The following is a 45,938-nucleotide window of genomic DNA, read 5'->3' on the forward strand; positions in this document are numbered from 1 at the left end:
AGGCGGCGCATAGGGCGCGATCGGCGCAATCACTCCGGAGCCGTGTGCGCAGGTTCGAATCCTGCCGGGGGCACCCTTTCTGAGGTGCCTAAAGACCCCGTCATCAGCGGAAACGCTATGTGCGGGGTCTTCGCGTATGCGCAGCCAGTTGCCGCCGGATGCAGCTCCATGACAGTGATCACGTTGTAATGACGTGTTGATCTTGAGGCGCTTCGCAGCAGGTCAACGGACATTTACTGAGGCGCGCGCTGCGCGTTCTCGCCGCTCAACGCACCGCGTCAGTGCTTGGTCGTGAGGCCGCCGGAATGACTGCAACGTGCTCATGGAGGCACTCAGTCTCTGGCCTGAGTCAGCCAATCGCGTCGTATCGTCCCCAGCCATGGAGATAGGCGACCTGCCTGGGTGGGCAGCTCTGGCGGTATCGATCGTTTCGGTGATCATCAGCTACCGGCTCGGCGTCCGTTCTGCTCGGGCATCGGAGCAGTCAGCTGAGGCATCGCAGGTGTCTGCACGGGAGGCACGACGTTCGTCGGATGCTGCCGAGCGGTCAGCAAGCGCGGCGGAGGGCTCACTCGCTCTTCAGCGGCAGGAAGCTGAAGAGCGGCAAAGAGCGGCAGAGCCACAGGTGGAGTTGCGAGTCGAGCGCACGGGAGGCGGCAGTCGCTTGCGTCTTCGCAACGTTGGTGGAGCCGTGGCAACGGGAGTGACGATTCACGATGCCCCGGGCATCAGCACCCAAGATCGAGCGTTCAACTTCCGAGCCGGGATCAGCAACGTGGAACTCGCTCCTGGAGAGGCACGCGAGTTCTTGATCTATCGGACGGGAAGCCCGCGCATGCCGACGCACCTTTGGGTCACATGGCAAGGGCAGGAAGAGCGGGTCGCACTCGCGGTTCCGGCGTGACGATGAAGTCCAGCAGTCCCGCTCACGAGTCCATTGCCCTTGGGATGACCTGAGATAGGACCTTCGCGTAACCGATCCGAGAATGACGAAGCCCCGGATCGCTCCGGGGCGTTCGCGTGAGGACCGTGTGGGCCCGTTTCACTCTTCGGTGTCGTCCTCCTCCCCCAGACCCTTCAGGATCCGGTCATTCATCTCTTGCTCCTGGCCGTCGATGCACTTCGCGTAGATCTTCAGCAGGACGTCGACCGAGTGACCGGCACGAGCAGCTACCTCCGGCGCGGGCACGCCAGAGTTGAGCCACTGGGAGACGCCCGCGTGCCTGAGGTCGTACGGCCGGAAGGCCAGGACCGAGGAGACCTGTTCTGGCAGGAGCGCCAGCTCCCGTGCCTGCTTCCATGCGCGCGAGTACGACGACGCGGCTATGACGTTGCCCCGTTCGCTGGCAAAGAGCCGACCGTCCTTCGCTGTGCCGAACTCCTTCAGGTGCTCACGGAGCAGCCGCACCAGCGGGGGCGGAATCGGCACGGTGCGCACCTCCCCCTCCGCCCGCTGCTTCAGCCCGCGGCGGTCGTGCGCCTCCCCTGAGTCGGTCCACGCCTTCCCCGCCGTCGGACGCGTCTCGGCCAGCTCGATGCGACCCCAGCCATTCGCCGGAAGCACACAGTCAGAGCGCCGCAGGCCCAGCGCCTCACCGGGTCGCATGGCCGCGTAGTACAAGCACCCGAAGAACGCCCGCAGCCGTCGACCACTGGCCCGCTCGTAGCCGCCCACGTACGTCACGGCCGCCAGCAGCTCCCGGGCCTGCCGAGGGTTGACCACTACTCGGCGGTCGACCTCTTGCACTGCTCGCTTGCCACGCTTACGGCGTACCCGGCTCAGCGGGTTGGACGGCAACAGCTCCAACTCCACTGCGTAGTCAAGCGCGTTAAAGACGACTGCTCGACGCCGCCGGTACGTCTGCGTGGCTGCAGGCTTGCCGTCCAGCTTCCGCCCGAGACCGTCGATCAGCTCATGAACCCGAGTGATCTCCTGCAACTCCGCCACCGGCAGCGACGCCCTTTCGATCCAGCGCAGCGCCGAAGCGATCTCCTCAGACCGCTCCCGCTCCCGGCGAGGCGGAGGCAGCACATACGAGCGCAACGCCCTCCGCACGATCTCCGGCGTTGGTCGTCCCCGTACCGGCTTGATCAGTACGGGGACGACCGTCGCCAACGAGTCGGTCATGCTGTCCCGCTGCTTCGCGGACGCCTCCGCCCACCGGGCATCGATGTACTTGAGCGCCAGCTCCAGGAACGACAGAGCCGCCTTGCCGCCGCGCAGCGAGTCGGGCAGACCGGTGACCGTGTCGAAGGGCTCGCCCTTGTCGACGGCCCGTAGCAGCTTGGCCCGGAAGCGATCGGCCAGCGCTTTGGTCTTGTACGACTCGCTGAACGCCTGGCCATCGACGACCCAACGAACGAGGTAGGTGGGCTTCTTGGTTGTCTTGTTGACCGTGAGCTTCCATACGGAGACCTTGTACGACTTCACGACGCGGCCCCCTCCGCACGCTCCTTCAACCAGTCGTTGAGCACGTCACGGCGGACCCGTAACTCACCATTCGGCAACCGGATGCACGCCGGTGCGATGCGCAGCTCCCGCCAGCGGTAGAAGGTGCGCCGGGAGATTCCGCCCAGCTCTTCGAGCACCTGCCGCACGGTGAGCAGTTCGGCCGACTTCTCACGTGCCATGAAGACCACCGCCTTCCCGCACGGAGGCAGCAAGGAGCGCGGCCTCCGGCGAGTAGCCCCGCCCGGCGTAGCGCCACTGGCCGACCGTCACGGTCGAGCGGTCAGCCAGGCCAAGGGCCTTCCGCTGTTCCTCCGCGCGATGTTCGGCACGGGCCTCACGAAGTGCGGTCAGCGTGGTGGAGTAACGGCGCGACTTGGTAGAGAAGTGACCGCCGTAGCCGAGCATGTGCGCCCAGCGCCGCAGCCCGAGCGGCTCGAACGGAGGCAGGCCGCCGAGCCACCAACAGGTACCGATCATGCGGAGCACATGGGCCCGTACGGGCAGCATCACCAGCTCCCGTGCCTGGTGGATCCGGCCGTCCACCGCACCGGCGGACTCGGCGCCCTTGGTCGCATACTTGGCGACGTAGCCCGCCACGGCCGCCGAGGTCAGCTGCTCCCCCGCACCGAACGCCGCGATGGGCCGGACGTCGACCTGTTCGCCGAAGAACAACACGCGCCGGCCGATCACGTCCGCGCCGGGAGCGACGAGCCGAACCCGGCCGACGGCCCCTCGTACCGCATCAGCGAGGAGGGCAGCTGTCGCCCAGCCGGGCGGGGACGAAGCCGGTCCGTCCGGTCCGTCGAGGCGGAGCACGGCATGGAAGTGGACCAGGCCCCGCCTCTGGTACTCGGCCACCTTCGCGTACGACAGCCGAGCCACGTCCACGAATTCAGCACGGGACAGCCCAGCGCACCGCGCGATCTCCCGGCGCAGCTCCAGACTGAACCGGTGCCAGAGCTGACCGGCGTACGCCTGCCAGAGCACGGATCCGGCGTAGTCGTAGCAGCGCGGGCACAGCGGCTCGCCGAGGCGAGGCTCAACCTCGGTATGCCGCTCATGACAACCGACCGGCACCCCGTGCGGGCAGCACTGCCCCGCCTTCCGGGGACGACAAGCCCGTACACGCCCGTCGCGTTCACGGCGGGTGTGGACCGGGCCGAAGCCAGGAGCCGTGAGGGTGGCGAACACCCGAGGGTGACCGCTCACCCCCTCGGTGGTGCCCTTGCCGCCGACGAGGCCGGCCCGGATGAGCTGATAGGTGTCCGCCCGATACAGGCGGGAGCAGGTCGGGCAGACCGTCTCCCGCCGGTTGCCGCAGGCGGTCAGGAGGCGACCGCCGTAGACGTCCGACCCGTACGAGAACAGTGCCTCGCCCGTGGTCGTGTCGACGACGGTTTCGCCACCTACCAGGTGAATCGGGTTGGTGCAGCCGCCGAGGCGGACGATGTTGCGCCGCCAGGCCGCGAACTCCGGCTCCGATGCCCTGGTGACCAAGGCGGCAACGCTCTTCGGCAGGGGCGCGGTCATCGCCGACCACCGCCCCCGAACGCCTGCCACATCACTGCGGCAATCGCCTCCGGTCGGGTCTTGGCGCTGAACCGGAGTGTCGGGTCTGTGAGCCAGAGTGCTGCGGCGTGTGCCGGACACAAGTGCCGCTCGAAGCCGTCGAGCCCGACGAGGACGATCTGTTCCCGTCCTGTGCAGGCCGACCGTTCGGAGTCGGTGCCCCTCAGTTCGCACTCGGGCGGAAGAGATTTGCGCGAACGATGCGCGGTGGACAAAGTGTGAATGCTCCTTTCACTGCTCATGTGGCGGATGGAGTGGGTTCCTGACGGGGTCGGGTTTGGCGACTTCGCGCCCCGTCGGGAGCCCGTCATACGGGCGATCACTGCCGCTCCTCGGGCGGTATCGCGATCACGCTGTACGCGATCGGTCCGAAGCCGCGGCGTGCGTCGTAGTAGCCCTCGCCGATGTCCTCCACAGGGACGCCGAGCGGTGTGGCGACATGCTCCGCGCCCTCCTTGCGAGCGGCAGGGTCGGAGGCGTCGATGAAGATGCCGAACGACGCGTTGCGCGGTACGGGGACATCGGGGTTGGCGGAGAGGAAATCCACCAGCTCACGGAGACCGGCGATGAACGCGGCACGGTCACCGGAGCGGATGACGTACGCGGGCATGGCTCACCCCTTCCTTTCGTTGATCGGGTCGATTCAGAAGCGGAGTTGACCGAGGAAGCCACTCACGCCGTCGAGGAACGCCTGAACCACCGGCGCAGCCACGGTCGTTGAGAGCAGGAAGCCGAAGGCTCCGCAGAGCAGCACGTCGGGCAAGCGCAGGTAGCGGATGCGCAACAGAAACCAGATCAGGAGGCCGAGCAACAGCACGGCCGACATGGACACCAGCACGGCGGCTCCCTCTCACTTCGCTGCGGCGAGCAGTTCGGGCAGGACCGGGGTCAGGTGCGCGTACTCGGCCGCGATGGCTTCCGCGTCGGCCTCGGTGACCAGGTGGGAGCGAGCGCGTTCCCAGCCGTCACCGGAGGCCAGGACCGCAGTACCGGCCTGTTCCGGTGTGATGGCTTGCGCCGCCTTGAGTGCGTCGGGGTTGAGGTCGCCGAGTGCCATCTCTGCGGTACCGGGATCGGCCACCCGGTGGCACACTCGCCCACCGAGTTGGGCCCGCAGAGCCGTGACTCCCGGCCCCAGATCGGAGCCGACCCGCTGGCCGGCCACGACGAGGAACACCCCGAGCGCCGCGCCGAGTTGGGCCAGTCGGATCAGCGCCGTACCGGCCGCCTGCGCTTCGTCCTTCTCATTCCGGCTCGCGACGAGGAATAGTTCCGCGATCTCGTCGACGATCACGACGACGGGGACCGGACGTTCCTTCTCGGAAAGGCCCCAGATGTTGCGTACGTGAGCCGCCCGACAGACGGTCATACGGTCGAGCGTCAGGTCTACGAGCGCCGCCAGGAGCTTGACCGCCTGTTCACGGTTGGTCGCCAGCGCGGACAACCGGGGCTCGTAGAGCGACAGTTCCATGCCGCCCTTGCAGTCGATCCCGACCAGCGCGACCGGTTGCGGAGCCAGGCCCGCAACGAGCGCGTTGATCAGCGTCGACTTGCCGGAGCGAGTGGCACCGACGATCAGCCAGTGCGGCACGCGGCGCAGGTCGACCACCCATGCGGCACCGGTCTCCAGCGCACCCACCGCGACCCGGAGTAGATGACCGGGCCCGCGTTGCTTCGGTACCTGAGGAGCTGCCAACGGATCCGTCACCGATGCAGCGATCCGCACGGTTCCCGGCTTCCAGGAGGTCACCCGCACCGCGTGGACCTGCCAGTCCTCCGCCATGGCGGGCGCCGCCTTGACGAAGTCCTCCGGCACCTGCCCCGGCAACAGCCGGACCAGTAACCAGAATCCGCCGACGGTTGGCCGTATGAGCCCGCGCCGAGGGACGCGCGGCTGAGGCGGGGGTGCCCCGTTGCCGATGAGCCCGGACACCACAGTCAGCGCCGGTCGACGGCTCACGGCGAGCCCACACCCGGCCATCAACGGCCGCCAGGTGTACGTCACCCGCAAGGCCACAGCCGGGAAGCCGAGTAACAGCCACCAGGCCACGGGGTAGCGGCGGCGCAGGGCCGGGCCCGCGATAAGCAGGCCCGACGCCAGCACTGTGGCCACCAGCAGAACCCAACTCGGCCAGGTCGCCCCGGCCGAAGGGGTGGAGGCCAGGATCATCACTGCCCGGCCCCCTTCCCAGCCGAAGCCGGAGCGTTCAGGGGCCGGATCTCCGCAGCACGGAAGGCGATCCCGTGCCGCCCGTCGTTCTCCCACGGGGTGGCGACCAGGTCCCGCACGGCCACCGGCATACCGAGCTGCACGCCGCTCGGCTCCCCGGCCACACTGACGTTCACCACGTCCGCCGACGCCCCAGCCATCAGGCAGAGGCCGACTTGGTACATGGTCTTTCCCGTCTCACGGTCAACGCGAAGCTGACCGGTCTCACGATTCGCGACCCGCGGAGTCGGGGGCACTGCGCAGATGATCCCCGTGAACTTCGCGGTGTCGATCGGAAGGCTTGCCACTGTCTGTACTCCTCGTCTCTGGCACCCGAAGGCCAATCCTTCGGGTTGCTAGACCACCCGTAGTACGGGTGCCGAATCCAGAGTGCGACCCGTAGTACGGGTTGTCAACCGTCTTGTGATGGGGGACGCTGTCCAAGAAGTTGGTCAACTTGGCCAGCACCTTGGACAGCCGCGAGGCGAACCGGCCTTGGAGGGCCCTGCATGCCGCCGAAGAACACGCAGCCGAAGTACCGGCAAATTGCCGACTACCTGCGCGAGGGCATCCTGAACGGCACCTTCCCCGCCGGCCAACCGCTCCCGTCCGAGGAGGCGTTGGCAAAGCAGTTCGGCGTGACGCGCCCCACAGTCCGTCAGGGCCTCACAGAGCTACGGGCGTCAGGTCTGGTCGAGGCAATCATGGGCAGGGGCACTTTCGCCCGCTCACCCCAGAGCCGCCCGAGCCTCACGCGCCCGCGCGGCGTACGCCTGGCACCCGACGGCCGATACGTGGAGGCCGACGGCATCCGATGGGAGGACGCCGAGCCCTCCGTAGCAACCCGCACGGACGCTCCGCTGGCCCTGGCGGACCTACTCCGCATCCCGCCGGGCGAGCCGATGTTCACGTACGACGCCTTGCAGACGGCTGACCACGGCCGCCTCCGCCAACTCCACCGCACGTACGTGCCGTTCTCGGTCCTGGTCGACACCAAGTACGAGGAGGAGGCACCGCCACCGGCGCCAGAGCTCTACGGGGCGCTCGCGGACCTCGGCCACGAACTCCACTTCACGGAGTACGTCCGCACCCGCATGCCGCTCCCGGACCAGGCCCAAGCTCTCCGACTACCGGACGGGGTTCCGCTCCTGCACGTGCTCCGTGTGACGCTCAATGGAACGGACAAGCCGCTGGCCCTTGAGGAGTTCCACCTCCCTGGCGACGACTTGGAACTCTCGTTCAGGCTGTAGCCGGATACCAGAGCAGACCCCCGGTTGGCTCAGACTTTCTCCACGTCATCAAGACGCCGCGCACGGCGCGGCGTGGCCCGCCTCAGCGGGCGGGCCGCTCTGTCTTCGCCAGCGGCCCGCCCGCAGTCGGGCCACCATGGCCGAGCGGCGCTCTTTCGTGAGGAACCCCTGTCCGGCACGCTGAAGTCATGGGGGCATCAACAGTGCGTGCATCATTCCGCGTCAGCTTCACCGACTACGTGCCGGACCCGAATGACGCCGACTGTCTGCACCGCTCGATGACGATTCCGGCCGACCAGATCACGTTCGAGGACGATCATCTTGTGCTCTGGCTCGCAGGCTCCGAGATCGCTCGGTTCGCGCTGAACATGATCGTAGCTGTCAAGGTCGAGCACATCCCGAGAAATGGTCGGCGAGAGGACCCCGAGGAGCTCCGCGCCCGCTACCCCAACTTCGGTCAGCCTTGGACCGCCGAGGAGGAGGCGAGGCTACTCACCCTGTACCGGGAAGGGGAGCACGATTTCGACGTGCTCAGCGCGGAGTTCGGACGTCAGCCCAGTGCAATCCGCTCCCGGCTCGGCAAGCTAGGGCTAGAGCAGCTGTGATGTGGCTGGGGCGGTCGGCTCCACGACTTTAGCCAGCCACTTTGGCGCGAGCCTCGAAGATCATGGCCCCAACGTCGTGCTTTAACGGGCAGGTCCACAGACTGCCCGACTCGCCGGAAGCTTACGGGGCCATGATCACTCGCGCCAAAGCAGCCCCCGGCCAAAGTCGCTCCGCCGACCGCGCGGCCCCCCTGCAGGCCGTTAAGGGCGTGAGCCGAGGGTTTGATTTCAGACAGAATGAGGCTACTACGGTCCGTAACTGGCACTGCGAAAAATCAAGCAGTCCTTGATTCTTAACAACTCCGCTTGATGGAGTGTGCCCGCCCGAGCACGCTCGCTGCCACTCTCCGTTAAGGCGTCAAGTGGACTTGCATCCGAGAGTGATCGGGGCGAAGTCACAGACGCCCCAGACCTAGGCATTCCGTTGCTACGGTCCCCATCAGTCAGGTGCCCACCCAAGCCGCGCAGGCTTCCCGGCGAGAGCGGCAGGGTGGGCAATAAGCCCCGTAGAGAGGCTCAAGCATGAGTGTCACCCCTCCCCCATGGAGGCTGTCAAACCCCGGCTGGAAACCGTGGGTGATCACGGTTGTGATAGTCGTCGTGATCACATGGAGCGCAGCGGCTGACGTAGTGAGCGTGTACGCCGATGTTCTCGCCCTGACGACCGTTCTCTTCGCGGGGTCGGTACAGCAGCGGAGTACAGCAACCACGCCGACCGTCAGCGAACGCCCTGGATCCTCAAAGGCTGACTGACCAGGCCCGCAGACCTAAGCGACCTTCCCGCCCGTAGTTCGCATCGAGGCGCAGAGCGCCGCAGGGCCTCCAGCGTCCCCCGGAGAGCTAGTCCCGGGGGACGCTGATCCCAGTCGCCGGCGCCTGACGCACCGATTGAGACTCCGCCGACCCGTCGTTCCTCGACCTATTACTCCAGAAAGCTCAGGGAGTGCATGGTCAAATAGACCTCACCATCAACATATTCTGGATCAATATCAGATTCTTCTTCGCTTCCCTCGAAATTCTCCATATCTTCCGGGAGCCAATCCTCCATCAAGGCAGCTGCGTTCGGCCACTTGTGCTCCCAAAGGTCGCCATGTCGCAGAATGTACTGAATTCCGTGATGAATCAGATCTGGGTCCACATCGTCAGGGTCACGAGAGTACCGATCCAGCAGGTCATCAAACATTTCATCAGCCTGTCGGCATAGGTCTGCCAGAATCTTATCTTCTACGAATTCAGCTAGGTCCATGGCATGGCTAGCCGCTACGAAGAGACCGAAGTCACCACGATCCCTATTAAACAACGAAGTGAGACCTTCCAGTCGCACCGATTCATGAAGTTCCTTAATTCTCCGATTGGCAGATCCGTGGGTGGTTCGAATCAGCGCAATCACGTCGCCACTCGTAGCCCGGTAGACGAATCCCGGTGGGTTCAGCTTGCCCACTGCCCAATCCTCAATTTTCGGGACGCGCATTGAACCGGCGAGATCCAGGCAAAGCGCAACTCTCCCAGCCCTAGAGTGCGTGGTGGTCCCATCACGTTCCAGTGTGGCCAATGCGGCTTTTTCGATTTCCGCCTGAAATGGGGCAAGGTTCAATTGAGCCGGCAGCCCCGAATCCACTGGCGCATCATGGTAGGACCAAAGAAGTGCCACCTGATCAAAAGAGTACGGATTCTTCAACACCCTCATGACTAGGTCGCGCTCTTCAGAAAACTTCATCAACATGAAGTCATTTACGGAAGGGTTACTAAATTCCACGTAACCCTTGACGTAATCGCCAAATAGACGGACGAGTGTCCCGTCCAGAATTTTCAAACTGGACATAAATTGCGATAGGCCGCGATTCGAGAACGCTAGGTACGCATCCCCTAGGGCTGAAAAGGTTGCCTTCCCGCCCAAGGTGAAGAGGAGATAGAGGACGTCTCGATCGCTCTCCTTCAGCTGGTGGTCAAAAACGTGCCTCCACAGCCCCATGGGGTCGTTCAGGGCTGCTACAACTTGCGCCCCGGGTTCGCCCAGATCAGGATTGAACGGAACAGAGATGAGGTCAGAGATAGCCCTGGGGTTAAAGCTTTCATGCCTAATAATCGGGCGATACACATCCGGCCGCGAGAAATCCCTCTTTGCAGACGTCGGCCATTCCGACCAGTAGACATGATTGTAGAGAATCTGGGCCTTCTCTTCCCGTCCAAGAATATCTAGATCGACGGTAAACGTGAGAGGATCGAGATCCCCTCGATCCATGCGCTCATACCTTTGCCGCGCCTGCTGAAGGACATATCCGCGAGTCGTACAGACAAACCTTTTCGTGGAATCCTTGCGGATTCGACGAATCAAGGAGAGAAGCCTACTGTCTTCATTCTTATGCAACTTATCATCTAGCGATGTCTGGCCAAGAAAATCATCGTAGATGAATATCTGCGGCTCGCCATCATGCCAGACCCGGTAGACATCTTCGACGTTTTCGGATACCTCAACAACTTCGAATCCGCGATCCGCATAATGCGCACAGATTACCTGAGCCAATGTCGTCTTACCGACGCCTGGCGGTCCCGATACTAAAACCACGTGATTCTTCTCCACGAGGTTCATCGCTTTCCGCAAATTGACACTTGGCGCATACGTGCGGAGCGTATCCTTAATGTCGTCAGCGAGATGAAGTGATCGCTGAATCACATTCTTTGAGATCATAGCCTCAAGGATCGTGGCGTCGTTGAGCCACAACCTCATATTCTTGCGAACTACTTCGGGGTTATTTTGCAAGAACGACGTGATCTCGGAGATTCCATAGATATCCCCGGTGCTTTGAATGTATGGACGAAACCCGTCGAGAATCTTCTCCTTGGCGGCCGGCGTCATCTCGACCGAGGTAGCCAAGATGTAGCGCATCGGCGTTGGGCGAATTCGATCCAACTTAGGAAGTTCGCTGGCCAACAAGTGCCCAATAAGTTTGGTGCGCCCGCTTTTCATCCAGTGCTTACATTGGATGACAATTTTCTGGTTGGGCCCAATGTAACGGAGATCGATGCCGCCGTCCGGCCCGCTTGAAAAGATCTCAAGCCTCACACCAAGTAGGCGTTCAAACATGTCTTTGCATAGACTCTCGAAGTCCAGGTCAGACAGCTTTCGCAGATCGAGCAAGTCCACGCCTCACCACCCCCAAGGTGTCCCGCGCCGTGCAGGAAGATCGTAGTCCTCGGCTACTGTTCCGAGCCGAGGAACAGACACACCCGACCCACCAGGGTCCAGGGTCAAGAGGGTTGTCTGCGCCACCGAGGGCTGCCAGTCACGTTGCCCCCATGGCCGACGCCTGAACCACATCGTCGCGCACCGCTGGGCTCCGACGGACACACTCAACTTGCAGCAGGTACTGCTCCGGCAGGTCGTCGTGGACCATCTGTGGACAGGTCCCGCTCAACCGGTCGCAGACGTGGCCCTGACCAGCAATGTTTCGTAGGACCGAAGCGCCCTCCGGAGCCGCGTGTGCATGCTCGAATTTTGCCGGTGCACCCGTGGGATTCCGTTGTCGAAACAACGATCAAGTGGGCCATGCTTCGTTGGTGACCTGCTGAACCTCTTTACAGAACATCTCGTACGCGCCGAGGTAGCTGCGCTGTTGGTCGAGCCAATGGAGGTACGACGGTGAATCCCGCGTAGCTTCAGCAGGGTTCCGGCGGAGGGCATCGAGAGCGCGGGCGGCGCTTTGGAGCCGAACCAACGCTTCAGCCGAGACGTTCACTATGCTGCCCGTCGCATACGTCATCACATGGTCAAAGTGGCCAGTGTGCACCGACAGTATGGCTTTCCGAAGCCGGTTATGCGCCTCGCCCGAGGTAGTGTCACGCATCGCTTCCGCTGACTCCTCCAGAGCGAACAGCGCCTCGCGGAGTGTCGCTTGGAAGGCTGTGCAGTTCTGCTTGAGCTCCTCTCTCCGCTGCCTACTTGAGTCGAGCTTGCTCTGCTGGAGCACCTGACTTCGAGCGCCACGCACCGTCACACCTGCCCCTATGGCAGCACCTGCCGCACTTGCGAAACCGGCCACACCCGCAGCCCACACAGCAGCAACCCCCTGGTCCATGGACAGAAGTTTGACGAGTTCATCGCCAGCTGGGTAGATCACGGGAGCTGTTGTCTCGCTGCTGATTGATCGACTTCGTGGACTCGTGGGTTCGCTCAAGCAGCCAACTGCGCACCACAAGCTTCAGACTGCTGCTTCGTGCACGCCGAGCTCGGCTGCCAGTACTCGCAGGTCTTCGGTGGGTGGCCGGCTCATGGTCAGCAGGTCGGACACGAGTTGCTTCACTACGGGCATGGCGCCGACGATCTCGGGCGAGAGGTTCTGTGCCCGCCCGTACGGCCGTCACGGCATCGGAGATCTGCCACCGTTGGGCGTGCGCGCGGCAAGCTTACGGGCCCCGATCTCTCGCCCCATGGCAGCTCCCGCCCAAAGCCGCTACACCGACCTCGTGCACGCTAGGCTCGGCAGTCGGCCACACCGAATCTGGGGGTATGCATGGGCCAAGAAATGCGGTTACTTGAGTGTCCGCAGTGCGAGGAAAAGTCCCTTTTTGGCGAATGGGTCATACTCCGCGACAGGTCACCAGACCAAGCTGGCCGCCCAGCTGACTTCAAGCTCTGGGGTTGCCTGGCGTGCGGACAACCCCAGCTCTGGAACGAGCCCGTAGATTCTGACGACTCGAACGAGCCTCAACGATTGTGGCCCCAGGTCACCGCACTTGCTCCGGGCATCCCAGCATCGATAGCGCGCGAGATGGTGGAAGCGCGTGCATGCTTCGATGCCAACCTGTACACGGCAGCTGCCGTCATGGTCCGCCGTACGCTGGAAGGCATGTGCATCGAGCAGGGCACGCAGAAGAAGGCCCTCTTCCAGGCACTCCAGGAACTCCGCGATAACGGGAAGATCGAGGGCCGCCTCTTCGACTGGGCACAGGCGTTGAGAGTGCTAGGCAACCAAGGCGCGCACTTCAGCGAGGAATCGGTGAGCCGGGAAGACGCAGCGGATGCGTTGTCTCTTGCCGAGGCTCTGTTGAACTACATCTACGTCTTCACAGCCAAGTACGAGGAATTTCAGAACCGTAGGCAGGCGTCAGCAAACTGAGTTCTGACATCCACAGCTGACATCAACGACGCCAGACAGAGGTGTACGTCAGCGTCTCTGTCCGGCTGCCGCGCCAGTCGACGGCAGTAGCCGGAGCAGACTCGGATCGAACTCCTAAAGCGGTGTTCATTCAGCAAGTGGCTCCTAGTAAGGCGCTGGAGCCTTCTAGTCACCCCTTGGGACGACATTGTCAGTCAGCCGGAGACTCCCGAAAGCAGGTTCTGGAATGTCACCGCTGAGTACGCCGAGATCAAGCCGCGCACAGCCGTAAAATACATTCCGCAGTCGAACGCTCTCTTTGTAAGCCTCAACGAAGGCTGCAGGTTCCACACCATCTTCCCTAATGAGCAGCTCTAGTTTCCAGACCGCCTCGTGCCATTTTCGAGCTGCTAATATCGTGGCCGGTTCCCCCAGTAGCAAAACGGTCTCCCACCTAGCCGTGCGTTCATTCTCCGCCTCGGCAAGAGCGCTAAGGCCATTTTGTATCTCAATCGGCTGGCTTGTCGGAACCAAGTTCCTTGCCGCAGCAATCCGGTAGCACAAACGCACGCCCAATTTCACGGCGTTGCCGTATTCGGCGTAGGCCGTGAGGCGCTTTTCGTCCCACCGGGCCGCTTGGGACCTTTTCCACCTAGAACGTTCAGTCAGGCTGGTTGCCACAAAAGAGGCAAGTACACCTACGACGACGCTCGCGATGGTCAAGATCTGTTGCGTGAGGGCACTCATCCCTGGCCGCCTCCCCTCTCCTCGGGGCAGTCTTCCCAACGCAGGACAGCCCGTATCCGTACAGTCTTCCGATGTAGCATTTCGGAAGCCAACTCCCCCCCGCCAGCAGCCGCCTTGTGGTGGCACGCGACAAGGACATAGGCGTGCCAGACGTGTTCCAGATCCTGCGGGGAACCACGGGGCACTCAGTCGCCAACCAGCCGACGTCGGCACCACAGTTGGAAAGCGTGCGCCCCCCTCTGCCAAGACGAGAAGTGGTGCGCGGCCGGCGCTGGCAGGTTGTCTGCTGGCCATCGACGAAGCCCGACCGTCGGTTAGGTCCCGGACGAGTCTCCGGGCCGCCCCCAGACAGGCCGGGGATGCAACCATTCCCTTCAGAGCTGGAACCCCCGGAAGCCGACCGCGCGCTTGAGACCGTAGCCGCAGGCACTGACAACGGACCTGCCGGTGATCCCGCCCCGCACCACAACCGCACCAGTTCGGGCGGGGAACGGCGGGGAATCACGGGGAACGCAGGCGCCGTTGATGACGCCGCAGACCAGCCGTTTGCCCAGGTCAGCGCTCAAGCCAGCCACGAATGATCGCAGCTTCCCAAGCTGCGAGCACGGGGCGATTCTCGTCACATGCTCAACGACGAAGGACCAGGTCAACAACATGGGCCGCAAAGCAACGGTGGTGCAATCGACGTCCTGCGGCTGAGTACAGGGACCACGGGCTGCGGCAAGGCATTTGGGGTGCGTCCATCGCCCGCCTGAGCCTCATGCGCCCCACCCCGTGCGGTTCTTGGGGAGGTATCCGTAGGCTGCCATTCGACGGCGGGTCCGGGCAGACTGTGCCACTCGCATCACGGGTGGTACCGAAACGGGGATGGAGGTTCGGGGTGCGCGGAGCGGTACTGGAAGGCCGCTATCGGCTGGTACAGCGTCTCGGGGCGGGCGGGATGGGGGAGGTCTGGAGGGGCGTCGATACGCGGCTCGACCGAGAGGTGGCTGTCAAGGTCATCGCCCAAGGTCCGCACGAAGATGGACAGTTAGCCGCACGCTTCCGCAAGGAGGCCCGTAGTGCGGCTCGTCTGGCCCACTCACGCATCGTGACAGTCCACGACCACGGCGAGGCCGAGGCCGATGGTCATCCACTCCTCTTCCTGGTAATGGAGCTCGTGCAAGGCCGTCCTATGTCCGCGTTCTCAACCACGGGAGAGCCGGCTATCGATGCGGTGGTGGAGTGGGGTATCCAGATCTGCGAAGGTCTCGCAGCGGCCCATCGTGCTGGTGTCGTTCATCGTGACATCAAACCAGCCAACATCATGGTGTGCGGCGAAGGGGAACTCGATGTCAAAATCTGTGACTTCGGTATCGCCCGGCTGGTAGAGGAGTCCGGGCCCGGACTGACAGGGACCGGCGCAACGATCGGCACCCCGGCGTATATGTCCCCTGAGCAGGCCCGTGGAGACCGCAGCATCGACGGGCGCAGTGACCTGTACTCGCTGGGTTGCCTTCTCTATGAGCTCCTGTCCGGAGCCCCTCCATTCGAGGGGGCCGGGTGGTCGGTGCTGGCCCAACACATCAACCGCCAACCGGATCCAGTCCGCGCCTTGCGCCCTGATGTACCGGATGACCTCGACCGACTCATCCTGCACCTTTTAGAAAAGGAGCCGCACCAGCGCCCGGCCGATGCCCAAGAGGTAATCGATCGACTGATCGGTGTGCGGTACGAACTTGGCCGTCCTCTCCCTGACGCATTGGAATTATCCCAGGCGCCTACGGCCGATGCCACTCGTGCACCGGAGTCGGCACCCTTGCGAAGAACGGCTCCAGTAACCGAGCAGGATTCCTCCAGAGCTGCGGCCGTACGAACGGTTCCGATGACTGGTCGGACAAGTGCCTGGAGCGGCCTACTCGCTGCTGGCTGCATCTACGCCCAGTTCAGCGTTCTGACCAGTTGGTCTCCTTTCTGGATATCCGCAGTGTGCGTACTGGCTTTCGTAGCAGTAGGACTGGATGCGTATATATGGGCTCCTCCCGACAGCGGTGTGCGCGAGGGCGACGCCGATGAACTCCCCATCGGTATGGCAATGCTGTGTGCGGTGCTCACGGCAGGATTTCTGCTCTTCTGGCCCCCATCGCCGTGGTGGACGGCACTATTGGCCCTCGTGCTCGTTGGCCCACTGCTGTCCCTCATCGCCGCAGCACTGCGGCGTGTCGTCGAGTCTGTGGTCCGCCGGGCGCCGTGGCAGAGCGCGGTCGGTACAGCAGCCGGTCTGCTCAACGGAGTCACACTCGCCGGATTGCTGGCCGCAGGGCGCGGTGCGACCGTCTTCGTGGCACTTCTGGCGGGCATGGTGACGTGGCTTGCTGTCGCGGTTGTGGTCACCTTCTCTCTGCCCTCAGTTGAGGGACCGGCCGCTGAGAGCTGACATTGCGGAGGCAACCCGAAGACGACCCAGGCGAGAGCTCCCTGACCCATAGGACACGGCCAAGAGGTCGCGTGCCACAACCGTGCCAGATGCAGGGGGCAGCTGCGGTCAACCAGGGTAGCCAGCGGGCGCATCCCCACCTGTTAGCTCGGCCAGTGAATCTGCAGGTCACCGGCAGATTTCCCCAGCCTCTCTCCTAAAGCGGCGCTCAGGAGAAGTCAGGGGTCGATACGTCCTACCCTCCTATCCCGAACGACAGCCCCTGATGATCATTGTTGAGTGAACGACGTATGGCGTTGACCAGTCTCACCTGCGCCAGGGCGGGTTCTTGTCGGGCCATTTCGAACTCCTCCGGACTGAGAGGGTTGCGCAGTGGGGTGCGTTCCCCTCGTTCCACCTGGTCCAGGAAGGAGTTGATGGCGCGGCCAAAATTGTCGATCTCCGTGGCGACTTCAGTGGGAGCTATCAGGCTCACACGCATCAGAGCCGCGCTCCACTCACCCCAGTCGTAGTCCCAGCCCCGTCCATCACCGTGTGCCCGCCTGAGTTCCATCGTGAACTTGGCGTAATGGCTGAACAGTTCCTGATAGGCGGCGAGTTGCTGGTCACGTATCCACTGCTGATCCTGGGCGCGGCGAGTGACAACACCGCCGACCAGCACACCCACCGTGGCTAATAGGGCACCAGCGGCCGTCGTCACCAAGCTCTCCAGCACCACGCCCCCTGCGTCCCGATGTCCTAGCGTTCGGCGAGACGATGCTACTGATCACAGAACAGCAGCGTGGCACCTCAGCCACATCGATCGATCCGCCGGACCCGGCTGTACAGCAGAGAAGTACAGCAACCACGGCAGCCAGCCCCGCCCAGTGGCGTCCGCTCCGGGCCTGTCGCGCGACTGATATGACCGACGGTGACCATTCAACATAGAACTACAGATCAGAAGGCTGCACCACCATGAGGCGACTCGGCGCAGGCCGGGCCGCTTCGGTTCCGGTCTGTGGGTACAGCCGCTGTCCAAGCGCCGCACCACAACCGCACCAGATCGAGCGGGGAACCACGGTGAAAGCGGTCGAACCCGCAAGCGCCGCAAACCGGCCGTTCGCCCAGGTCAGCGCCCGAGCCGCCCTGCAAATGATCGCAGCTTCCCAAGCTGAGAGCGCAGGCTGTCACCGTTGACCAGGTCTCGTATGCGTGGGGATGGTCGCCTCCGCCGTCCCGTCCGGGCTGCGGCGCTAGGGCGCCGGTCCCGGCCGGGCGGTCGGAGTCGACCACCCGATGCGAGACGTTTAGCAACATGCCGAAGCCCTGCGCGTCGGTTGCCGTATCGGAGGCGGCCGGCGCACAGGGCCAGAGTCCGGTCCGCCGCAGGAGGGGAGCCTCTGTCGACCCCATCGGACCGGAGTTGAGGGCAGCGACTTCAGGCCGTCGGAACGTCCCTGTGTTCGTCTTCGTGGGTGACCGTCCCATCCGCCATCTCCGCGGCCAGTCCCGAGGCGATCAACTCAGCTAGCAGCGCCGCCGCCTCCGGCCTGATCGAGCCGAGACGCACCAGGCCGTCACCGAAGACGTTCACGTCGGCGCTGAGGCCGGGAAAGTCCGACTCCAGGCCGAGCGCAGTCAGTTGTCGCGCCAGCGATTCAGCACCGCGGCGAGCGCGAAACCAACCCCGAACGTAAGGCACACCGGGCGCCAGGTTCTCGGCCCGCTTTGCCACCACTCCTCGCCGATCCGTCACGTCTTCTTCACCTCTTAGCTCTCTCGTAAGTCCGTCGGTCCGCTGCTCGCACAGTCCGCACCCTGCGGGCAGGACAGCGCGCGTTTCAGCAGCTCCGCCAACCGCTCCGCTGTCTCCGGTGACACACGTCCGAGTTCGATCAGCCCATGGCCAAACGCGTTCAAGTCCGCCCGCAGATAGGGGAAGTCCTTCTCCATGCCTGCCGCCGTCAGTACGTCGCGAAGCACGCTCGTTGCACCGCGCGCGGCGTACCACCCTTCGCTTTCAAGCGGCGACCATCGGGCCGTGTCGTGGCGCTCCTCGCCCTCACCGTTCATCGGCCGCCGCACCTTCCAGGACGTCCGCCGCCGCTGCCTCCGGGTTCGGGTACTGCTCGCCGTAGTGATCAATCCGTTCCAGCAGCTCGGCAGCGGCCACGAGCATGAACGCCAGCGCGACCGGGCGCAGTGGGTCAGCCTCCGGGCGACGCACCGGGGCATGAAGCCATTGGTAGCGGTCGCCGGACATAGGCATGGGACCCGGCACGACGACGAACGCGTCCTTGCTCAGGTACTTGTACGGAGGCGGGTTCTCGCTTGCCCTGGTCAGGAAGCGGACGAAGCGCTCACGCAATTGGGAGTTGAGGAAGAAGCCGACTCGTTGGGCCGCGTGGTCGACCATGACCGGGCCGAGCGGCATGTCTCGGCGTACGAGTTGGTCGAAGGTCTCCAAGCCAGTGCGGTAGTCGAGCACCACCACGTCGAAGAGACGCCCCGTCGGCAGCATGCAGGGCGCACGCGGATCGTCCGCCCAGCGCGCCCTGCACATCTCCGGATCGTCAGCGGCAGCAGACAGCCACTCAACGCCTCTCCTGGTCATCCTCTGCACGTCATCTCACCTCGGTCGGGATGCGCCGACGACCTCTTTGCCGTCGCAGATCCAGACTCGGCCCATGGCCCCTGAGCTGGGCAGATGACGAGTGGTGACAGGGGATGACGTGGTCCGTGTCCATGTGTCATCCCCCGTCACCCTCCAAGTAGGACGGGCAACTTCGGCTACGGCTCGTACGCGACGCCTGGCAGCGCGTACATTCGACGTGGGACTGGCTTGTTGCCCGACACACGAGAGGGAAAGAAGAGGCACGTTTCCGATGCAGCCGATCGGCGTCCGCTTACGTGAAGCCCGTACCTCCCGAGGGTGGAGTCAACTGCGCCTCGTACGCGAGTTGCGTCAGGCCGCCGAACGGCGTGGGCACCAGCTCCCGGCGGACGCCAGCGTGAAGCGGCGTATAGCCAGTTGGGAGAACGGCCACAGCGTCCCCGACGATTTCTACGGGCCGCTTCTCGGCGATGCCCTCGGAATGAGCGCCGCGGAACTCGGGCTGAACTATGCCAACGGCGAGGACTTGGCCCTCTTGGAAGCCGGGTACCCCGCGAGTCCGGATGCCGCGATCGAGACCGTCGGTCGGTTATGGCGTGCCGATCTCAATGGCTATGAGCCGTTGTTCGAGGCCCAGCCATCAGAACCTGCCTGGAACGAAGCCTCGTTACGGTGGCTCGTCGCTCCCGAGCCGTCGTTCCCCAGCGCACCGCAGGACGACCGTACACACGTCGGGCTCGCCGATGTGGCCACGGTCAAGACGACCGCCGACATGTTCGCGCAGCTCGACGACCAGTTCGGAGGGGATCACGCACGGCTCGCCGTGATCCAATACCTCAGCCGTGACGTTGCGCCGCTGCTGAACGGCAGATACACCGAGGCAGTCGGACGGGCCCTGTTCTCCACCGCCGCTGAGGCAACGCTCCTCGCCGGATGGATGTCATACGACACCTGCCATCACGGTCTCGCTCAGCGGTACTTCCTTCAAGCTCTCCGACTCGCCCAGGACGCCAACGACCGCCGCCTTGCTGGAAGCATCCTGTCCGCGATGAGCCACCAGGCCACGTTCCTTGGCCGCTATACGCAGGCCGCCACGCTCGCCCGAGCAGCGCTCATGGGCATCTCACCGGTGGCCACGCCGACTCTGCGCGCGCAGTTCCACGCCATGGAGGCCCGCGCGCTGGCCCGTACCGGCGACACCCGCGCGTGTGAACTCGCCCTCGCCGCAGCGGCACATGCCCTGGAGAGCCGGAACAGCGACGACGAGCCCGAGTGGATCACCTACTTCGACGAAGCGGAACTCGCTGCCGAGGCCGCCCACTGCTTCCGTGATGTCAACAGCGCCCGTCAGTCTGTCGCCCACGCGTCGAATGCCGTGAGTGGCGACCATGTCCGGAGCGACTTTTTCGCGACGATGGTTCTCGCCGACGCTCACCTACGCGCGGGTGATCTGGAAGAAGCCTGCCGCGTGGCGCTTGACGCGCTGGATCTCGGCGAACAGCTCAAGTCCGCACGATGTGTGAGCTACCTCGCTGACTTCCGTCAGCACCTCTCACGGACCGGAGACAGCAGCGTCGTACGCGATTTCCAGGAGCAAGCCGAAGAACACAGGTTGTGGATCGCAGCCGACTCGGCCAACAACCGCTGACGCCCTCTCAGAACGGTTTCCACTCCTTGCGGCCGACACCGGTACGCAGCGACCGCACACGCCGAGCGAACTCCTCGGCGGACTTCTCACTCGTCGCGACCTGGTGTCCGACCCAGATGACCATCATCAACTCACGCAGATCAGCGAGCACTTCGTAGCCCGGCCAGTTCAGCAGGTCGAAGCCGTAGCGGTGCACGAACTCCCTGTACTCCGCCCGCGTATGCCAGCCGTACCGCTCGTAGAACATGGCCGTCAGGATCAGGTCCCATTCGCGAGGAGCCAGCGCGAAGCCGTCGAGGTCGATCAGAACGGCGTGGCCGTCCCGGTGACGGAGCACGTTGCCTATGTTCGCGTCCCCATGGATCATGCCGAAGGGAAGGACGAAGTCGAGTCGGTCGTAGTCCTTGTTGAGCTTCCCGGCCCGCTCCTCCAGGAACGTGCGGTCGTCCTCCGTGACGCCGTCCATCTGCCGCAGCGACGCCCACAGCTTCGCGAAGGGATCGAAGTACGGCAGCCGCAGAGACTCCGGCTCTTCGAGCCAGTGCAGACGGCGAAGCAGGTCGGCCAGCTCACCCACCGTCCCGAACTCCTCATGCTCCTGCACACTGTCCCAGAACGTCACGACCCTGCCGCCGACCACCAGCGGTTGCATGACCCCGGCCGGCACCCGAGTAGCCGGAAGGTCCTCCACCTCCAGCCACCGCGCCACCCGCACGGCCCGTTCCATCTCCTCCAGAACATCGGGGTCGCGGGCAACCCGGACGATGACCGGCGACGCCGATAAGCGGTACACGGCGTTGGAGCCGAGCCGCAGCAACTCGGCACCGTCCGAATCCAGTTGGACCGTCGCGCACGCCTCACGCAGGACCACCCCGAGGCTTTCCGCTGTGAACTCCGTGCCGCCGTCCTGGTCCCCGCCGCTGCCCGAGATCATGCCTTCGACCATACGGCGCCACCCCGCCGCTCGACAGGCCGCCCACGTAATAGGGGCGTAATGATCTTGCCCAGTGGGCCCCATCGCGCCCACTCCCCGCAGGTCAGAGCACCAAAAGACGAACGGCCTCATCCGGGCTCCGGAGCCGTGTGCGCAGGTTCGAATCCTGCCGGGGGCACCCTTTCTGAGGTGCCTAAAGACCCCGTGACCAGCGAGTTCGCTGTGTGCGGGGTCTTTGCGTGTGTGCAGCCGTATGCAGCCCTGAGCGGCCCTATGTCGGCGTCCGTGGACTATTCGTGGACACGATCTTGAGGCATCGTCCCTGGTCAGCCCCAGGAACGGCGAAGGCCCCCGGACGAATCCGGGGGCCTGAAGCCTAGCGCGGCTCACGCGCTACTCACGCGAGGTCACTCGTACTCGCGCAGCAACTCTTCGATCTTGCGGTTGGCGATCTCCTGTCGGCCATCGATGCACTTCGCGTAGCGGCTCAGCAGGACCTCGACACTGTTCCCCGCACGCTCGGCAACCTCGGTCGCGTCAACGCCTGAGTTGAGCCAGGTCGACAGCGCCGAGTGCCGCAGGTCGTACGGCCGGGCAGCAAGCGGCGAGGCGAAAACGGCCGGCGGGAGTGCCAGCGCGCGAGCCTCCTGCCAGACGCGGTAGTACGTCGATGAGCCGACCACTCCCCCGCGCTCGTTGGTGAACAGCCGCCCGTCCTTCGCAGCGCCGAAGGTGTCGAGGTGGTCCCGGAGGATCGCCACGAGCTGGGGCGGGATCGGTACGGGCCGGACCTCTTCGACGGGCCGGTTCTTGAGCCCGCGATCGTCGTGCGTTTCGCCGGAGTCGGTCCAGCGCTTGCCGACGCTGGGGCGAGTGCGGTTCAGCAGAGCGGTTCCCCAACCCGTTTCCGGCAGCTTCAGGTCCGCCTCTTTGAGGCCCACAGCCTCAGCCGGGCGAAAGGCGCCGTAGTACATGCAGGCGAACAGACCGACCAGTCGACGGCCACGCGCACGGCCATATCCGCCGACGTATGAAATCGCAGCCAGCAGAGCACGAGCCTGTTCGGGATTGGCCACGACTCGGGGATCTACTTCCTTGACCACCTTCGGTTTCTTCCAGCGAACCGCAGTGATCGGATTCTCTTTGAATTCCCCGAGATCCACCGCATAGTGCATCGCATTGACCAGCGTCCGCCGCTTACGCCGTACGGTTTCCGCCGCAGCCGCGGTTCCGTCGAGCTTGAGTTTCAAGGAGTCGAGAACGGCGCGGCCGAGTGCTGCATCAGTGAGATCTGAGAGCGGGCGCGACGCCTTGGCCACCCAGTGCAGCGTGTTCGCGATCTCTGTCGGCAACTCGCGGTCATCGGGGCCAGGGAGGACAAAGGCCCAGTTGCGAAGCGCCTTCCTGAGCAGGTTGTCGGCTGGCCGTCCGGGACGGTCGTCGAGGAGAGCCACCGTGACAGCGGTCAATGCCTCGTTGATCCCGTCGCGCGTGTTCGGCGCAGCGTGCGGCCACTTCATGGCGAGGTACTTCAGCGCGAACGCGTACCACGTCATGGAGGGCGCCTTTTCGACCATCGAGTCAGGCAGCCCGGTCGCCGTGTCGAATTCCTCGCCATCGCGCATTGCACGAAGCAGCTTGGAACGGTAGTTGTCAGCAAGTCCCTTGGTGCGGAATTGCTCGGAGCACACGTTCCCGGCAACGATCCACCTGACGTCATAGGACGGTTTCTTGGTGTTCCTCTTCCGAACGCCCCAGACCTTCACGTCGAGTGACTTCATGCCGCTGCCCTCTCTCGACTGTTCAGCCACGCCGTGAAGTCGCTCCGCCACACCCGCAGTTCACCATTGGGCAACTTGAAAGCCTGAGGAGCCTGCCCCAATTCGCGCCAGCGGTAGAAGGTCCGGCGTGAGACTCCCTTGAGCTCAGCAAGGATTTCCGGAACGGTCATCAACTCGTCTTTCACGCCGGTTCTCCTTCCAGGGCGGCGAGTTCTTCGCGGGCGGTCTCGCGGTTGAGCTGGAGGTCGCGGGCGATGGTGGCGGCGAGGGCGGATTCGCCGGGGGTGTGGCCGTGTCCGGCGTACTGCCAGTCGGCGAGGACCAGGACGGTGTCCGGCTCGCGGTCCTCCAGGCTGAGGGCTTCGCGCTCCTGCGCGGCGCGGAAGTCGGCGCGGGCCTGGCGCAGTTCGCCGAGGGTGGTCGAGTAGCGGCGGGACTTGGAGGAGAAGTGGCCGCGGAAACCGAGCATGTGAGCCCAGGCCCAGAGGCGCCGGTCCGGATACAGGGGGTCGAGTTCCTTGCAGGCCTTGATGAGGCGGCGGGTGTGGTCGGGGACCTGGTGGCGGTCGAGCTCCGCGAGTTCACCGATGCGGCGATCTAGCGTGCCGGTGTTCTCGGCAGCCTTGGTGGCGTACTTGGCGACGTATGAGGCAACGGCCTGTTCGGTGATGTCGGAGCCGTCGCCGAAGGCCTTGACCGGCCGGACGTCGAGCTGGGTGCCCCACCGAAAGGTACGAGCAGGCTGGTCATCGGCGGCCGGGACCGAGACCGAGGTGTACGAGTGCGCGGCAGCGGCGCGGACGGCGTCGGCGAGGAGGTCGACCGTCGCCCAGGACGGCGGCGGGGTGTCGGGTCCCTCGGGGCCGTCGATGCGGATCACGGCGTGGAAGTGCAGGGCGCCGCGCTTTTGGAACTCGGCGACCTTGCCGTACGACAGCCGGGCGCATTCCTTCAGTTCCCGCTGGGTCAGGTGTGCGCGGGCGGCGATCTCGCGGCGGAGCCGGTTGGTGAAGCGCTGCCACAGCTGCCCGGCATGGTTGTTGAACAGGACGGCGCCCGCGTAGTCGTACGTGGCCGCATCGAGCGCCGTGCCGAGCATGGGATCGTCGGCGGCGTGGCGGGTGCCGCAGCGGCAGGTGCCACGGTCGGGCCGGTTATGGACCGGGCCGAAGGACGGGGCGGTGAGGGTGGCAAAGACGCGCGGGTGATCGCGGACGGTGGCGGGGATGTCCCGGCGGTCGTCTCCGGCGAGCCCTGCGCGGATGAGGTGGTAGGTGTCGCCCGCGTACGTCCAGGCGCAGGACGGGCAGCGCGAGGCGCGGCGGTTACCGCACGCGACACGGAGCCGTCCGCCCGGCTCGTTCTCGGTGGAGTAGTGGTGCAGGGTCTCGCCGGTCGTCTTGTCCCTGGTGAGGGTCCAGCCGGTGAGGTGGATCGGGTCGGCGCAGCCGCCGGTGCGGCGGATCTGCTCGTGCCAGCGGTCGTAGTCGGAGGCCGAAGCCACCCTCAGCAGGTCGCCGAGGGTGGTCGGGTCGAGCAGCGTGTCAGGCACGGGCGCCCTCCCGGATACGGGCGGTGCGGGCGAATCCGGTGCCCTTGCAGGCCGGACAGTCGGCGGTGACGGTGCGCAGGTGGCCGTGCCGGTCGCGGCCGCCGGAGGTGATGGCGGCGGAGGCGAAGCCGTCGCAGTGGGGGCAGATACGGCGCGGCGGTGTGGTGCGGTCGGTCATGCTGGGGGTTCCTTCCGGATCTGTGGTTCGGACAGGGGCACGGCTCCCGGGCGGCGGATGCTTGGCGGTATCGAGGCCGCCCGGGGGCCGGTCAGCGACGGTGGGCGTCGGTGTTGACGAGTGAGCGGATGACCAGCGCGCAGATGGCGAGCGAGGCGCCGGTGATGGCGACCGCCAGGAGCATGGAGACGAGGACGGCGCCGACGACCAGGACCACGGCCGTGCCGCCACCGACGACGGCGACCACGGCGCCGGGGGTGAGCTGGATGGTGGGTCGGGTGGGTGCCGGGGCGACGGGCGCGGGTGGCGGGGTGTGCTGGACGACGGCGGGCGGGGTGACGATGCCGGTCGGCATCGGGTTGGTGGGGACCTTGGGGCGAAGCATGGTGGAACTCCCTTCTGTGGCGGGTTACTTGACGGTGGAGTCGATGAGCGGGGCGAACACGCTGTCTGCGAGGAGGTAGCCGCCGAGCAGCAGCACGGCGATGAGCCACCAGGGCGGGCGGATGAGCTTGACGCCGAGGTAGCCGACGACGAGCAGGGCGAGCCAGAGCGGGACGTCCATGGGGGTCTCCTCAGCGGACCTTGCAGCGGTGGGTGCGGGCGGCGAGCTGGGCGGCGGAGGGGCTGGAGTAGTCGGCGGACCAGCCGCAGCGGTCGGCGGTGCACACGGCGGCGTGTTTGGTCTGGCCGTTGCGGTCGCGGTGGGTGCCGATCTGCACCGGTCCGATCCGCATCACGGAGTGGAAGTGGTCGCGGGCAGGCAATGACGGTGGATCTCCCTTCGGGTTAGGTGAGTTGGGCGGCGATGGCGTCGGCGAGGTGGGACGGGACGCCGAGCCGGGCGCGCAGGGTGTCGGTGTCGATGCGGGTCCCGGTGCGGGCGTGGTGGTCGTCGGCGACCTTGCGGGCGTGGTCGACCAGCGCGGTCGGGACCGGCGGAGCCGAAACCGTGGGCGGAGACGGGACGGGCTCAGGCGCGGGAAGCGCGGGAGCTTCCTCGACCTCAGGCGCCGGGGAGGCGTCCAACTCCGCCTGTTCGGCAGCCGGTTCGGGTTCTGGGGTGGGGGCTGCGGGTGCCGGCGGATCCGGCACCCGGTCTCCAGGCGAGTGGGCGAGGAGGGTGCCGCCCATGAAGGCGATCGCGGGCCAGGCGGCGACCAGGATGCGCAGCCAGGCCGGTACGTCGCCCAGGTCGAGGAGTCCGGCGGTGGCGACGTTGGCGCCGAGCGAGGCGACCAGGGCGATCAGGAACCAGGACCAGGCCAGCCGGGACGGGCCATCGGAACGCAGCCGTCGCCAGGCGGCGACCAGCAGCAGGTCGACCGAGACGGGGTAGGCCCAGGCCTTCCAGCCGTCCTGTCCGGCAGCGGCGGCCAGGTCGTGCAGGTGGGCGAAGGACAGCGCCCCGGCGATGACGGCCTGGACCAGGACGGCATCGATACGCAGTCGCGCGGCCATGATGGTCACCTCGCCAGGGGGCGGCCGTTGGCCTGGGCGATGGCGGTCAGGACCCGGTCGAGGTTGGTCGCGTCCAGGCCGCTGACCGCGTCGCCGAGCGGGATGCGGGCGGCGGTGTCGGCTAGCGATGCGGCGATGGCCAGGATGCGCAGTTCCCCGCTGGAGGCGGGCAGATCCTGTGCGGCCAGCGCCTCGACGACCTTGAGCCAGTCGATGCCGTACGGCTCCGGGGCGGGCCCGGAGTAGTCGATCAGCAGCAGGCCGGGCCGTTCGGCCAGCCGCTTGATCCACAGGCCGTGGTCGATGAGGAGGCCGATCGCGGCCCGCATGGCCGGGGAGCCGTCGGCCACCCTCTGGAGGATGTCGGCCAGCTCGGCAGCGTCGATGGTCACGGCGCCGCCGTCGTCGGTGTCGTACCAGGGGCAGTCACGTTCGTCGTGGTCGATGCCGGTCTCGTCGCCGTCGACGTCGCCGCAGTGCTCGCAGAACATCGGGCGCTCCTTCCTGTCATAAGGCATGGAGGGGGTAGGGACGTGGCGCGAAGGCGGTCGCACCGACCGGGGAAGCAGGGGGAGGTCAGGCGGTGGCCGGGGCTGGTTTGGACAGCGGCACGCGGGCCGAGGGCAGCGGGGCAACCGCGGGCCGGAAGGCCGCCAGGGCGGGCAGGTCCGGGGTGCGGTCCGCGTGCTTGTTGCAGAGGTTCACGGCCTGGCGCAGCGAGGTGTGCGGGGCGCGGATGCGGGCCCAGCCGCCGGTCGAGTCGCCGGTGATGGCGATGCCGGGGGTGTCGGTGGGGATCTGGATGGCGGCGAGGACGGCGTCCGGGGCGATGTCGCCGAAGGCCATGTTCGCCGAGGGCTCGTCGTTGACGCGGTGCGCGGTGCGGCCGGTGAGCTGGGCGCGGAGCATCGTGATGCCCTTGCCCAGTTCGGAGCCAAAACGCTGCCCGCAGATCTCCAGATAGATGCCGGCGGCGCGGCCGAGCTGGGCGAGGCGGACCAGGGCAGTGATGATGCGGTCCCGGCGCTTCTCCTCGTCCTTGGTGGCGAACAGGGCCAGTTCGGCGACCTCGTCGACCAGGACCACGACCGGGACCGGGCGCAGGTCGGCGGGCAGGTCCCAGATGTCGGCGGCGATCTCCGCGTCCGGCACGGCGACGCTGATCCGCTGCTGAGCGCGGATGAGCTGGTAGACGTCCTCCATATGGGTCACGAGCGCTTCGAGGAGTTCGAGCGCGGTGTCCGGGTTGTCGGCCAGCGCGGAGAACCGGCGGGCCAGCGGGAAGAGTTCGACGCCCTGCTTGCAGTCGATGCCGACCAGGGCCACGTCGTGCGGAGCCAGACCCGCCACCAGGTTGCGCTGGTAGACGGACTTGCCCGACTCGGTAGCCCCCAGCGTGAGCCCGTGGGGGACGCTGCGGTAGTCGCGGTAGTGCACCGAGCCGTCTTCACGGAGCGCGACCGGGACCCGCATGGGCGCCTGGTTGGTCTTGGCGGGCATCTGCACCCGCTTGAGGACGTCGTAGCCGGTCATCCGCAACTCGACGACACCGGACCGCAGTTCACGGGAGGTCACGCCGTACATCCCAAAGGAGTGGCGCAGCCGGTCCGTTGCGGCCGAGACGTCGAACGCGTCCTGTCCGGGCCGGAGCTTGATCCGTAAGACCAGGCCGGTCCGGGTGGGCCGCAGCCGCAGGATGCGCGGCACACGGGAGTCCGGCGCGGGCCGGTTGGTCATCCGGGCCAGAGCCAGGCGCCAGCGCGAGGGCGGAACGGTCAGCCCGCAGGCGTCCATCACGGAGGCGTAGCGGACCAGGACCCGAACGGCGGAGATGGTGACGCCGAAGGTCAGCCAGTACCAGGCGGGGCGCCGCCACCGCAGGATCACTGCGGAGGCGACGACCAGCAGCAGCGCGACCGTGAACCCGGTCATGGTCAGGCCGCCTTGGGCTTCGAGGCACCGGCGGCCAGCGAGGTCACGGCGACCGCGCGGAACGCGATCCCGTGGCGCTTCTGCCCGTTGAACTCGTTCTCCCACGCCGAGGCGACCAGGCCCGTCAGGGCGACCGGGGTCCCCATGATCAGGTCCTCGGAGACGCCGGGCTGCGGAACGGTGAGCTTGAGGATCTCCACCTCCTCCGGCGTGGAGAACATGACCTCCACGGTCATCAGGGTCACGCCGTCCTTGTCGGTGGCGATCTCGCCGGTCCGGCGGTCCTTGACCTTCGGCTGCGGAGCCTTGGCGACCATCACGGTCGCGCTGGTGGTGTCGACGGGAATCTGACGCACAGCAGATCACTCCTTTATAGAGGCTGGACTCCGTCACTCATGTATATGAGTGACATGAAGAAGAGTGCCTGACTCCTATACATGAGTCAACCCGCCGCGAAGAAGAACTCGCGACGGGCTGAGGGGAGTTGAGCGCGCGTCAGTCGGCTGCGGGGATCCGGTACTCGAAAACGAACTGGTCAGCGGCCATGAGGGTGTCGCAGACCTCCACCACACGGCCTTCTGTCGTCACGGCATCTCGGATCAGGTGAACCACTGGCGAGCCGGGGCTCAGCGCTAGTTCCGATGCCTCCGCCTTGGAGGCCGGGCGTGCTTGCAGCGTCTCGACGTACTCGGCGAACTCGTGCCCGTGGTCTTCGAGTCGGGCGTAGATGCCACCGCCGCCGGGGTTCTCGGCGAACAGCTCGGGGATGTCCTTCACCACGTCCCACGGCAGGTACGACGTCGCCGTCTCCACGGGCGTGCCGTTGCGGAAGTAGAGGCGCCGCCGCGCCAGCACCTGAGTGCCGGCGGAGACCCCCAGCCGCTCGGCGATGTCCTTGGGTGCGCCCATGGGGCCGATGTAGAGGACGCTCACCTTGGCGGTGGCGCCGGACTGCGCGGATTCGGCGAGGTAAGCGGCCTTGCCGCCCCTGCGGTGCGAGCGCCGGAAGCGATCGGAGGAGCGATGCCGTACCGGTGGCCGATCCTTCACGATCGAGCCCTTACCGTGCCGCGTCTCGACGAGCCCGCTCGCGCGTACCTCGACCATGGCCTTACGGATCGTCCCGCCCGAGACCTGATAGCGCTCGACGAGTTCCGACTCACTCGGCACCATCTCACCAGGCTTGAGGACGCCCGCCCGGATCTGCTGCACGATCTCGTCAGCGATCTGCACGTACCGAGGTACGGACCGCTCGCCTCCTACCGCGGTTCCCATAGTCCTTCTCTTCCTCCTATGCTCCTGTACATGAGTACATCACGGGAAGCAACCTCAACACCACCGCTGCACTCGGTGTCCGTGGCCGGGGTGGTGGTGCGCGAGGACGGGCGCCTCCTGGCGATCCGACGCGCCGATAACGGCACTTGGGAACTGCCTGGCGGCGTACTCGAACTCGACGAGGCACCCGAGACCGGCGTTGCCCGCGAGGTCCTGGAGGAGACGGGCATCCACGTCGAGGTGGATGAACTCACCGGCGTCTACAAAAACACCACCAGGGGCATCGTCGCCCTGGTCTTCCGCTGCAAGCCTTCAGGCGGCCACGAGCGCACGTCCAGCGAATCAACCGCCGTCGACTGGCTCACGCGCGAAGAGGTCAGCGAGCGCATGGCCGAGGTCTACGCGATCCGGCTCCTGGACGCCTTGGACCACAACGGCCCACACGTGCGGAGCCACGACGGCAAGCACCTGATCTCAGCGCGGTAGAACTTTCCCTACTTCATCAAGGCACCCGGCTGCGCTTCGCTCCGCCGGGCGGGCTTCCCGGCTCCGCCTGGGGCGCCGCTCCTGCCTTCGGCCCGCTCCGCCCCCTGCTGCGCCGACGCCCGCCCACACATGGACAGGGCCGAGGCCAATCGGCGATCACCCGACGCAACGGCCCAGGGACAAGGCAATGCCTCCGGCGGGGGCGCTCTGACTCTGGGATGGAGGGGGCGCCGTACGCGACTGCGGGCCCATCGTGGCGAGCGGGGAGGGCTTCCATCCCGTCCACCATCGACCCAGGCAAAGCCGAGCAGACGCGGCCCATGGCGTCCAGGTCGTTCGTACAGTGGCGCGCTCCACCTGGACGCCATGAACCACGCCCGCTCCACGGTGCGTGGGTCGAAGGCGGACGGGATGGAAGCTGGGGAGAGTGGTGGCTGATGAGCAGTCGCAGAACGCCACCCTTCACTGGATCATTTCACTCGACCATTCAGGAAGGTGCGCTTTCATCATTCCTATCCACCCGGATGAATGAAATCGAATCGGGCTCAGGAACACTGTTACCGGCCCTTCGCATAGCATTGGCCAGCTCCTCATAGCGCCCGGGCGTCAGCATGACACTCCCCTCGCTTCCGTCAAGATTCACTTGTGCAGAAGAAGAGTGGCCGACTGGCGTTTTGAATGAAATCGTCAGTGGGTCCCCCACTGATACTCCCGCCAGGTCTTCGTGACTGAGATTCATGTCCAGCGACTCACCGGGCTCCAACCACCGGGGCAACTGCGCCCCCTCAGAAGCGTTCCACCTCCGCCGACTACCCCCCACCCCTTGAACTACATCAATATCATTAAGGTAAACCTTGGATCGTCCTACATTCACGATCCGGGTGCGAATAAACCACGACAGATCTTCATGGTTAAACTGCTCCCCGAGCACCCTCGCACTAAGGGCACGATCGGCTGATTCACTCAGAGCATCAAACGCATGTTCCGCAGTAACAATCAGCTTGGGGCGCTTTGCGTCCCAATAGGTAAGCGCCTGCCATGCGAAGGCAATAGTTGCCACAATCGCCGCATATGCGGCAATCCAATCCGACGCCCCCACTGGCCCCCCTAGTCCAAGCTGACTGAGCGCCTCAGGGTACCTAGAAGTCCGCGGTTAGAGCGTCTGTTCTCCTTGGAGGCCTCACCGGACTTGTGTGCCGGAGGCAAGACGCCCCACGGTGAAGTGATCCACTCGTCGACGGTCCCGGCCGTGCCACTCACATGCCAGAACGGACGGGGACTCACGGGGAACTGGGGCTCACCGGGGGAGTTCCGCCAGGCCCAGAGCAGTCCAGGCAAACCGCAGGTCACGCCTACGATCAACTCACCTCGCTCATAAAGTGGTTGTCCAGCCCGCTCAGCCCGCTCACCGAGTCCACGCCCGCAGGAACTCTTCGGCCGGGACGGCCTCCAGCGGATCCTCTTCAGGATCGATCGCTTGGTCTGTCAGGAAGCCGTGCTCGTCCTCCAGGTGCTCCCAGCTGTACCGGTGGAGTTGGCCGGCCGAAGCCAGCTCGGCTTGTTTGATGACGACCAACTCACCGCGGTCAGGTACGGCCTCGATGTACCACAGGCCGCCCTCCTCGTCAGCGTGGCGGAAGTGGTGCCGCTGGGTGGCGGCTTCATCGAGTGCTCGGAAGTACGCCACGGTCTCTGCTTTGATGCGCTCCAGGTCAACCACTGGACCATCGTGCCAGCGAGCGCACGCGGTTGCCCCGTTCTGACATCCACGAGTGACATCAACGGCGCCGGACGTCAGCACTCCCAGGCGGTCTGGCATGGCCAGCGTGGCCCGGTGGCTCCCCGATGGCGCCGAGGAGTGATCGAACTCCCAAAGCGGTGCTCGTTTCTCGTGTGCTCACCACCGATCTGCAGGACGGGCCATTAGATCGGGGTGACGGGGCACAAACACGGCAGTGCCCCGTCGGGGATCCTCGCGGATGTCAGCAACATCATTCGTCGCCGGACTGAGGTCCTGTGACCAGTGGGCTCTGAGGGCCTCGGATCTCGTCGCGCAGCTCACGCACAGCGCGTACTGCCTTCTTCGCCTCACGGCAGGTGGCGGGTACCTTCTTCAGCGCCGTGACAAGGATCCAGGCAAGGGCGCCGACGAACGCAACAATCGTCGCAGCCCAACCATAGATTTCCATTCGGACCGATCAAACTTTCCCGTTTCGATTGGTAGGTCCGAGCGCGCTATCCCGGGAAACGGTGACGGCACGGGCGCGCGTGGTGTATTGAGCGCCAAGGCGCTTGAGCTTGCGCCGTACACGCTCGCCATATGTCTCCGGACTCGCGGCACCCGCGAAACGCGCTGCTTCGGTCCAGTTGGCAATGGATGGATGAGCCCAGGCCATCGCGACTCTGCGCTCGGTCGGGTCAAGGCCAGCGAGGACTGCGTTGACGCGCTTGTCGTCGAATGCGGCCTCGAAGACGAGATCGTCCATCCGCAGTTCGCCAGCGACGAGGTCGCGCAGCGTCAGGTTGTCGCCGAGCGGGGTTTCGAGGAGCATCACCCGGGAGCCTCGCACCCGCCGCCGCCAGACCGGAACGAGTTGCCGGTGGATGGTCTTTGCGTCGGACTTGATGGTGCCCACAACTTCAGGGCCGATGCGACCGCCATGCTCCAGTGGGGTGGTCCAGTCCCCGATCAGCGCGGTCCGGACGGCCTGATCCCACTGGGGCCCGCAGGGCAGTACCAGGTACTTGCTGACGAACGTTTTGGAGTCATCGCAACGATCGCACGCGTGCCCCAACGCCCAGTCCCGCGCTGCCAAGGCGCGGTATGTGGCGGTTTGCATAGCAGCGTGCAACGACGTCGCGGTCGCCCGGATCGCACGGGCACCGCCCGGGGCGGCAATGACGTGTGTTCCATCAGGCCTGCCGGGCTTGGATGTGCAGTCCACCCAGGCGCTGCCATCAGCGCCGAGCGTCAACACGTAGCGATCGCTCCACGGCAGTCCGAACACCCGCTGGTCGGGCGGGGTCCCTTCCGGGGCTGGGCTCTGGACTCCGGCGGTCACAAGCGACTGCGGGTCATCGATGCGGGACACAGGCGTTCTCCTTGCACTCCCAGTTTTTCCTTCCCTTCTTGGTCCCTGGAGAGGGCCGCATCGGCAATAAATCCGAATCCTCCCATGTGACTTGCATCACTCCATGGAAGGTGTCGCTGTGCACTAACTAACTCCGACACGCAAGCCGCCAACGGAGGCGCCAAGAGACCAACAACTGACCCCCGGTTGAACCACCAGCGGCAGGGCCACACCCAGTGCCAGCGGCTCCCAACTGCAGCACGGTAGCGAAATACAGCACCCACCGTGACTGCTAGCGGCCGTCAGCGGCCCTGGGCAGCTTGCTCACCGCGCGACGAGAGATCGTGCCAGACCCGTGCCAGATCGTGCGGGGAACCACGGGGAACACCGGGGAACCGCTCGACGGCCCACCAGGCGCCGACACCGCTCCGCCGCAGGTCAGCCCCGAACCAGGCCCCAGATGCCCTTAGCTTCCCAAGCTGATGTCCCACCAAAGCACCCAAGTTGGCCGCTCTCCCGGCCACGTCGGCGGCCGTCAGGGACGATTCCCTTCGCGACAACCGGGTCTTCACCCCTGCCCCGCCACCAACAATCATCGAAACTCCCGCCCGACGCCGTTCCGCCGACCTCAGACCTCCGGTGCCTCGAACCTGATTCGCTCCATCAGATCGATTAGGTAGTGCACGATTTCAACCGGGTTGTTCGTTGCGGCAAAGATGCGGCGGTCAACACCCAATTCAGGATTGAAGTTGTGTGAGTGCACCACGACGGGGAGATCGACGTTTCTGTCCTCTAACTCACGCAGCATTCTGATCCCCGCCTGAGGATCTCCATCACGATCTATGTCACTCAGGATGACGTCATACGAGCCGTGCCGCAGCGCGACCAATCCTTCGTCGGTTGAACGAGCCGTGTCTACGACCATATCCATAGACCGGAAGAGGCTGATCAAGGCACCGTTGTGCTCAGGGTGATCGTCAATCCAGAGAATCCTGCCGCCCCTCAGTGTGTCGGCTGCATGCTCCAGTCTGCTCAGGACTCCACGCCTCCTGGTTGGCGTCACTGGGGTATCGCTGTCCTCGGCAACTTGGTCGAGCAGTTGACCTGCCATCTCGACCTCAACCCCGAGGGCCCGCAGTGCGGTAACCCGAGGAACCAGGCTATGAATGATCGTCCCTCGCAACGACAGGTAGACGATGGCGGCGAAGGTCGCCCAGAAGAGGCTGGGCAACGTGCCAATCAACTTGATCCATATCGCTTCCGGCATGTGGCCATGATCGGCCCTGGCTGCGAGCGCTGCAGAGCAAACGAGTACATCAGCCAGATCCTCTGCACCATGCGAGGTCGTACAACGATGGCAGGAGACACCGCAGGTGACCTGTCCCGGGCTGCTCAGACAGTTCCTGGCAAGCTCCAGAAAAGAAGAGCCGCGCCGAGTAAGGCGGTTGGTGACACGCCGAACCGTCTCATTCAGCGCCGTTCACGGTGGTCCAGACGAGGCCGAAGCCCGAAGGGTGCTCCCACGTCCGACCTCCCATGAACGCAGGTGAACGACCCCTTTCGAAGACTCTGAGGCCACCAACAGACTTGGAAAGCGTGCGTCCCAGAGAAGTGTCGTTGGTGCATCCCAAGCTGAGGGCACTGCCGTCGATCCGGACCGGCTTGGCTTGACTGGGAGAGAAGCCCCGGTCCCTGACCGGGGCTTCTCTCCTCATGAGTGCGCTACCGCGAAGCGAAGGTCAGCGCTACCAGTCGCGGCTTCTGATTACCCTTCAGAAGCGGTCAGGTTCGCTCACCGCCAAGAGGTGCCCGCGGCTGGTCGCGACACGGAGCACGTCCCGCAAGGCTTCGGTCAGCTTCGTCGCCAGAGGGCGCAGCTCCCCCAGCTCCGCATCCTCGTCGCCGAGTACTTCTAGTGCTTGCTCCAGCAGTTCGGTCGCCATCCCGAGTTGGACCGCTTCCATGTCGTCCGCCAGGCGGGACATGTAGCCTTCGCGGTCATCGGTGCTGAGATAGCAGGGCTTGCCCTCCGGCCCCGACCACGGGAGAAGCCTTAGCTCGTTTCGGGCTGTCATCCTTGTGTCTGCCTCTCCTCGATCACGTGGTGGGTGGTGAAGACCGCGTCGACGCGGTCCCCCGGGAACACCAGAAGCGCGGCCTCAACGACCCGCCCAGCGCTGTCGGCGGCGACACGTGTGATCGCGAGAACCGCCACGGCGGAGCTGATCCGAAGGGTCGAGACTTCGTCCGGCGTCGGGAGGCGGGCGCATACCGTCTCCCGGAACTCGGCCGGCGGGGGGCTCAGCATGGCGAACCTCGTGGCTGTCCCCTCGCTGGAGGTTCCGTCGCCGAGCACTGAGGTCGGCGTCAGGTCACGCGGGACGTAGAGGCGGGCCAGGCTGTGCGGCGACTCTCCCTCGTGGCTGATGCAGAGGAACTCGGTCAGTGGCGTACCGTTCGGCACCCTCAACAGGGCTGTCAGATGCCCGCACGCCCGGATCGCGGTGGTGCGGACAGTGACGCGCAGAGCCGCGTCAGCAGCGGTCCACGGGTCCAACGTGCCCCATCCGCCGACGTATGTGATCTTGCGGAGGGGACGACGAACGAAGTTCCCCTTGCCGTGGATCTTCTCGACAAGGCCTTCCCCCTGAAGCACTGCGAGAGCATTCCGCAGTGTCGGCGTGCTGACCCTGTATTGACCTGCTAGCTGAGTCTCAGAGGGAAGGCGTTCGCCGGCCTTGATCCGGCCGGTCGTGATCTGGTGCCGGAGGTCATCGGCAATGCTGTGACGGCGAGAAGGCACGGACTCCATCACCGCCTTCTCAGCATCCGCACGGCGACGAGCCGGGTCCGCGTGTGCATGGTCAGCAACTCACCCGACTCGAACAGGAGTTGCTTGGCCCCGTGGGGCAACTGGAAGAGGTTGCTCACCCGGCACGCCCGGCCGCCGACCTGTATGACGTCGCCGCACTGCACGGTGGTCGAGGTGATCTCAACGGTGGATACCAGCGCGCCGCTGGGTGCCCGTTCCCTCACCGCTTCACCCCCGCAAGCGTGGACTGGTCGAATGCCGAGTGGCAGGGGCAGTCGCATGCCTCGTAGATCACCGGAAGGTCGATCGGCGCCGCGGCCGGGGAGGACTCCGCGCAGGCGTGGTGCGTGCCGATCCGGCATGAGGACGATCGGTAGGAAGCAGCCTCAGCGTGCGTGATGCGAGGCTGTTGGCGAGGAGGCATCAGCGGACCCCCGCGAGGGCGGACCAGGCTTCAGCCGACAGATGGCGAGCTACCACCATCGAGCGCTGCCGTACGCGCTTCTCCCAGGCCAGCATGTACGGACGGACGAGCGCGATGTCCTCACCCGCGAGCGAGGCCGCGCGGTCCGGGTGCCGTCCCTGGGCGGTCGTAGACCTGTCGGTGAGCGCAGGGTGTGCCAAGGCGGCTGTCCGCCGGGAGGATGTTAAGGGGCGGCGGTGCCTGCCCTTGGGGCGGTGCCGCTCCCTGGTGAGCGAGACGGCACGGCGGATACGGTTGAGCAACGCTGCTCAGCTCCTTATCGCTGATGGCTCGGTCCCCCGACATCGCCCGTCGTGGGGACCGCTTTGCGTACGACCGCCCAGAGGGTGCGGCCGTTCAAGCTGGTGGCGAGAAGCCCGAATTGATCGGCCTCGGCCACCGCTTCCAGGGCCTCCCGCCATGACTCGGCGGAGAGTGATTCCGGCACCTCCGCTTCGACCGACGTGTATCGGGCGTGCTCCTCCACGCGCGTGGGGAGCCCGACGGCCGATAACCGGGCGGCGATGGCCGCCGCGCTAACTCCCGAAGCGGGCACAGGGCAGCCTCCGTCACCGGCGATCACTTTGAGTAAAGCTAGTTAACTAGATTAGAGCTAGTGGACTAGATTTTCCATATGCCTGAGCAGCCGCCCTATCTCCGCATCGCCGACGAACTCCGGCGGCGGATCGCGGAGCACGTATGGGAGCCGGGGGACCGTCTTCCCTCCCGTGCCCAGATCGGCCAGGAGTGCAGCGTGGGCGAGAACGTGGTGCGCCGGGCACAGGAGCTGCTGATCTCCCAGGGCGTGCTGGAGGGCCGCGCCGGTTCCGGTACATATGTCGCCGAGCCCCGACAGCGGGTGCGAGTTGTCCGTTCATCGGCGCGCGAGCAGCCCCGACGGGTCCCCGTTCCGCGCGGACATGAAGGCTGTGGGCAGGCAGGGGGACTGGGAGAGTCGGACCGACGCCAAGGTACCGGCGCCGACGGAGATCGCGGCGCGCCTCGGTATCGCCGAGGGTGACCTATGCGTTCGTACCGCGTACGAGTTCCTCGCCGACAGCAGGCCGGTGCAGTTGTCGACGAGTTGGGAGCCGTACGACCTCACCGCCGGCACCCTCATCGTCCTCCCCGAGGGAGGGCCACACGCTGGAGCGGGCGTCGTGAACCGCATGGCCGAGATCGGCATCACCGTCAGCCACGCCGTGGAGCAGCCCGAGCCACGGCAAGCGACCGCCGAGGAGGCGTCACTTCTCGGCATCCAGAAGGCCGCCCTGGTCACACACATCCGCCGGACGTACTACAGCGACCAAGGGCGGCCCGTGGAGACGGCGGACATCGTGGTGCCCGCCGCTCACTGCGAGATCGTCTACGAGATCCCGATCAGTCGCTAGCGAGCTGCGGGGATGAAGTGAGAGACACCCTCTGCGGCTGGGGCGGTCGGCTCCACGGCTTTACGCAGCCACGTTGACGCGAGCCTCGAAGATCATGGCCCCAACGTCGTGCTTTAACAGGCAGGTCCACAGACTGCCCGACACGCCGGAAGCTTACGGGGCCATGATCACTCGCCCCATGGCAGCTCCCGCCCAAAGCCGCTCCGCCGACCGCGTGGTCCCGTGGCGCACTCGCTCGGGACCGGTCCCCACCGCTGCTGAGTACAGTCCGGTCATGGCTGAGGTAGAGGTGGGCATGACCCGAAGGCAAGTCAAGCGCTTACTTGGACGACCCACGGAGACGATCAACGAGAGGCAGTACGCTGCCTCGTTTTCGGGTGACGTCATAGACCTGACGGGCCGGGGACGGAGCCGGTCTGAAGCATGGATGTACGTGGGCGTGCCGCAAGTGGGGCAAGTGACCTTGATCTACTTCGAGCGAAGGCGAGTGGCCAAAGTGCAGACCCGTCCAGACCCGGCCAGCCCTTCGCAACCACCTGTAGAGAACGGCGACTGATGAGTGCTCGTCCTGTATGACGGCGGGGCAGCTCTTGTCAAGACCGCATGCGGCTGCTGACATCAACGGTTGACACCAACAGGTGCGAACAGCAACGGTCAGCGCCGATTCTCAGCGGACGATCAACCCTGGCTGCAAGCGTGTTGACACACGTCCACTGCTACCCATGATCGACCTGAGAAGGATGAGGCCAGAGCTCAAAGCCTGTGTACTGCGCGGCACCGTCCTCAACCGGTGGACGGCACCCCACCGGAGTAGCCCTAACCGATGTCGAGCTGGATCTGAATCAACCCAGTGTCGTCGAGGAAGTAACTTGTTCCAAAGATGATCAAGAGTGCGAGTATGATCATTATGAGCCAAGAAAGAGGTTTGTCCATCCAGTCGTCAATGCGGTCCGCCCACCTGTCGACTCTGCCTTCCAATCCGATTGCGATTCCCTCTGTGACTCTCACGTCTACGAGAGAAGATGTGAGAGAGGGCCGTGGATTGTCGTCGACGAGCAATGTATAGGTGACAACCACGTCCTTGCCGATCCGACTGGGCTTGATATGGAATTCGTGTTCCGCAATTTCGTAAGTAGGGATCTGTGCCTCGCGGGGGACTGATTCGGCGTTGAGTACTTCGAGGATCGGTGTCTCCAAGCGGACGCGGATGGGCGTTGCATTGTCGAAGGCGCTGCTAGGGACGTCTCGTCTTCCGGTGTTCTTGATAGCCACACGAACAATGTGCGGGTTCGAGAGAACCATTCTGTTGAGGCGTAGTTCAAGAGTGCTGCCCAGGGTGTGATTGCGCGAGCCGAGCGCAGTCGCCTCGAACTCGTACGCAATACGGCGCTTCGGGTGTGCAGACCGGAGAGTTGCCCAGATTGCGCCAATCCCGACCAGTACCGTGGTAATGACGCCCGCCGCTCCCCAGAACGTACCGGACGCCCAGAAGGGGTCCGCAGCGATCATCTGCATGGCTGGATTGAAGCAGGAGAACGGGGGGTTACGCAGTGGTTCAGCGCGATCGGCCCGCTCGGAGTCCTCGTAGATACGTAACACAGCGGGCATGACCACCGACGGCCGATCCATAGAGCTACGGATCAGACAACGACTTGTGGACTATCCGTGGACGAGTGATCGCTAACCAACCGGCGAGAAGCCCGTGACCTGCGCACACGTCTGGGACCGAAGCGCCCTCCGGAGCCGTGTGCGCAGGTTCGAATCCTGCCGGGGGCACTCCGGATCAAGGCCCTGACCTGCGGGAATGCAGTTCAGGGTTTTTGCGTTCATGCCAAAAAGCACACGATCTTTTAACCGTTGCTCTTTCCGAGCCACTCGGCGTCCCGAACGCTGCGCTCACTGCCTTCTGTTGACGCACTTGTGCTGGTCAGGCGTTCTTCAATGGGTGCTCGATGATCGTGCTCGGCCTCGGAATCGAGCCGCAATTCGAACTAGGGACCTTCACGCGACTGCTTCGCGAAAACCGCTATTGACCTGCCGAAATGCGCCAGACAGTGACGCGAAACACACACGGTTTGGTGGGTCGTCACCGTTTTGCCCCGGCATGGCACAACCGGCGCGGGTGCGCGTCGGCATAGTGCGCGAACTGTCCGGCGGCGGGAAGTACGTCCACGAACTGGTGACCGCTCCTGGAGTGAGCCAGCCGCTGGTCTCCCAGCACCTGCGGGTGCTGCGTACCTCCCGGATCGTGACGGCCCGGCGCGAGGCCCGCGAGACGCGGTACAGCCTGACCGACGACCATGTGGCGCGCATCGTGCTGGACGCCATCCGACACGCGCAGGAGTAGGCACCGCACCCGCGACACGGCGCCACGCCGACGGCCGCCCGTCAGGAAGCCGGGCGGCCGTCGGCGTGGCGCTCGCGCGTGTGAGTGCGGGTCAGCCCAGCTGGGGTCCGAGCCTCGTAGGACCGCCGGAGCCCCCACCGGACCGGGCGCTGCCGCGGCACGCGGTCGTCGGGCTCGGCGTCACCTGCCGCCCGTACTCCGCGCCCCGGTCCTCAACCGTCCGAGCCCGGGGACGAAGCGGCCCGCCGTGGCCCCGTACTCGAGGTAGGCACTGCCGTGAGTCGCCCGGAGGTAGGGCTCTTCGACGGCGCGTACCTGCAGCTCGATGGCGACAACCAGGGCGGCGAGAGAGATGAGCGCGACGATGTTCGGCACCATCAGCACGAGGCCGGCGGCGGTCACCACCATCGCGGTGAAGATCGGGTTCCGTACGTATGCGAAGACGCCGCCGGTGACCAGAGCGGTGCGCTCGTTCTGGTCTACATCCCACGCGCCAGGAGGCGCCCATCGCCCGCTGCGCCGCCAGCGTGCCCAGGAATCCGGTCACGGCCATGCCGGTGCCGGTTCCGTAAACGGCCGGAGCATGCGTAATGAGGACCGCCAGGCCCGCCAGTGTGGCGGTGGGCGCGGCGATCACGCCGAGCAGCGCCAGCGCGAACAGGATGCCCGCCCACCAGGAGGCCGAGCCGGGCGTGCCGGACAGTCCTCGGAAGCCCGTATCTCCGGTGCGGCGGCGCTGGAGCACCGCACGCACGCCGAACGCGGACAGCAGCCAGATCCCGTACAGCGCGAGTGCCGCCCAGGCTCAGCCGGTCATCGGAGGTCCGCCTCCTTATGCGGCGCGCAGCCCGAGCAGCCCGGGCCGCAGCCGCAACTGTCCTGCCCGGCTTCGGAGATGGCGCCGATCGGCACCGCGCAGCAGTTGTCGCCCCGCCATGCCTGACGGCCTTCCTTGACCGCGACGGCGGCGATCACCAGGGCGGCGATCGGATCGGCCCACGTCCAGCCCAGGAGGGAGTTGGCCAGCAGCCCGGCCAGCAGAACGGCCGAGAGGTAGGTGCACAGGAGCGTCTGCTTGGAGTCGGCGACGGCCGAGGCGGAGCCCAGCTCCCGCCCGGCGCTGCGCTGGGCGGCCGACAGGAACGGCATGACCGCGAGGGAGAGGGCGGCCAGCATGATCCCGGGGGTGGAGTGCTGCGCCTGTCCGGTGCCGGTCAGAGCGCGGACGGAGTCCACCGCGACGTACGCGGCGAGCGCGAAGAACGAGAGGGCGATGATGCGCAGCGCGGTCTTCTCCCGGGCCTCGCGTGCGGCGTGGTCGGCGGCGGAGAACTGCCAGGCGACGGCCGCGGCGGAGGAGACCTCGATGACCGAGTCCAGGCCGAAGCCGATCAGCGCGGTGGAGGAGGCGGCGGTGCCCGCGGTGATCGCGACGGTCGCCTCGATGACGTTGTAGGTGATCGTGGCGGCGACCAGGAGCCGTATCCGCCGGGTGAGCGTGGCCCGGCGGTCGGGGGCCGGTGCGAGGTTCACGGACGTCGGCGCGGTCATCAGCAGCAGCCCTCCTCGTCGGCGTCCGGGCAGGTGCGGTCGGCCTCGACGGCGAGGACCGCGCCGCGCAGGTCGTCCAGGGCGTGCCCGAGGCGGGCGTCGGCCAGCTCGTAGCGCACACGCCGGCCTTCGGGGACGGCGACGACGATGCCGCAGTCGCGCAGGCAGGCGAGGTGGTTGGACAGCCGGGTGCGGGAGATCTCCAGCGTGTCGGCCAGATCGGCCGGGTGGGCGGGGGCCTCCCGCAGGGCGAGCAGGATGCGGCAGCGGATCGGGTCGGCGAGCGCGCGGCCGAAGCGGGCCAGCGCGTCGATGTCGGAGGCGACGGTCAGCACCCTTCGAAAGTACACGACTTCCTGAATTCAGGAAACCTTGAATTATTCGGGGGTGGTGACGGAGAAGCCGACCGTCAGTGCCGGTGCGGCTCTCCTCGGTGGACCGGGCCGTGTGGGTCCTCGCAGTGCGCCGCGTCGCCGGTCGACGCACCGGGCCGGGCCACCTGCAGCACCCTCTCCGGGGTGTGGTCGAGCTGGAGCGTGGTGTGGGTGATGCCGTAGTCGTGCTGGAGGAGTTCCTCCAGGTCGCAGCGGAGGGCGTGGCAGTCGCCGCCGGGTTCGACCAGCACGCGGGCGGACAGGGCCAACTGACCGGAGGTGATCTGCCAGACATGCAGGTCGTGCACCTCGAAGACGGCCGGCTGTGCGACGAGCTTGTCACCCAGCGCGTCCGGGTCCACGTCCGCGGGGGCGGCTTCCAGGAAGATCCGGACGGACTCGCGCAACAGCCCCCACCCGGCCTTCACCATCAGCGCGACCACCACGAGGGTGGCGATGGCATCGGCGCGGGCGAACCCGGTGAGCAGCACGATCAGACCGGCGACCGCGGTGCCGATGAAGGCGAAGAGGTCGTTGAGGATGTGCTGGTAGGCACCCTCGACGTTGAGCGAGGTCCGGTTGGCCTTGGAGATGCACCAGGCGGCCGCGATGTTCACCACGATCCCGGCCAGGGCCGTGCCGAACACCAGCCCGCCTTCCACCTCCGGCGGGGCGATGGCACAGGGCCACACTCCCCGCTGGATCATCGTGGCCGGGATGGCCGCGGTGGCCGGGCCGGGCGCGGCCGTCCTGACGCGGCAACGGCTGACGGACACCCAACTACTGGGCGTCCTCGCGGGCGCGCAGCCGGCCTACCACGCGGCGTACTCGCTGCCCGGGGCCTGCGCGGCGGTGACCGGACAAGACGGCTCCCCTGGCGGGAGGTCCTGGCTGGTCGAACACCATGCGGTCGCCGGGCCGCCGCCCGGCGTGCTGCTGGCCGGGCACCTGGTGACCCTGCTGCTCGCCGCGCGCCTGCCGGGCATCACGGAACGGCTGCTGTGGCAGAGCAGGCCGCTGCTGGCGGCCGTACGACGTCTGCTGGTGTTCGTCTGGCCGCTGCTGAGCAGTCGCCACGGCACCGGTCCGCGGACCGCGGTCCCCAAGAGCACCTCGCCGCTGATGTCGGCGCTGCTGGTGCGGATGCACGAGGGCCGGGCGCCCCCGCGCCGTGGGTCCAGTCCGTTCACCCTTCCCCTCGACACCGGCTCGCCGGCCGGCCGCTTCACGGTGGGGTATCGGGTGGTCTCCGCCGACGGCCATCCCGTCTCTCCTCTTGTGTGGCTGGCGCGTATCCCGGGCAGCTCGCACAGGGAGCCGTATGCCCGGCGATGACAGGAAGACTTTCGTGGCGATTCCGTAAGCTCCGTCACTGCCGCTTCGAAGCGGCTGCCGCCCTATCGGGACGACGGTTCGACGCAGGCAGTGGCTCAGCACAGTACGGGCAGGCCACTGCCATCTTTTCCACGGAGCGGAGCATCGGGGCGGCTGAAGTCGTACGAGAGGTCGCTCACCGGCCAGGACGGCCTCGGGGCCTCGCCGCCGACACGGCGCGTGCGCCGGGGCCGGGCCGACCACCTGAGCCATGGACACGGCAGCTTCTGTTCTCCGCCGCTGCCCGATGGCGGCGATGTCGTTCCGACTCGCCGCCGAGCCGCTTCCTTGGCTGATCGACACGCATTCCACATTCCGAGGCATACTAAGTTGCTTAGTTAAATAGGTCAGCGTACCGGCCGCCAGTACCCCACCAAGGGGAACCTGCAGTTGCTGTCAGCCCCAGGAGAAGTACCCCGTGTCCACCACCGCGCTCGGCGATGCCCGATTGCGAGAGGCGGGCCGACGGGGCGGGTTACCAACGCAGAGGGCGGGCGTGACGTTTCCCCCTCGCACCGAAAGCCCGGCCGAGCGGCCACCTACTATGGCCTTGCGTACTGGATGGCGAAAAGGAGTCGGGCAATGCGACGGCTGGGGGATCTCGAAGCGGAGATCATGGATCGCCTCTGGACGTGGAACCGTCCGGCGACGGTGCGCGAGGTCGTCGACGACATCAACAAGACCCGCCCCATCGCGTACACCACGGTGATGACCGTCACCAACATCCTGTACAACAAGGGCTGGCTGCTGCGCGGCAAGCAGGGTCGCGCCTGGCTGTACACGCCGGTTCGCAGCCGTGAGGCGTACGCCGCCGCGCTCATGGAGGACGGCTTGGGCGAGAGCAAGGACCGCCCGGCCGCGCTCGTCCACTTCGTGGAGAACATGTCGGAGGACGAGGTGGCCGCCCTGCGCAAGGCCCTGCGGAACGTAGGATGACAGGCCCGGGCCAATCCGTGAACGCGGCCCCGGCCCTGATCGGCTACACGGCAGCGGTGGGGTTCGTCGCCCCGCGCCTCATGCTGCGCGGGAGCTGGCAGCACCGGGCCCCCGCGCTGGCGGCCGCGGTGTGGCACACCCTGGCCATCTCGTTCTCGATCGGGGCCACACTCACCGCGTACAACCTGGCCATGCCGGCCGAGCACCTGCACACCGACCTGGTGGGCCTGCTCCACGCCTGCGGCGTGGACGTGGGAACGGCCGAGCCCGACCCGGGCATGGCGGAGCGGCTTGCCGTCGGCGTCCCCGCCGCGATCGGGATGGCCCTGGGCGCAAGCTTCGCCTTCCATGTCGTACGAGCCCGTCGGGTGCGGACACGGCACCGGAAAGCGGTGGATTTGGTGGGCCGCCACTCGGCCCGGCTCAGCGCCACCGTCCTGCCGTACGACACTCCCGCCGCCTACTGCCTGCCCGGCCGCAATCCCCGGATCGTGATCAGCGACGCGGCCGTGCGCGAGCTGTCCCCCGAGCAGCTCGCCGCCGTACTGGAGCACGAGCAGGCCCACATCGCGGGCCGCCACCACTTGTTCCTGGCCGCCATGGAGGCATTCCATTCGGTGTTCCGGTGGCTGCCGCTGGCCCGCCACGCCCGGGAGCAGACGGCACTCCTGCTGGAAATGGTCGCGGACGACCGCGCGCTGCGCAGCCACTCCCACGAGGCGCTGGCCACGGCGATGTACGAGATGGCCGCGGCCCGCACCCCGAAGGGCGCGCTGGCGGCGGCCGGCCAGACCGTCCTGATCCGTCTGCAGCGGATCCTCGGCCCGCGCGAGGCTGCGCACCCCGCCCTGTGGGGTTCCGTGGCCGCCGTGGTCGTGGCGGTGCCGCTGCTGCCTTTGCTGGTCGCCTGTCCGCCCGGTCTCGGCTGAGGCCCCAGCTGACGGGGTCCTCCTGAGGCCGCTGTGACACTGACTCACTTGCGATGCGTAATACTAAGTTACTAAGTTCTAACCCGCTTGATGATGCCGGAGATGCTGGGGCGCGGGCCTGGGGCCGCGCCCCAGCGCCGGGTCCATGGGGGCGGTGCCGAGGCCGGCTCGTGTCGGGCCCGACCAGAGCCCGTCGCTCGATCCACAGACGCACAGAACCATGTCCGCGATGCTGCTGATGACGGCCGCGTGACCGTCGGGCCCGACGGCTGGATTCACTGCGTCCATAGGGGAGTGCAGCCGACACAGCCGGGAAGCGCCGCCGGGCGGCGTTCATGCCGACCGGTTGCTGCTCCGGGGAACTCGCTCACCCCGAGCCAGTGCCGCCATCCTCCGCCGGTACTCGGCGACGACGCGGCCGTGCATCCGCAGGCCGGCGAGCCGCTGCTCCGCGGCGGCCAGAGCGGCCCGGCGCCCCGCAGCCTCGCCGGCGGAGGACACCGCGG

Annotated in this window: 50 protein-coding genes and 2 pseudogenes; 11 read left to right on the forward strand and 41 right to left on the reverse strand. The window is 66.0% G+C overall.

All coding sequences use genetic code 11. The features are described from left to right. Positions 1 to 1,042: 1,042 nt before the first annotated feature. The 7 genes from ACYVO6_RS45105 to ACYVO6_RS45135 all read right to left on the reverse strand — a co-directional run bounded on the left by ACYVO6_RS45105 (position 1,043) and on the right by ACYVO6_RS45135 (position 6,538). Positions 1,043 to 2,431, reverse strand: coding sequence for a tyrosine-type recombinase/integrase (locus ACYVO6_RS45105; protein ID WP_461072085.1), 1,389 nt, complete (start codon positions 2,429 to 2,431; stop codon positions 1,043 to 1,045). Further along, positions 2,428 to 2,631 (reverse strand): helix-turn-helix transcriptional regulator, encoded by a 204-nt coding sequence (locus ACYVO6_RS45110; RefSeq protein WP_461072087.1) that lies wholly within the window; start codon positions 2,629 to 2,631, stop codon positions 2,428 to 2,430. Before ACYVO6_RS45110 ends, ACYVO6_RS45105 begins: the two co-directional genes overlap by 4 nt. Then, entirely contained in the window at positions 2,621 to 3,982 is a 1,362-nt protein-coding gene (locus ACYVO6_RS45115; RefSeq protein ID WP_461072089.1) for a replication initiator, read from the reverse strand. Before ACYVO6_RS45115 ends, ACYVO6_RS45110 begins: the two co-directional genes overlap by 11 nt. A 358-nt stretch (positions 3,983 to 4,340) precedes the next feature. Continuing rightward, on the reverse strand, positions 4,341 to 4,631 hold the full coding sequence (locus ACYVO6_RS45120) for a hypothetical protein (protein ID WP_461072091.1): 291 nt from the start codon (positions 4,629 to 4,631) through the stop codon (positions 4,341 to 4,343). Positions 4,632 to 4,664: 33 nt separating this feature from the next. After that, positions 4,665 to 4,859 (reverse strand): hypothetical protein, encoded by a 195-nt coding sequence (locus tag ACYVO6_RS45125; protein WP_151478111.1) that lies wholly within the window; start codon positions 4,857 to 4,859, stop codon positions 4,665 to 4,667. Positions 4,860 to 4,871: 12 nt separating this feature from the next. Next, entirely contained in the window at positions 4,872 to 6,191 is a 1,320-nt protein-coding gene (locus tag ACYVO6_RS45130; protein WP_461072093.1) for an FtsK/SpoIIIE domain-containing protein, read from the reverse strand. Further along, entirely contained in the window at positions 6,191 to 6,538 is a 348-nt protein-coding gene (locus ACYVO6_RS45135) for an SCO3933 family regulatory protein (RefSeq protein ID WP_461072095.1), read from the reverse strand. The genes ACYVO6_RS45130 and ACYVO6_RS45135 overlap by 1 nt, the downstream gene beginning before the upstream one ends. A 201-nt stretch (positions 6,539 to 6,739) precedes the next feature. On the opposite strand from ACYVO6_RS45135, the gene ACYVO6_RS45140 reads away from it, so the two are divergent. Together ACYVO6_RS45140 and ACYVO6_RS45145 are read left to right on the forward strand one after the other, a co-directional pair. Next, entirely contained in the window at positions 6,740 to 7,480 is a 741-nt protein-coding gene (locus ACYVO6_RS45140) for a GntR family transcriptional regulator (RefSeq protein ID WP_461072097.1), read from the forward strand. Between the two features lie 188 nt (positions 7,481 to 7,668). Next, positions 7,669 to 8,085, forward strand: coding sequence for an SANT/Myb-like DNA-binding domain-containing protein (locus ACYVO6_RS45145; RefSeq protein WP_461072099.1), 417 nt, complete (start codon positions 7,669 to 7,671; stop codon positions 8,083 to 8,085). A gap of 922 nt (positions 8,086 to 9,007) precedes the next feature. On the opposite strand, the gene ACYVO6_RS45150 is transcribed toward ACYVO6_RS45145, so the two are convergent. Both ACYVO6_RS45150 and ACYVO6_RS45155 read right to left on the reverse strand, forming a co-directional pair. Further along, positions 9,008 to 11,230, reverse strand: coding sequence for an nSTAND3 domain-containing NTPase (locus ACYVO6_RS45150; protein WP_461072101.1), 2,223 nt, complete (start codon positions 11,228 to 11,230; stop codon positions 9,008 to 9,010). Between the two features lie 391 nt (positions 11,231 to 11,621). Next, on the reverse strand, positions 11,622 to 12,203 hold the full coding sequence (locus ACYVO6_RS45155) for a hypothetical protein (protein ID WP_461072102.1): 582 nt from the start codon (positions 12,201 to 12,203) through the stop codon (positions 11,622 to 11,624). A 651-nt stretch (positions 12,204 to 12,854) separates the two neighbouring features. On the opposite strand from ACYVO6_RS45155, the gene ACYVO6_RS45160 reads away from it, so the two are divergent. Next, entirely contained in the window at positions 12,855 to 13,202 is a 348-nt protein-coding gene (locus ACYVO6_RS45160) for a DUF4145 domain-containing protein (protein ID WP_388188131.1), read from the forward strand. Positions 13,203 to 13,367: 165 nt separating this feature from the next. Here the strand turns inward: ACYVO6_RS45160 and ACYVO6_RS45165 are convergent, their stop codons facing one another. Beyond that, the gene (locus ACYVO6_RS45165; RefSeq protein WP_461072105.1) at positions 13,368 to 13,904 is read right to left on the reverse strand and encodes a hypothetical protein; all 537 of its coding nucleotides are present in this window, start codon (positions 13,902 to 13,904) and stop codon (positions 13,368 to 13,370) included. Positions 13,905 to 14,808: 904 nt separating this feature from the next. On the opposite strand from ACYVO6_RS45165, the gene ACYVO6_RS45170 reads away from it, so the two are divergent. Next, on the forward strand, positions 14,809 to 16,344 hold the full coding sequence (locus ACYVO6_RS45170) for a serine/threonine-protein kinase (protein ID WP_461072107.1): 1,536 nt from the start codon (positions 14,809 to 14,811) through the stop codon (positions 16,342 to 16,344). A gap of 235 nt (positions 16,345 to 16,579) precedes the next feature. On the opposite strand, the gene ACYVO6_RS45175 is transcribed toward ACYVO6_RS45170, so the two are convergent. The 4 genes from ACYVO6_RS45175 to ACYVO6_RS45190 all read right to left on the reverse strand — a co-directional run bounded on the left by ACYVO6_RS45175 (position 16,580) and on the right by ACYVO6_RS45190 (position 18,937). Continuing rightward, positions 16,580 to 17,062 carry a hypothetical protein gene (locus ACYVO6_RS45175; RefSeq protein WP_461072109.1) on the reverse strand — a complete coding sequence of 161 codons (483 nt, stop codon included), beginning with the start codon at positions 17,060 to 17,062 and terminating at the stop codon, positions 16,580 to 16,582. 699 nt (positions 17,063 to 17,761) lie between these two features. Then, entirely contained in the window at positions 17,762 to 18,058 is a 297-nt protein-coding gene (locus ACYVO6_RS45180) for a hypothetical protein (RefSeq protein ID WP_461072111.1), read from the reverse strand. A 35-nt stretch (positions 18,059 to 18,093) separates the two neighbouring features. After that, positions 18,094 to 18,396 (reverse strand): hypothetical protein, encoded by a 303-nt coding sequence (locus ACYVO6_RS45185; protein ID WP_461072113.1) that lies wholly within the window; start codon positions 18,394 to 18,396, stop codon positions 18,094 to 18,096. Further along, positions 18,386 to 18,937 carry a bifunctional DNA primase/polymerase gene (locus ACYVO6_RS45190; protein ID WP_461072115.1) on the reverse strand — a complete coding sequence of 184 codons (552 nt, stop codon included), beginning with the start codon at positions 18,935 to 18,937 and terminating at the stop codon, positions 18,386 to 18,388. The genes ACYVO6_RS45185 and ACYVO6_RS45190 overlap by 11 nt, the downstream gene beginning before the upstream one ends. A gap of 397 nt (positions 18,938 to 19,334) precedes the next feature. On the opposite strand from ACYVO6_RS45190, the gene ACYVO6_RS45195 reads away from it, so the two are divergent. Further along, complete coding sequence (locus tag ACYVO6_RS45195; RefSeq protein ID WP_461072165.1) at positions 19,335 to 20,585, forward strand: hypothetical protein; 1,251 nt, start codon at positions 19,335 to 19,337, stop codon at positions 20,583 to 20,585. A gap of 7 nt (positions 20,586 to 20,592) precedes the next feature. Here ACYVO6_RS45195 and ACYVO6_RS45200 read toward each other — a convergent pair whose 3' ends face one another. The 13 genes from ACYVO6_RS45200 to ACYVO6_RS45260 all read right to left on the reverse strand — a co-directional run bounded on the left by ACYVO6_RS45200 (position 20,593) and on the right by ACYVO6_RS45260 (position 29,698). Continuing rightward, a complete protein-coding gene (locus ACYVO6_RS45200; protein WP_461072117.1) occupies positions 20,593 to 21,519 on the reverse strand; it encodes a phosphotransferase family protein in 927 nt (308 codons plus the stop codon). A gap of 407 nt (positions 21,520 to 21,926) precedes the next feature. Then, entirely contained in the window at positions 21,927 to 23,300 is a 1,374-nt protein-coding gene (locus ACYVO6_RS45205; protein ID WP_461072119.1) for a tyrosine-type recombinase/integrase, read from the reverse strand. After that, on the reverse strand, positions 23,297 to 23,470 hold the full coding sequence (locus ACYVO6_RS45210) for a helix-turn-helix transcriptional regulator (protein ID WP_450499728.1): 174 nt from the start codon (positions 23,468 to 23,470) through the stop codon (positions 23,297 to 23,299). The genes ACYVO6_RS45205 and ACYVO6_RS45210 overlap by 4 nt, the downstream gene beginning before the upstream one ends. 11 nt (positions 23,471 to 23,481) lie before the next feature. Next, positions 23,482 to 24,852 (reverse strand): replication initiator protein RepSA, encoded by a 1,371-nt coding sequence (repSA, locus tag ACYVO6_RS45215; RefSeq protein ID WP_461072121.1) that lies wholly within the window; start codon positions 24,850 to 24,852, stop codon positions 23,482 to 23,484. After that, entirely contained in the window at positions 24,845 to 25,030 is a 186-nt protein-coding gene (locus ACYVO6_RS45220) for a hypothetical protein (RefSeq protein ID WP_461072123.1), read from the reverse strand. Before ACYVO6_RS45220 ends, repSA begins: the two co-directional genes overlap by 8 nt. A 91-nt stretch (positions 25,031 to 25,121) precedes the next feature. Continuing rightward, on the reverse strand, positions 25,122 to 25,415 hold the full coding sequence (locus tag ACYVO6_RS45225) for a SpdD-like protein (protein WP_461072125.1): 294 nt from the start codon (positions 25,413 to 25,415) through the stop codon (positions 25,122 to 25,124). A gap of 24 nt (positions 25,416 to 25,439) precedes the next feature. Further along, positions 25,440 to 25,595 (reverse strand): hypothetical protein, encoded by a 156-nt coding sequence (locus ACYVO6_RS45230; protein WP_095751310.1) that lies wholly within the window; start codon positions 25,593 to 25,595, stop codon positions 25,440 to 25,442. Between the two features lie 10 nt (positions 25,596 to 25,605). Then, on the reverse strand, positions 25,606 to 25,797 hold the full coding sequence (locus tag ACYVO6_RS45235) for a mobile element transfer protein (RefSeq protein ID WP_461072127.1): 192 nt from the start codon (positions 25,795 to 25,797) through the stop codon (positions 25,606 to 25,608). Between the two features lie 22 nt (positions 25,798 to 25,819). Next, positions 25,820 to 26,491: a DUF2637 domain-containing protein gene (locus ACYVO6_RS45240; protein WP_461072129.1), complete on the reverse strand. Its 672-nt coding sequence runs from the start codon at positions 26,489 to 26,491 to the stop codon at positions 25,820 to 25,822. Positions 26,492 to 26,496: 5 nt separating this feature from the next. After that, positions 26,497 to 26,982 carry a hypothetical protein gene (locus ACYVO6_RS45245; RefSeq protein ID WP_461072131.1) on the reverse strand — a complete coding sequence of 162 codons (486 nt, stop codon included), beginning with the start codon at positions 26,980 to 26,982 and terminating at the stop codon, positions 26,497 to 26,499. Positions 26,983 to 27,067: 85 nt separating this feature from the next. Next, a complete protein-coding gene (locus ACYVO6_RS45250; protein WP_461072133.1) occupies positions 27,068 to 28,423 on the reverse strand; it encodes an FtsK/SpoIIIE domain-containing protein in 1,356 nt (451 codons plus the stop codon). 2 nt (positions 28,424 to 28,425) lie between these two features. Then, a complete protein-coding gene (locus ACYVO6_RS45255) occupies positions 28,426 to 28,779 on the reverse strand; it encodes an SCO3933 family regulatory protein (protein WP_461072135.1) in 354 nt (117 codons plus the stop codon). Between the two features lie 139 nt (positions 28,780 to 28,918). Next, entirely contained in the window at positions 28,919 to 29,698 is a 780-nt protein-coding gene (locus tag ACYVO6_RS45260) for a GntR family transcriptional regulator (protein ID WP_461072137.1), read from the reverse strand. 18 nt (positions 29,699 to 29,716) lie between these two features. On the opposite strand from ACYVO6_RS45260, the gene ACYVO6_RS45265 reads away from it, so the two are divergent. Then, positions 29,717 to 30,184 carry an NUDIX hydrolase gene (locus ACYVO6_RS45265; protein ID WP_461072139.1) on the forward strand — a complete coding sequence of 156 codons (468 nt, stop codon included), beginning with the start codon at positions 29,717 to 29,719 and terminating at the stop codon, positions 30,182 to 30,184. A 487-nt stretch (positions 30,185 to 30,671) separates the two neighbouring features. Here ACYVO6_RS45265 and ACYVO6_RS45270 read toward each other — a convergent pair whose 3' ends face one another. From ACYVO6_RS45270 to ACYVO6_RS45310, 9 genes are all read right to left on the reverse strand, one after another. Beyond that, positions 30,672 to 31,244 (reverse strand): hypothetical protein, encoded by a 573-nt coding sequence (locus ACYVO6_RS45270; protein WP_461072141.1) that lies wholly within the window; start codon positions 31,242 to 31,244, stop codon positions 30,672 to 30,674. 345 nt (positions 31,245 to 31,589) lie between these two features. Further along, complete coding sequence (locus ACYVO6_RS45275) at positions 31,590 to 31,904, reverse strand: hypothetical protein (RefSeq protein WP_461072143.1); 315 nt, start codon at positions 31,902 to 31,904, stop codon at positions 31,590 to 31,592. 478 nt (positions 31,905 to 32,382) lie between these two features. Beyond that, on the reverse strand, positions 32,383 to 33,276 hold the full coding sequence (locus ACYVO6_RS45280) for a hypothetical protein (RefSeq protein ID WP_461072145.1): 894 nt from the start codon (positions 33,274 to 33,276) through the stop codon (positions 32,383 to 32,385). Positions 33,277 to 33,883: 607 nt separating this feature from the next. Continuing rightward, positions 33,884 to 34,522 (reverse strand): response regulator, encoded by a 639-nt coding sequence (locus ACYVO6_RS45285; RefSeq protein ID WP_461072147.1) that lies wholly within the window; start codon positions 34,520 to 34,522, stop codon positions 33,884 to 33,886. A 505-nt stretch (positions 34,523 to 35,027) separates the two neighbouring features. Then, on the reverse strand, positions 35,028 to 35,330 hold the full coding sequence (locus tag ACYVO6_RS45290) for a hypothetical protein (RefSeq protein WP_461072149.1): 303 nt from the start codon (positions 35,328 to 35,330) through the stop codon (positions 35,028 to 35,030). Then, on the reverse strand, positions 35,327 to 36,067 hold the full coding sequence (locus tag ACYVO6_RS45295) for a GntR family transcriptional regulator (RefSeq protein ID WP_461072151.1): 741 nt from the start codon (positions 36,065 to 36,067) through the stop codon (positions 35,327 to 35,329). The genes ACYVO6_RS45290 and ACYVO6_RS45295 overlap by 4 nt, the downstream gene beginning before the upstream one ends. After that, positions 36,067 to 36,291 (reverse strand): hypothetical protein, encoded by a 225-nt coding sequence (locus tag ACYVO6_RS45300; RefSeq protein ID WP_033329011.1) that lies wholly within the window; start codon positions 36,289 to 36,291, stop codon positions 36,067 to 36,069. The genes ACYVO6_RS45295 and ACYVO6_RS45300 overlap by 1 nt, the downstream gene beginning before the upstream one ends. A 199-nt stretch (positions 36,292 to 36,490) precedes the next feature. After that, on the reverse strand, positions 36,491 to 36,691 hold the full coding sequence (locus ACYVO6_RS45305; RefSeq protein WP_461072153.1) for a hypothetical protein: 201 nt from the start codon (positions 36,689 to 36,691) through the stop codon (positions 36,491 to 36,493). A gap of 116 nt (positions 36,692 to 36,807) precedes the next feature. Beyond that, entirely contained in the window at positions 36,808 to 37,086 is a 279-nt protein-coding gene (locus ACYVO6_RS45310) for a hypothetical protein (RefSeq protein WP_461072167.1), read from the reverse strand. Between the two features lie 78 nt (positions 37,087 to 37,164). Between ACYVO6_RS45310 and ACYVO6_RS45315 the strand changes: the two are divergent. Further along, positions 37,165 to 37,921, forward strand: a pseudogene (locus ACYVO6_RS45315) (GntR family transcriptional regulator). An 816-nt stretch (positions 37,922 to 38,737) separates the two neighbouring features. Here ACYVO6_RS45315 and ACYVO6_RS45320 read toward each other — a convergent pair. Continuing rightward, positions 38,738 to 39,436 carry a hypothetical protein gene (locus tag ACYVO6_RS45320; protein ID WP_461072155.1) on the reverse strand — a complete coding sequence of 233 codons (699 nt, stop codon included), beginning with the start codon at positions 39,434 to 39,436 and terminating at the stop codon, positions 38,738 to 38,740. Between the two features lie 589 nt (positions 39,437 to 40,025). Between ACYVO6_RS45320 and ACYVO6_RS45325 the strand changes: the two genes are divergently transcribed. Further along, positions 40,026 to 40,268 (forward strand): ArsR/SmtB family transcription factor, encoded by a 243-nt coding sequence (locus ACYVO6_RS45325; RefSeq protein WP_461072157.1) that lies wholly within the window; start codon positions 40,026 to 40,028, stop codon positions 40,266 to 40,268. 180 nt (positions 40,269 to 40,448) lie between these two features. On the opposite strand, the gene ACYVO6_RS45330 is transcribed toward ACYVO6_RS45325, so the two are convergent. From ACYVO6_RS45330 to ACYVO6_RS45345, 4 genes and pseudogenes are all read right to left on the reverse strand, one after another. After that, positions 40,449 to 40,727 (reverse strand): methyltransferase family protein, encoded by a 279-nt coding sequence (locus ACYVO6_RS45330; RefSeq protein WP_461072169.1) that lies wholly within the window; start codon positions 40,725 to 40,727, stop codon positions 40,449 to 40,451. 354 nt (positions 40,728 to 41,081) lie between these two features. After that, positions 41,082 to 41,819: a cation transporter gene (locus ACYVO6_RS45335; RefSeq protein WP_461072159.1), complete on the reverse strand. Its 738-nt coding sequence runs from the start codon at positions 41,817 to 41,819 to the stop codon at positions 41,082 to 41,084. Beyond that, positions 41,819 to 42,154, reverse strand: a complete 336-nt coding sequence (locus ACYVO6_RS45340; protein ID WP_461072161.1) for an ArsR/SmtB family transcription factor — start codon at positions 42,152 to 42,154, stop codon at positions 41,819 to 41,821. Before ACYVO6_RS45340 ends, ACYVO6_RS45335 begins: the two co-directional genes overlap by 1 nt. Before the next feature lie 74 nt (positions 42,155 to 42,228). Beyond that, positions 42,229 to 42,870: pseudogene (locus ACYVO6_RS45345) on the reverse strand (cation diffusion facilitator family transporter); the annotation flags it as partial. A gap of 466 nt (positions 42,871 to 43,336) precedes the next feature. Between ACYVO6_RS45345 and ACYVO6_RS45350 the strand changes: the two are divergent. The 3 genes from ACYVO6_RS45350 (at position 43,337) to ACYVO6_RS45360 (ending at position 45,432) form a co-directional block, all read left to right on the forward strand. After that, a complete protein-coding gene (locus ACYVO6_RS45350) occupies positions 43,337 to 43,528 on the forward strand; it encodes a copper resistance protein CopC (protein ID WP_461072171.1) in 192 nt (63 codons plus the stop codon). Positions 43,529 to 44,149: 621 nt separating this feature from the next. After that, positions 44,150 to 44,503 carry a BlaI/MecI/CopY family transcriptional regulator gene (locus tag ACYVO6_RS45355; RefSeq protein ID WP_461072163.1) on the forward strand — a complete coding sequence of 118 codons (354 nt, stop codon included), beginning with the start codon at positions 44,150 to 44,152 and terminating at the stop codon, positions 44,501 to 44,503. Positions 44,504 to 44,520: 17 nt separating this feature from the next. Next, a complete protein-coding gene (locus tag ACYVO6_RS45360) occupies positions 44,521 to 45,432 on the forward strand; it encodes a M56 family metallopeptidase (protein ID WP_461072173.1) in 912 nt (303 codons plus the stop codon). The last annotated feature ends 506 nt before the right edge of the window (positions 45,433 to 45,938 follow it).

Source organism: Streptomyces pseudoechinosporeus, from assembly GCF_054783935.1.

Coding starts and splice junctions, on each gene's coding strand:
- ACYVO6_RS45110 (WP_461072087.1), bottom strand. CDS start 2,631: ATGGCACGTGAGAAGTCGGCCGAACTGCTCACCGTGCGGCAGGTGCTC.
- ACYVO6_RS45115 (WP_461072089.1), bottom strand. CDS start 3,982: ATGACCGCGCCCCTGCCGAAGAGCGTTGCCGCCTTGGTCACCAGGGCA.
- ACYVO6_RS45120 (WP_461072091.1), bottom strand. CDS start 4,631: ATGCCCGCGTACGTCATCCGCTCCGGTGACCGTGCCGCGTTCATCGCC.
- ACYVO6_RS45130 (WP_461072093.1), bottom strand. CDS start 6,191: ATGATCCTGGCCTCCACCCCTTCGGCCGGGGCGACCTGGCCGAGTTGG.
- ACYVO6_RS45140 (WP_461072097.1), top strand. CDS start 6,740: ATGCCGCCGAAGAACACGCAGCCGAAGTACCGGCAAATTGCCGACTAC.
- ACYVO6_RS45145 (WP_461072099.1), top strand. CDS start 7,669: ATGGGGGCATCAACAGTGCGTGCATCATTCCGCGTCAGCTTCACCGAC.
- ACYVO6_RS45160 (WP_388188131.1), top strand. CDS start 12,855: ATGGTGGAAGCGCGTGCATGCTTCGATGCCAACCTGTACACGGCAGCT.
- ACYVO6_RS45185 (WP_461072113.1), bottom strand. CDS start 18,396: ATGAACGGTGAGGGCGAGGAGCGCCACGACACGGCCCGATGGTCGCCG.
- ACYVO6_RS45190 (WP_461072115.1), bottom strand. CDS start 18,937: ATGACCAGGAGAGGCGTTGAGTGGCTGTCTGCTGCCGCTGACGATCCG.
- ACYVO6_RS45200 (WP_461072117.1), bottom strand. CDS start 21,519: ATGATCTCGGGCAGCGGCGGGGACCAGGACGGCGGCACGGAGTTCACA.
- ACYVO6_RS45205 (WP_461072119.1), bottom strand. CDS start 23,300: ATGAAGTCACTCGACGTGAAGGTCTGGGGCGTTCGGAAGAGGAACACC.
- ACYVO6_RS45210 (WP_450499728.1), bottom strand. CDS start 23,470: ATGACCGTTCCGGAAATCCTTGCTGAGCTCAAGGGAGTCTCACGCCGG.
- ACYVO6_RS45220 (WP_461072123.1), bottom strand. CDS start 25,030: ATGACCGACCGCACCACACCGCCGCGCCGTATCTGCCCCCACTGCGAC.
- ACYVO6_RS45225 (WP_461072125.1), bottom strand. CDS start 25,415: ATGCTTCGCCCCAAGGTCCCCACCAACCCGATGCCGACCGGCATCGTC.
- ACYVO6_RS45230 (WP_095751310.1), bottom strand. CDS start 25,595: ATGGACGTCCCGCTCTGGCTCGCCCTGCTCGTCGTCGGCTACCTCGGC.
- ACYVO6_RS45240 (WP_461072129.1), bottom strand. CDS start 26,491: ATGGCCGCGCGACTGCGTATCGATGCCGTCCTGGTCCAGGCCGTCATC.
- ACYVO6_RS45245 (WP_461072131.1), bottom strand. CDS start 26,982: ATGTTCTGCGAGCACTGCGGCGACGTCGACGGCGACGAGACCGGCATC.
- ACYVO6_RS45250 (WP_461072133.1), bottom strand. CDS start 28,423: ATGACCGGGTTCACGGTCGCGCTGCTGCTGGTCGTCGCCTCCGCAGTG.
- ACYVO6_RS45260 (WP_461072137.1), bottom strand. CDS start 29,698: ATGGGAACCGCGGTAGGAGGCGAGCGGTCCGTACCTCGGTACGTGCAG.
- ACYVO6_RS45265 (WP_461072139.1), top strand. CDS start 29,717: ATGCTCCTGTACATGAGTACATCACGGGAAGCAACCTCAACACCACCG.
- ACYVO6_RS45285 (WP_461072147.1), bottom strand. CDS start 34,522: ATGCCGGAAGCGATATGGATCAAGTTGATTGGCACGTTGCCCAGCCTC.
- ACYVO6_RS45290 (WP_461072149.1), bottom strand. CDS start 35,330: ATGACAGCCCGAAACGAGCTAAGGCTTCTCCCGTGGTCGGGGCCGGAG.
- ACYVO6_RS45295 (WP_461072151.1), bottom strand. CDS start 36,067: ATGGAGTCCGTGCCTTCTCGCCGTCACAGCATTGCCGATGACCTCCGG.
- ACYVO6_RS45320 (WP_461072155.1), bottom strand. CDS start 39,436: ATGCAGATGATCGCTGCGGACCCCTTCTGGGCGTCCGGTACGTTCTGG.
- ACYVO6_RS45325 (WP_461072157.1), top strand. CDS start 40,026: ATGGCACAACCGGCGCGGGTGCGCGTCGGCATAGTGCGCGAACTGTCC.
- ACYVO6_RS45335 (WP_461072159.1), bottom strand. CDS start 41,819: ATGACCGCGCCGACGTCCGTGAACCTCGCACCGGCCCCCGACCGCCGG.
- ACYVO6_RS45350 (WP_461072171.1), top strand. CDS start 43,337: ATGCACGAGGGCCGGGCGCCCCCGCGCCGTGGGTCCAGTCCGTTCACC.
- ACYVO6_RS45355 (WP_461072163.1), top strand. CDS start 44,150: ATGCGACGGCTGGGGGATCTCGAAGCGGAGATCATGGATCGCCTCTGG.